The organism is Burkholderia arboris (assembly GCF_902499125.1).
Taxonomy (GTDB): Bacteria; Pseudomonadota; Gammaproteobacteria; order Burkholderiales; family Burkholderiaceae; genus Burkholderia; species Burkholderia arboris.
Genome location: NZ_CABVPX010000034.1, coordinates 1 through 55,010 on the forward strand (window position 1 = coordinate 1; position 55,010 = coordinate 55,010).

General features: G+C 68.0%; 54 protein-coding genes and 1 pseudogene (1 of these 55 running past the window's edge). 21 read left to right on the forward strand and 34 right to left on the reverse strand.

Annotated elements, in window-relative coordinates:
• From mrdA to BLA15945_RS30585, 4 genes are all read right to left on the reverse strand, one after another.
• Positions 1-2,083 (reverse strand): penicillin-binding protein 2 (gene mrdA / locus BLA15945_RS30570; RefSeq protein ID WP_174994143.1); only part of this gene is annotated, 2,083 nt, incomplete at its 3' end.
• A 94-nt stretch (positions 2,084-2,177) separates the two neighbouring features.
• A complete protein-coding gene (gene mreD, locus BLA15945_RS30575; protein WP_009687274.1) occupies positions 2,178-2,690 on the reverse strand; it encodes a rod shape-determining protein MreD in 513 nt (170 codons plus the stop codon).
• Positions 2,687-3,754: a rod shape-determining protein MreC gene (mreC, locus tag BLA15945_RS30580; protein WP_174994144.1), complete on the reverse strand. Its 1,068-nt coding sequence runs from the start codon at positions 3,752-3,754 to the stop codon at positions 2,687-2,689. The genes mreD and mreC overlap by 4 nt, the downstream gene beginning before the upstream one ends.
• Positions 3,755-3,880: 126 nt before the next feature.
• Complete coding sequence (locus BLA15945_RS30585; protein WP_004189550.1) at positions 3,881-4,924, reverse strand: rod shape-determining protein; 1,044 nt, start codon at positions 4,922-4,924, stop codon at positions 3,881-3,883.
• 367 nt (positions 4,925-5,291) lie between these two features.
• Between BLA15945_RS30585 and gatC the strand changes: the two genes are divergently transcribed.
• The 5 genes from gatC to BLA15945_RS30610 all read left to right on the forward strand — a co-directional run bounded on the left by gatC (position 5,292) and on the right by BLA15945_RS30610 (position 10,404).
• Entirely contained in the window at positions 5,292-5,591 is a 300-nt protein-coding gene (gene gatC, locus BLA15945_RS30590; protein WP_006477478.1) for an Asp-tRNA(Asn)/Glu-tRNA(Gln) amidotransferase subunit GatC, read from the forward strand.
• 69 nt (positions 5,592-5,660) lie between these two features.
• Positions 5,661-7,151: an Asp-tRNA(Asn)/Glu-tRNA(Gln) amidotransferase subunit GatA gene (gatA, locus tag BLA15945_RS30595; RefSeq protein ID WP_059232912.1), complete on the forward strand. Its 1,491-nt coding sequence runs from the start codon at positions 5,661-5,663 to the stop codon at positions 7,149-7,151.
• A gap of 4 nt (positions 7,152-7,155) precedes the next feature.
• The gene (gatB, locus tag BLA15945_RS30600) at positions 7,156-8,631 is read left to right on the forward strand and encodes an Asp-tRNA(Asn)/Glu-tRNA(Gln) amidotransferase subunit GatB (RefSeq protein ID WP_059232913.1); all 1,476 of its coding nucleotides are present in this window, start codon (positions 7,156-7,158) and stop codon (positions 8,629-8,631) included.
• Between the two features lie 118 nt (positions 8,632-8,749).
• Positions 8,750-9,589 carry a polyphosphate kinase 2 family protein gene (locus BLA15945_RS30605; RefSeq protein WP_059232914.1) on the forward strand — a complete coding sequence of 280 codons (840 nt, stop codon included), beginning with the start codon at positions 8,750-8,752 and terminating at the stop codon, positions 9,587-9,589.
• Positions 9,590-9,630: 41 nt separating this feature from the next.
• Positions 9,631-10,404, forward strand: a complete 774-nt coding sequence (locus tag BLA15945_RS30610) for an exodeoxyribonuclease III (protein WP_174994145.1) — start codon at positions 9,631-9,633, stop codon at positions 10,402-10,404.
• 87 nt (positions 10,405-10,491) lie between these two features.
• On the opposite strand, the gene BLA15945_RS30615 is transcribed toward BLA15945_RS30610, so the two are convergent.
• Positions 10,492-11,544 carry an NAD(P)-dependent alcohol dehydrogenase gene (locus BLA15945_RS30615; RefSeq protein WP_174994146.1) on the reverse strand — a complete coding sequence of 351 codons (1,053 nt, stop codon included), beginning with the start codon at positions 11,542-11,544 and terminating at the stop codon, positions 10,492-10,494.
• A 227-nt stretch (positions 11,545-11,771) separates the two neighbouring features.
• On the opposite strand from BLA15945_RS30615, the gene BLA15945_RS30620 reads away from it, so the two are divergent.
• The gene (locus tag BLA15945_RS30620; RefSeq protein WP_059232917.1) at positions 11,772-12,716 is read left to right on the forward strand and encodes an AraC family transcriptional regulator; all 945 of its coding nucleotides are present in this window, start codon (positions 11,772-11,774) and stop codon (positions 12,714-12,716) included.
• Positions 12,717-12,739: 23 nt separating this feature from the next.
• On the opposite strand, the gene BLA15945_RS30625 is transcribed toward BLA15945_RS30620, so the two are convergent.
• The 7 genes from BLA15945_RS30625 to argB form a co-directional block, all read right to left on the reverse strand.
• Positions 12,740-13,792 (reverse strand): M48 family metallopeptidase, encoded by a 1,053-nt coding sequence (locus BLA15945_RS30625; RefSeq protein WP_059232918.1) that lies wholly within the window; start codon positions 13,790-13,792, stop codon positions 12,740-12,742.
• Entirely contained in the window at positions 13,782-15,203 is a 1,422-nt protein-coding gene (locus BLA15945_RS30630) for an AmpG family muropeptide MFS transporter (protein WP_174994147.1), read from the reverse strand. Before BLA15945_RS30630 ends, BLA15945_RS30625 begins: the two co-directional genes overlap by 11 nt.
• 119 nt (positions 15,204-15,322) lie before the next feature.
• A complete protein-coding gene (gene metW, locus BLA15945_RS30635) occupies positions 15,323-15,931 on the reverse strand; it encodes a methionine biosynthesis protein MetW (RefSeq protein ID WP_059232920.1) in 609 nt (202 codons plus the stop codon).
• Positions 15,928-17,073 (reverse strand): homoserine O-succinyltransferase MetX, encoded by a 1,146-nt coding sequence (metX, locus tag BLA15945_RS30640; protein WP_059232921.1) that lies wholly within the window; start codon positions 17,071-17,073, stop codon positions 15,928-15,930. The genes metW and metX overlap by 4 nt, the downstream gene beginning before the upstream one ends.
• 270 nt (positions 17,074-17,343) lie before the next feature.
• The gene (gene slmA, locus BLA15945_RS30645; protein ID WP_174994148.1) at positions 17,344-18,012 is read right to left on the reverse strand and encodes a nucleoid occlusion factor SlmA; all 669 of its coding nucleotides are present in this window, start codon (positions 18,010-18,012) and stop codon (positions 17,344-17,346) included.
• Positions 17,979-18,770 carry a pyrimidine 5'-nucleotidase gene (locus tag BLA15945_RS30650; RefSeq protein ID WP_059232923.1) on the reverse strand — a complete coding sequence of 264 codons (792 nt, stop codon included), beginning with the start codon at positions 18,768-18,770 and terminating at the stop codon, positions 17,979-17,981. The genes slmA and BLA15945_RS30650 overlap by 34 nt, the downstream gene beginning before the upstream one ends.
• Positions 18,767-19,666: an acetylglutamate kinase gene (gene argB / locus BLA15945_RS30655; RefSeq protein ID WP_006490510.1), complete on the reverse strand. Its 900-nt coding sequence runs from the start codon at positions 19,664-19,666 to the stop codon at positions 18,767-18,769. Before argB ends, BLA15945_RS30650 begins: the two co-directional genes overlap by 4 nt.
• A 294-nt stretch (positions 19,667-19,960) precedes the next feature.
• Between argB and BLA15945_RS30660 the strand changes: the two genes are divergently transcribed.
• The 3 genes from BLA15945_RS30660 to BLA15945_RS30670 all read left to right on the forward strand — a co-directional run bounded on the left by BLA15945_RS30660 (position 19,961) and on the right by BLA15945_RS30670 (position 22,278).
• Positions 19,961-20,200: a cysteine-rich CWC family protein gene (locus tag BLA15945_RS30660; RefSeq protein ID WP_174994149.1), complete on the forward strand. Its 240-nt coding sequence runs from the start codon at positions 19,961-19,963 to the stop codon at positions 20,198-20,200.
• 91 nt (positions 20,201-20,291) lie between these two features.
• Positions 20,292-21,722: an ATP-binding protein gene (locus BLA15945_RS30665; protein ID WP_174994150.1), complete on the forward strand. Its 1,431-nt coding sequence runs from the start codon at positions 20,292-20,294 to the stop codon at positions 21,720-21,722.
• A 13-nt stretch (positions 21,723-21,735) separates the two neighbouring features.
• Positions 21,736-22,278, forward strand: coding sequence for a response regulator transcription factor (locus BLA15945_RS30670; RefSeq protein WP_043184707.1), 543 nt, complete (start codon positions 21,736-21,738; stop codon positions 22,276-22,278).
• A 10-nt stretch (positions 22,279-22,288) separates the two neighbouring features.
• On the opposite strand, the gene BLA15945_RS30675 is transcribed toward BLA15945_RS30670, so the two are convergent.
• From BLA15945_RS30675 to dapF, 9 genes are all read right to left on the reverse strand, one after another.
• The gene (locus BLA15945_RS30675) at positions 22,289-22,651 is read right to left on the reverse strand and encodes a hypothetical protein (protein ID WP_059232926.1); all 363 of its coding nucleotides are present in this window, start codon (positions 22,649-22,651) and stop codon (positions 22,289-22,291) included.
• A gap of 179 nt (positions 22,652-22,830) precedes the next feature.
• Positions 22,831-24,174 (reverse strand): ATP-dependent protease ATPase subunit HslU, encoded by a 1,344-nt coding sequence (gene hslU / locus BLA15945_RS30680; protein ID WP_059232927.1) that lies wholly within the window; start codon positions 24,172-24,174, stop codon positions 22,831-22,833.
• A 10-nt stretch (positions 24,175-24,184) separates the two neighbouring features.
• Entirely contained in the window at positions 24,185-24,721 is a 537-nt protein-coding gene (hslV, locus tag BLA15945_RS30685) for an ATP-dependent protease subunit HslV (RefSeq protein WP_006477497.1), read from the reverse strand.
• A 235-nt stretch (positions 24,722-24,956) separates the two neighbouring features.
• Positions 24,957-25,373: an RNA polymerase-binding protein DksA gene (dksA, locus tag BLA15945_RS30690; RefSeq protein WP_006477498.1), complete on the reverse strand. Its 417-nt coding sequence runs from the start codon at positions 25,371-25,373 to the stop codon at positions 24,957-24,959.
• A gap of 497 nt (positions 25,374-25,870) precedes the next feature.
• Positions 25,871-26,950 carry a CobW family GTP-binding protein gene (locus tag BLA15945_RS30695; protein ID WP_059236574.1) on the reverse strand — a complete coding sequence of 360 codons (1,080 nt, stop codon included), beginning with the start codon at positions 26,948-26,950 and terminating at the stop codon, positions 25,871-25,873.
• Between the two features lie 193 nt (positions 26,951-27,143).
• Positions 27,144-28,358 carry a class I SAM-dependent rRNA methyltransferase gene (locus BLA15945_RS30700; protein ID WP_059236576.1) on the reverse strand — a complete coding sequence of 405 codons (1,215 nt, stop codon included), beginning with the start codon at positions 28,356-28,358 and terminating at the stop codon, positions 27,144-27,146.
• Between the two features lie 76 nt (positions 28,359-28,434).
• Positions 28,435-29,355, reverse strand: coding sequence for a tyrosine recombinase XerC (gene xerC, locus BLA15945_RS30705; RefSeq protein ID WP_059232928.1), 921 nt, complete (start codon positions 29,353-29,355; stop codon positions 28,435-28,437).
• 13 nt (positions 29,356-29,368) lie between these two features.
• Positions 29,369-30,094 carry a DUF484 family protein gene (locus BLA15945_RS30710; RefSeq protein WP_174994151.1) on the reverse strand — a complete coding sequence of 242 codons (726 nt, stop codon included), beginning with the start codon at positions 30,092-30,094 and terminating at the stop codon, positions 29,369-29,371.
• Positions 30,095-30,131: 37 nt separating this feature from the next.
• Complete coding sequence (gene dapF, locus BLA15945_RS30715) at positions 30,132-31,001, reverse strand: diaminopimelate epimerase (protein WP_174994152.1); 870 nt, start codon at positions 30,999-31,001, stop codon at positions 30,132-30,134.
• Between the two features lie 426 nt (positions 31,002-31,427).
• Here dapF and BLA15945_RS30720 point away from each other — a divergent pair.
• Positions 31,428-31,697: pseudogene (locus BLA15945_RS30720) on the forward strand (type II toxin-antitoxin system RelE/ParE family toxin); the annotation flags it as partial.
• 13 nt (positions 31,698-31,710) lie between these two features.
• Positions 31,711-32,013 carry a HigA family addiction module antitoxin gene (locus BLA15945_RS30725; RefSeq protein ID WP_059232932.1) on the forward strand — a complete coding sequence of 101 codons (303 nt, stop codon included), beginning with the start codon at positions 31,711-31,713 and terminating at the stop codon, positions 32,011-32,013.
• Between the two features lie 30 nt (positions 32,014-32,043).
• On the opposite strand, the gene BLA15945_RS30730 is transcribed toward BLA15945_RS30725, so the two are convergent.
• Complete coding sequence (locus BLA15945_RS30730) at positions 32,044-32,928, reverse strand: lipid A biosynthesis lauroyl acyltransferase (RefSeq protein WP_059232933.1); 885 nt, start codon at positions 32,926-32,928, stop codon at positions 32,044-32,046.
• A 265-nt stretch (positions 32,929-33,193) separates the two neighbouring features.
• On the opposite strand from BLA15945_RS30730, the gene metK reads away from it, so the two are divergent.
• Positions 33,194-34,381: a methionine adenosyltransferase gene (gene metK / locus BLA15945_RS30735; RefSeq protein WP_006482984.1), complete on the forward strand. Its 1,188-nt coding sequence runs from the start codon at positions 33,194-33,196 to the stop codon at positions 34,379-34,381.
• A 109-nt stretch (positions 34,382-34,490) separates the two neighbouring features.
• On the opposite strand, the gene BLA15945_RS30740 is transcribed toward metK, so the two are convergent.
• On the reverse strand, positions 34,491-34,832 hold the full coding sequence (locus BLA15945_RS30740) for a hypothetical protein (protein ID WP_059232934.1): 342 nt from the start codon (positions 34,830-34,832) through the stop codon (positions 34,491-34,493).
• A 352-nt stretch (positions 34,833-35,184) separates the two neighbouring features.
• On the opposite strand from BLA15945_RS30740, the gene BLA15945_RS30745 reads away from it, so the two are divergent.
• The gene (locus BLA15945_RS30745) at positions 35,185-35,958 is read left to right on the forward strand and encodes a phytanoyl-CoA dioxygenase family protein (protein WP_059232935.1); all 774 of its coding nucleotides are present in this window, start codon (positions 35,185-35,187) and stop codon (positions 35,956-35,958) included.
• Positions 35,959-36,108: 150 nt separating this feature from the next.
• On the opposite strand, the gene BLA15945_RS30750 is transcribed toward BLA15945_RS30745, so the two are convergent.
• The gene (locus tag BLA15945_RS30750) at positions 36,109-36,315 is read right to left on the reverse strand and encodes a DUF3185 family protein (RefSeq protein WP_006477510.1); all 207 of its coding nucleotides are present in this window, start codon (positions 36,313-36,315) and stop codon (positions 36,109-36,111) included.
• Between the two features lie 185 nt (positions 36,316-36,500).
• Between BLA15945_RS30750 and mgrA the strand changes: the two genes are divergently transcribed.
• Positions 36,501-37,544: an L-glyceraldehyde 3-phosphate reductase gene (gene mgrA / locus BLA15945_RS30755; protein WP_059232936.1), complete on the forward strand. Its 1,044-nt coding sequence runs from the start codon at positions 36,501-36,503 to the stop codon at positions 37,542-37,544.
• A 116-nt stretch (positions 37,545-37,660) separates the two neighbouring features.
• On the opposite strand, the gene BLA15945_RS30760 is transcribed toward mgrA, so the two are convergent.
• Positions 37,661-37,846: a hypothetical protein gene (locus BLA15945_RS30760; RefSeq protein WP_011353526.1), complete on the reverse strand. Its 186-nt coding sequence runs from the start codon at positions 37,844-37,846 to the stop codon at positions 37,661-37,663.
• Between the two features lie 302 nt (positions 37,847-38,148).
• Entirely contained in the window at positions 38,149-39,036 is an 888-nt protein-coding gene (locus BLA15945_RS30765; RefSeq protein WP_174994153.1) for a DMT family transporter, read from the reverse strand.
• Positions 39,037-39,843: 807 nt separating this feature from the next.
• Here BLA15945_RS30765 and BLA15945_RS30770 point away from each other — a divergent pair.
• Positions 39,844-40,056 (forward strand): hypothetical protein, encoded by a 213-nt coding sequence (locus tag BLA15945_RS30770; protein WP_004198969.1) that lies wholly within the window; start codon positions 39,844-39,846, stop codon positions 40,054-40,056.
• A gap of 58 nt (positions 40,057-40,114) precedes the next feature.
• Complete coding sequence (locus BLA15945_RS30775) at positions 40,115-41,137, forward strand: serine/threonine protein kinase (protein ID WP_404823620.1); 1,023 nt, start codon at positions 40,115-40,117, stop codon at positions 41,135-41,137.
• 81 nt (positions 41,138-41,218) lie between these two features.
• On the opposite strand, the gene BLA15945_RS30780 is transcribed toward BLA15945_RS30775, so the two are convergent.
• Positions 41,219-42,661, reverse strand: a complete 1,443-nt coding sequence (locus BLA15945_RS30780) for a coniferyl aldehyde dehydrogenase (RefSeq protein WP_059232938.1) — start codon at positions 42,659-42,661, stop codon at positions 41,219-41,221.
• On the reverse strand, positions 42,658-43,164 hold the full coding sequence (locus BLA15945_RS30785) for a hypothetical protein (protein ID WP_174994154.1): 507 nt from the start codon (positions 43,162-43,164) through the stop codon (positions 42,658-42,660). Before BLA15945_RS30785 ends, BLA15945_RS30780 begins: the two co-directional genes overlap by 4 nt.
• Positions 43,165-43,389: 225 nt before the next feature.
• Here BLA15945_RS30785 and BLA15945_RS30790 point away from each other — a divergent pair, with 225 nt between their 5' ends.
• A complete protein-coding gene (locus BLA15945_RS30790; RefSeq protein WP_059232939.1) occupies positions 43,390-45,030 on the forward strand; it encodes a GMC family oxidoreductase in 1,641 nt (546 codons plus the stop codon).
• A 29-nt stretch (positions 45,031-45,059) separates the two neighbouring features.
• Here the strand turns inward: BLA15945_RS30790 and BLA15945_RS30795 are convergent, their stop codons facing one another.
• Genes BLA15945_RS30795 through fliF form a run of 6 tightly spaced genes read right to left on the reverse strand, consistent with a single transcriptional unit; the run spans position 45,060 to position 51,885 of the window.
• Complete coding sequence (locus tag BLA15945_RS30795; RefSeq protein ID WP_174994155.1) at positions 45,060-46,418, reverse strand: flagellar hook-length control protein FliK; 1,359 nt, start codon at positions 46,416-46,418, stop codon at positions 45,060-45,062.
• A 31-nt stretch (positions 46,419-46,449) separates the two neighbouring features.
• Positions 46,450-46,908, reverse strand: a complete 459-nt coding sequence (gene fliJ / locus BLA15945_RS30800) for a flagellar export protein FliJ (protein ID WP_174994156.1) — start codon at positions 46,906-46,908, stop codon at positions 46,450-46,452.
• A gap of 5 nt (positions 46,909-46,913) precedes the next feature.
• Complete coding sequence (gene fliI / locus BLA15945_RS30805; protein ID WP_407045121.1) at positions 46,914-48,428, reverse strand: flagellar protein export ATPase FliI; 1,515 nt, start codon at positions 48,426-48,428, stop codon at positions 46,914-46,916.
• A 32-nt stretch (positions 48,429-48,460) separates the two neighbouring features.
• Positions 48,461-49,144, reverse strand: coding sequence for a flagellar assembly protein FliH (gene fliH / locus BLA15945_RS30810; RefSeq protein WP_059232943.1), 684 nt, complete (start codon positions 49,142-49,144; stop codon positions 48,461-48,463).
• Positions 49,137-50,132 (reverse strand): flagellar motor switch protein FliG, encoded by a 996-nt coding sequence (gene fliG, locus BLA15945_RS30815; RefSeq protein WP_059232944.1) that lies wholly within the window; start codon positions 50,130-50,132, stop codon positions 49,137-49,139. Before fliG ends, fliH begins: the two co-directional genes overlap by 8 nt.
• Positions 50,122-51,885: a flagellar basal-body MS-ring/collar protein FliF gene (gene fliF / locus BLA15945_RS30820; RefSeq protein ID WP_059232945.1), complete on the reverse strand. Its 1,764-nt coding sequence runs from the start codon at positions 51,883-51,885 to the stop codon at positions 50,122-50,124. The genes fliG and fliF overlap by 11 nt, the downstream gene beginning before the upstream one ends.
• Positions 51,886-52,133: 248 nt before the next feature.
• On the opposite strand from fliF, the gene fliE reads away from it, so the two are divergent.
• From fliE to BLA15945_RS30840, 4 genes are all read left to right on the forward strand, one after another.
• Positions 52,134-52,478: a flagellar hook-basal body complex protein FliE gene (gene fliE, locus BLA15945_RS30825; RefSeq protein ID WP_059232946.1), complete on the forward strand. Its 345-nt coding sequence runs from the start codon at positions 52,134-52,136 to the stop codon at positions 52,476-52,478.
• Between the two features lie 216 nt (positions 52,479-52,694).
• A complete protein-coding gene (gene fliS / locus BLA15945_RS30830; protein WP_059232947.1) occupies positions 52,695-53,129 on the forward strand; it encodes a flagellar export chaperone FliS in 435 nt (144 codons plus the stop codon).
• Entirely contained in the window at positions 53,126-53,458 is a 333-nt protein-coding gene (locus BLA15945_RS30835; RefSeq protein WP_048252007.1) for a flagellar protein FliT, read from the forward strand. Before fliS ends, BLA15945_RS30835 begins: the two co-directional genes overlap by 4 nt.
• A 407-nt stretch (positions 53,459-53,865) precedes the next feature.
• A protein-coding gene (locus tag BLA15945_RS30840) for a flagellar hook-length control protein FliK (protein WP_174994158.1) crosses the window boundary here: on the forward strand, positions 53,866-55,010 show its 5' portion. It continues 214 nt past the right edge of the window; the window shows 1,145 of its 1,359 coding nt (coding positions 1-1,145); it begins with the start codon at positions 53,866-53,868; the stop codon falls past the right edge of the window.

Here is a 55,010-nt window from a genome sequence, read left to right on the forward strand (position 1 = left end):
CAGCCGACGCGGCCGATGCAGCCGATGCGGCATCGGCTGCGCTGGCCGCGGTCGGCACGACCGGCTGCGGCAGCGCGGTGAAGCCGGCCGCGACGGCGGCGGGCTTCGAGGCGTCGCCGACCACGGGCGTGCTCACCGGCTCGGTCGCCGACGCCGCGGCGGCCACGGCCGCGGCCTCGTTCTTCGGGTTCAGGCGGTCGATCAGGTAGTAGTCGAGCACGCGGCGCGCGATCGGGCCCGCGGCCTGCGCACCCCAGCCGCCGTTCTCGACGACCAGCGCCACCGCGATCTGCGGGTGGTCGACCGGCGCATATGCGATGAACAGCGCATGGTCGCGCAGGTGCTCGGCGAGCAGGTGGCCCTTGTAGTTCGAGCCCTGCAGCGAGAACACCTGCGCGGTACCGGTCTTGCCGGCGGCGAGGTACGGGGCGCCGCGGAACACCTTGTACGCGGTGCCGGACGGGTTCTCGATCACGTTCTCCATCCCGCGCTTCACGACGTCGATGTCGGCCTGCTTGAGCGGGATCACCTCGCTTTCCTTCGGCACGGTCAGGTGGCGCCCGCGCGTGATCGGATCCTCGACTTCCTTCACGAGGTGAGGCTTCATCACGACGCCGTTGTTCGCGAGCGTCGCGGTCGCGTGCGCGAGCTGCAGGATCGTGAACGAGTTGTAGCCCTGGCCGATCCCGAGGCTGATCGTCTCGCCGTCGAACCACTTCTGCTGTGCGGCCTTCTTGAACGCCTTCTTCTTCCAGTCGGTCGACGGCAGAATCCCGCGCGCCTCGCCCTGGATGTCGATCCCGGTGATCTGGCCGAAGCCGAACGGCTTCATGAAGTTCGCGATCGAGTTCACGCCGAGGTCGCGCGCGAGCATGTAGAAGTAGGTGTCGTTCGACACCATGATCGCCTTGTTCATGTCGACCCAGCCCTGGCCCGAACGCACGTCGTTGCGGAACGTGTGGCCGCCGAACGTGAAGTAGCCGGGATCCTGGAAGCCCCAGCCCGGCGTGCGCTTGCCGAGCGTCAGGCCCGCGAGCGCCATGAACGGCTTGTACGTCGAGCCGGGCGGGTAGGTGCCGTGCAGCGGGCGGTTCAGGAGCGGCTTGTCGGGCGAGTTGTTCAGTTCGTCCCAGGTCTGCTGGTCGATGCCGTCGACGAACGAGTTCGGGTCGAAGCTCGGCGACGACACGAACGCGAGCACGTCGCCCGTCTTCGGCTCGATCGCGACGAGCGCGCCGCGCTTGCCGGCGAACGCCTGTTCGGCGACCTGCTGCAACGCGATGTCGAGCGACAGCACGAGGTTGTTGCCGGGCGTCGCCTGCGTGCGCGACAGCGTGCGCACCGGCCGGCCGCCGGCCGTCACCTCGACTTCCTCGAAGCCCGTCAGCCCGTGCAGCTCGGTCTCGTAGCTCTGCTCGACGCCGATCTTGCCGATGTAGTCGGTGCCCTTGTAGTTGTTCGCGTCGCGGCGCGGATCGTAGTGTTCCTGGTCGCTGTCGTTGTCGTCGCTCATCGCGTCGATGCGATCCTGGTCGCGCTTCGAGATCCGGCCGATGTAGCCGATCACGTGCGCGGCCGTCATGCCGAGCGGGTACTGGCGGAACAGGCGCGCGCGCACGTCAACGCCGGGGAAGCGGAAACGCTGCGCGGTGAAGCGCGCGACTTCCGCGTCGGTGAGCCGCGTGCGGATCGGCAGGCTCTCGAAATTCTTCGAGTCTTCCTGCAGCTTCTTGAAGCGGCGGCGGTCGCGGGCGTCGATCGGGATGATCTCGGACAGCTTGTCGATCGTGTTGTCGAGCGTGTCGTCGAGCTTCGACGGCGTGATCTCGAGCGTGTACGCCGAATAGTTCTTCGCGAGGATCACGCCGTTGCGGTCGGTGATGATCCCGCGGTTCGGCACGATCGGCGCGACCGAGATGCGGTTTTCCTCGGCCTGCAGCGCGTATTTGCCGTGCTGCATCAACTGCAGGTAGAAGAAGCGGCTCGCGAGCAGCCCGAAGCAGACGAACACGAACACGCCCGCCGCCGCGACGCGCAGGCGGAACTTCGAGAGCTGCTGTTGGGTGTCGTTGAATTCGGTCATGCGGTTACAGTCGATCCGGCCCGCGCGGGCGGGCGAGGTGCCGCCCCTGGGCGCAACGGGCGTGGGGGCGGCGGGTATTCAAGGTCGGTCCGGCTCAGATGGGGCGCGTATCGTCCGGATCGACCGGGCGGCGTTGCGGCATCAGCAGCAGGTGGCTCGCGATCGGCCACAGCGCGGCTTCGACGAAGCCGTCGACCAGGTAGCGCCAGCCCGGGAACGCGGCGCCCATCACGAGGCGAATCACGAACGGCACGAGCTGCGCGACGACGAGCAGCGGCGTGACATACAGCACCTGCACGCCGATCGGCATCCACAGCACGCGGCGGTGGATCGTGATCGCGCCGTACGACAGCAGCGTATAGGCGAGCGCGTGCTCGCCGAGCAGTCCCGCGTCATGCACGTCCATCAGGATGCCGAGCGCGAACGCGACGCCCATCCCGACCTTGCGCGGCTGGTGGATGTTCCAGAACAGCAGCACGAGCGCGACGAAGTCGGGCACGCCGGGCAGGCGGCCCCACGGCATCAGGTTCAGCAGGAACGCGGCGGCGAGGCTGAAGACGATGAAGTACGGATTGACCGGCTGCAGGATGTATTGCGGGCGGTTCATCGCTGGGCTCCTGGTTGCCCGGCCGCGGGCTTCGCGGGCGCGGCGGCCGGCCTGGCCGGGGCGGCGGGCGCCGCCGGCGCAGGCTTCGCGGCGGGCTGGGCCGCGGCGGCCGGCTTCGCGTTCGCGTCGGCTTTGTCCGCCTTCTCGCCCTTCGCGGCGGCTTTCGCGCCCTTCTTGCCCTTCGCATTCTTGTCGGCGGCCGGATCGGGCTCGACCGGGCGCGGCGGGATGTCGTTCTGGTAATGCAGCACGAGCATCTGGCGCGCGCCGCGCACGGCGGCGACCGGCGCGCAGGTCACGCGTGCGAATGCGGTATCGGCGAGCTTGTCGACGCGCGCGACCTTCGCAACCGGCAGGCCGGGCGGATAGACGCCATCGAGGCCGCTCGTGACAAGCTCATCGCCGGCGACGAGATCCGCGCTCGTCGGCACGAAGCGCAGGTCGAGCGAATCGCCCTTCGGCGTGCCGTAGATCACGCTGCGCAGGCCGGTGCGCAGCACCTGCACGGGAATCGCGAGATCGCGGTCGGTGACCAGCGTGACTTCGGCCTGCAGCGGGAACACGCGCGTGACCTGGCCGATCACGCCGTCTTCGCTGACGACGGGCGAGCCGTTCTGGATGCCTTGCTGCGAGCCTTGCCCGACCACGATCTTCTGCGTGAACGGATCGCTGGTGTCGTACTGGATCTCGACCGGCGTCGATTGCGTCGCGATGTGCTGGCGCAGTTCGAGCACCGCGCGCAGGTGCGCGTTTTCCTGCGTGAGCACGGCGGCCTGGTTGGCCTGCGTGGACAGTTGCAGGTTGCGTTTGCGGAGGTCGTCGTTCTCGTGGCGCAGCGATGCGCCGGTGACGGCGATGTCGGCCGCGCCCATGAACAGGTCGCGCGGCACGAGCGCTGCGCGCTGCAGCGGATAGAGCACGGTGCCGAGCACGCCGCGCACGATTTCGAGCGTGCTGAAGCGCGCGTCCGACACCAGGAGCGCGATGGCGAGGGCAACGAAGAAGATGAGCCGCGCAAGCGCGGGCGGACCTTGCTTGAAGAGGGGCGGCGGACTGTATTCCATGGTCGGCGCCGGGCGCGTGTGATCGGTTAAATGATGCTCAGACGCGCAAACGGCGCGGCGGTTCGTTCTAAACGAGCGATCCGGCCACGCCGCGGGTGCGTCATATCAACGAAACAGCTTAGACGATCACTCGTACGAGAAGATGCTGCCCAGCTTGTCCATGCGCTCGAGCGCCATGCCCGAACCGCGCACGACGCAGGTGAGCGGATCTTCGGCGACGAGCACCGGCAGGCCGGTTTCTTCCGCGAGCAGGCGGTCGAGGTCGCGCAGCAGCGCACCGCCGCCCGTCAGCATCATCCCGCGTTCGGCGATGTCGGCGCCGAGTTCCGGCGGCGTCTGCTCGAGCGCGATCTTCACCGACGACACGATCTGGTTCAGCGGATCGGTCAGCGCTTCGAGGATTTCGTTGCTGGAGATCGTGAAGCTGCGCGGGATGCCTTCCGACAGGTTGCGGCCCTTCACTTCCATTTCCTTGACTTCGGAGCCCGGGAACGCGGAGCCGATTTCCTTCTTGATCGCCTCGGCGGTCTGTTCGCCGATCAGCATCCCGTAGTTGCGGCGGATGTAGTTGACGATCGCCTCGTCGAACTTGTCGCCGCCGACGCGGACAGAACCCTTGTACACGATGCCGCCGAGCGAGATCACGCCGACTTCGGTCGTGCCGCCGCCGATGTCGACGACCATCGAGCCGGTGGCTTCCGACACCGGCAGGCCCGCGCCGATCGCGGCCGCCATCGGCTCCTCGATCAGGTAGACCTGCGATGCGCCGGCGCCGTGTGCGGCTTCCTTGATCGCGCGGCGCTCGACCTGGGTCGAGCCGCACGGCACGCAAATGATGATGCGCGGCGACGGCGAGAACATGCGCGATTCGTGAGCGGTCTTGATGAACTGCTTGATCATCTGCTCGGTGACGGTGAAGTCGGCGATCACGCCGTCCTTCATCGGGCGGATCGCCTCGATGTTGCCCGGCACCTTGCCGAGCATCTGCTTGGCTTCCTTGCCGACCGCCTGGATCGTCTTCTTGCCGTTGGGGCCGCCTTCCTGGCGGATCGACACGACGGACGGTTCATCGAGCACGATGCCCTTGCCGCGCATGTAGATCAGGGTGTTTGCGGTGCCGAGGTCGATCGCGAGATCGTTGGAGAAGTAGCTGCGCAAAAAACCGAACATTCAGAATCCTGTTTCGCTCTGGGCCGGCCCTGCATAGCGAGCGCTGAGGGCGGCAGCGGAAAAAATAACAGCCTCGGGAAGCGTGGCGGAAGCGGCCGCCGCGGCGCACGAAGCTGCGAGTGATGTCTACCGGGGATCGCACGATGCACGCACGGCTTGCCGAAGTGGGGCGAAACGGTGCGGGAAAAGGCTGCCGGGTTTGGGTCGAACGCGTAATGATACCTTATAATTTCACGGTATTTGAATCGAAACGGGCGGTATTTTTGCCGCTTCGGCCCCGATTTTTGAGGGTGGGATCGCACCCTCCAACCCCCCGCCGCAGTGCTGCTTTTGATGCGCTGCGCAGCCTTGTTTTTCCGGTGATCGCATGGCCCTGACCCTGACCGATGTGAAACGCATCGCGCACCTGGCGCGACTCGAAATGGCCGACGCCGACGCCGAGCACATGCTCGGCCAGCTCAATGAATTCTTCGGCCTCGTCGAGCAGATGCAGGCGGTGGATACCGCCGGCATCGCGCCGCTCGCCCACCCGATCGAACAGATCCAGGAAGTCGCGCAGCGCCTGCGCGACGACGCCGTGACGGAAGTCGTCAATCGCGACGACAACCAGCGTCCGGCGCCGGCCGTCCAGGACGGCCTCTATCTCGTGCCGAAGGTGATCGAGTAAGCATTCGATGACAAGCGCGCCGGCCGCCTTGCGCCGCGCGCCACCCAGAATTCCCAGGAAAACCACTCAATGCACGCAAAAAGCCTGACCGAACTGCGCGCCGCGCTCGCCGCCAAGGAATGCTCGGCCGTCGAGCTCGCGCAGCACTACCTGAAACGGATCGACGCCGCACGCGACCTGAACGCGTTCGTCCATGTCGACGCCGATCTGACCCTCGCGCAGGCGAAAGCCGCCGACGCGGCGCTCGCGCGCGGCGCGGGCGGCGCGCTCACCGGCCTGCCGATCGCGCACAAGGACGTGTTCGTCACGCGCGGCTGGCGCTCGACCGCCGGCTCGAAGATGCTCGCGAATTACGAGAGCCCGTTCGACGCGACCGTCGTCGCCCGCCTGCAGGCGGCCGGCATGGTCACGCTCGGCAAGACCAACATGGACGAGTTCGCGATGGGCTCGTCGAACGAGAATTCCGCGTTCGGCGCGGTGAAGAACCCGTGGGACACGAACGCGGTGCCGGGCGGCAGCTCGGGCGGCAGCTCGGCCGCCGTCGCCGCGCGTCTCGCGCCGGCCGCGACCGGCACCGACACCGGCGGTTCGATCCGCCAGCCCGCTTCGTTCGCGGGCGTGACGGGCATCAAGCCGACCTACGGCCGCGTGTCGCGCTACGGGATGATCGCGTTCGCGTCGTCGCTCGACCAGGGCGGCCCGATGGCGCAGAGTGCGTCCGACTGCGCGCTGCTGCTGAACGCGATGGCCGGCTTCGACGAGCGCGACTCGACGAGCCTCGAGCGCGACGACGAGGATTTCACGCGCCACCTCGGCCAGCCGTGGACGGCCGGCAACGACGCGGGCAAGCCGCTCGCGGGCCTGCGCATCGGTTTGCCGAACGAGTATTTCGGCGAAGGCCTCGCCGACGACGTGCGCGCGACGATCGACGCGGCGCTGAAGCAGTATGAAGCGCTCGGCGCGACGCTCGTGCCGGTATCGCTGCCGAAGACGGAACTGTCGATCCCCGTGTACTACGTGATCGCGCCGGCCGAAGCGTCGTCGAACCTGTCGCGTTTCGACGGCGTGCGCTTCGGCCATCGCGCCGCGCAGTACGGCGACCTGCTCGACATGTACAAGAAGTCGCGCGCCGAAGGCTTCGGCCCCGAGGTGAAGCGCCGCATTCTGGTCGGCGCGTACGTGCTGTCGCACGGCTACTACGACGCGTACTACCTGCAGGCGCAGAAGATCCGCCGCATCATCGCGAACGATTTCCAGGAAGCGTTCAAGTCCTGCGACGTGATCATGGGCCCGGCGTCGCCGACGGTCGCATGGGATCTCGGCGCGAAGGGCGACGATCCGGTGCAGATGTATCTCGCGGATATCTACACGCTGTCGGTGAGCCTCGCCGGCCTGCCCGGCATGAGCGTGCCGTGCGGCTTCGGCGCGGGCGCGAACGCGAAGCGCCCGGTCGGCCTGCAGATCATCGGCAACTATTTCAACGAAGCCCGGATGCTGCAGGTCGCCGACGCGTTCCAGCGCGCGACCGACTGGCACAAGCAAGTTCCGGCAGGGGTGTAAGCATATGGCTACTCAATGGGAAGTCGTTATCGGTCTCGAGACGCACGCGCAACTGTCGACCGTCTCGAAGATTTTCTCGGGCGCGTCGACGCAGTTCGGCGCCGAGCCGAACACGCAGGCCTGCCCGGTCGACCTGGCGCTGCCGGGCGTGCTGCCGGTGCTGAACCGCGGCGCGGTCGAGCGGGCGATCCGCTTCGGTCTCGCGATCGGCTCGACCATCGCGCCGCGCAGCATCTTCGCGCGCAAGAATTACTTCTACCCCGATCTGCCGAAGGGCTATCAGATCAGCCAGTACGAGATTCCGGTCGTGCAGGGCGGCCAGATCACGATCCAGGTGCCCGCCAACGAAAAGGCCGGCAAGGCAGCGTACGAGAAGACGGTCAACCTGACCCGCGCGCACCTCGAGGAAGATGCGGGCAAGTCGCTGCATGAAGACTTCGCGGGCGCGACGGGGATCGACCTGAACCGTGCGGGCACGCCGCTGCTCGAGATCGTCACCGAGCCGGAAATGCGCAGCGCGGCCGAGGCCGTCGCCTACGCGAAGGCGCTGCACGGGCTCGTCGTGTGGCTCGGCATCTGCGACGGCAACATGCAGGAAGGCTCGTTCCGCTGCGACGCGAACGTGTCGGTGCGCCCGGTCGGCCAGGAGAAGTTCGGCACGCGCGCGGAAATCAAGAACCTGAACTCGTTCCGGTTCCTCGAGGAGGCGATCAACTTCGAAGTCCGTCGCCAGATCGAGCTGATCGAGGACGGCGGCGAAGTCGTGCAGGAAACGCGCCTCTACGATCCGGACAAGCGAGAGACGCGTTCGATGCGCAGCAAGGAAGACGCGCACGACTACCGCTACTTCCCCGACCCCGACCTGATGCCGCTCGTGATCGGCCAGGACTGGGTCGAGCGCGTGCAGTCGGGCATGCCCGAACTGCCGGCCGCGATCCAGCAGCGCTTCGTCGACGAGTACGGCGTGTCTGCGTACGACGCGGGCGTGCTGACCACGAGCAAGGCGATGGCCGCTTACTTCGAGGCGGTGGTCGCGAAGGCCGGCGCGGCGAACGCGAAGATCGTCGCGAACTGGCTGATGGGCGACGTGTCGTCGCAGCTGAACCGTGACGGCATCGAGATCGACGCGATCCCCGTGTCGGCCGCGCAGCTCGCGCTGCTGCTGCAGCGCATCGCCGACGGCACGATCTCGAACAAGATCGCGAAGGAAATCTTCGCGGCGATCTGGGACGAGAAGGCGACCGACGAAGGCGCGGCCGACCGGATCATCGACGCGAAGGGGCTGAAGCAGATCTCCGACACCGGCGCGCTGGAAGCGATCATCGACGAAGTGCTCGCGGCGAACGCGAAGTCGGTCGAGGAATTCCGCGCAGGCAAGGAAAAGGCGTTCAACGCGCTGATCGGCCAGGCGATGAAGGCGACGAAGGGCAAGGCCAATCCGCAGCAGGTCAACGAACTGCTGAAGAAGAAGCTCGGCTGAGCATGACCGCGCGCCTGAACCGCGCTTGACGACGGGCCGCTCCGAACCAGTTCGGGGCGGCCCGTTGCGTTTGGTGGATGCGTTATCGTATGCATCACACCGTCCAACGGAGGAACGAATGGCGAAACAACCGTCGCTCGACGATTTCCGCGTGCCCTACAGCACGCGCGAGAAGGAAGCCGCCGCATTCAAGCTCGATGCGTTCGACCCGGGCGCGAAGCCGTTTTCGTCCGGCTCGAAGGACGCCGACCGCGAACGCCTGTCGGCCGTGTCGACCGAGCTCGACACGCAGCAGGAGCGCCTGCACACGCAACAGAAGAAGCGCGTGCTGCTCGTGCTGCAGGGGATGGACACCAGCGGCAAGGACGGCACCGTGCGCGCGGTGTTCCGCGATGTCGACCCGCTCGGCCTGCGCATCGTGCCGTTCAAGGCGCCGACGCCGATCGAGGCCGCGCACGACTTCCTGTGGCGCGTGCATGCGCAGGTGCCGGCCGCGGGCGAGCTCGCGATCTTCAACCGCAGCCACTACGAAGACGTGCTCGTGCCGCGCGTGCTCGATGCGATCGACAGCAAGGAGTGCGAGCGCCGCTACCGGCAGATCCGCGATTTCGAGACGATGCTGGTCGAGAACGGCACGACGATCATCAAGTGTTTCCTGCACATCTCGAAGGACGAGCAGCGCGAGCGGCTGCAGGCGCGCATCGACGATCCGGCCAAGCACTGGAAGTTCGACATCTCCGACCTCGACGCGCGCAAGCACTGGGAGGCGTACCAGTCCGCGTACCGCGACGCGCTTGCCGCGACGTCGGCCGAGCATGCGCCGTGGTACGTGATCCCGGCGGATTCGAAGACGCACCGCAACGTGATGATCGCCGAGCTGCTGCTGCGCGCGATGACCGACATGAAGCTGGAATTCCCGCCGCCGAAGCCCGAGCTCGAAGGCGTGAAGATCCGTTAAGCTGCCACCCTGTAAAAACATCGAACTGAACGGAACCCGACATGATGCGAGTGATTACCGCCAACCTGAACGGCATCCGCTCCGCCGCGAAGAAGGGCTTCTTCGAATGGCTCGGCGAACAGAACGCCGATTGCGTGTGCGTGCAGGAAATCAAGGTATCGGCCGACGACCTGCCGGCCGAATTCGTCGAGCCGCACGGCTTCAAGAGCTATTTCCACCACGCCGAGAAGAAGGGCTACAGCGGCGCGGGCGTGTACAGCCGCCGCGAGCCCGATGACGTGATCATCGGCTTCGGCAGCAGCGAATTCGATACCGAAGGGCGCTACGTCGAGGCGCGCTACGGCAAGCTGTCGGTCGTGTCGGTGTACGTGCCGTCCGGCTCGAGCGGCGAAGAGCGCCAGCAGGCGAAGTACCGCTTCATGGACGAATTCATGCCGCACCTCGCCGCGCTGAAGAAGAAGCGCGAAGTGATCCTGTGCGGCGACGTGAACATCGTCCACAAGGAAATCGACATCAAGAACTGGAAGAGCAACCAGAAGAACTCGGGCTGCCTGCCGGAAGAGCGCGAGTGGCTCACGAAGCTGTTCGACGATGTCGGCTACGTCGACGTATTCCGCACGCTCGACCCGCGCGCCGAGCAGTACACGTGGTGGAGCAACCGCGGCCAGGCGTACGCGAAGAACGTCGGGTGGCGGATCGATTACCAGATCGCGACGCCGGGCGTGGCCGGCACCGCGAAAAGCACGTCGATCTTCAAGGACATCAAGTTCAGCGACCATGCGCCGCTGACGATCGACTACGACTACAAGAAGTGATCGCCGGCGCTGCGCCGCGTCGCGCAGCCGCCGAATGCAAAACGGGCCGCATGTCGGACATGCGGCCCGTTTCGTTTGACGCGGCGCTTACTGCCTGAGCGACGCCATGTCGATCACGAACCGGTACTTCACGTCGCTCTTCAGCATCCGCTCGTAAGCGGCGTTGATCTGCTGCATCGGAATCGTTTCGACATCCGACGTGATCCCGTGCTCCGCGCAGAAGTCGAGCATTTCCTGCGTTTCCGCGATCCCGCCGATCAGCGAGCCCGCGAGGCGGCGGCGCTTGAAGATCAGGTTGAACACCTGCGGCGACGGGTGATCGTGTTCCGGCGCGCCGACGAGCGTCATCGTGCCGTCGCGCTTCAGCAGGTGCAGGAACGGGTTCAGGTCGTGCTGCGCGGCGACCGTGTTCAGGATGAAGTCGAAGCTGTTCAGGTGCGCGTTCATCTGCGCTTCGTCGTTCGAGATCACGACTTCGTGCGCGCCGACGCGCTTGCCGTCCTCGATCTTCGACGGCGACGTCGTGAACAGCACGACGTGCGCCCCCATCGCGCGCGCCAGCTTCACGCCCATGTGGCCGAGGCCGCCGAGCCCGACGATGCCGACCTTCTTGCCGGGACCGACGTTCCACTGCCGCAACGGCGAGTAGGTCGTGATCCCCGCGCACAGGAGCGGCGCGGCGCCGGCCGGGTCGAGCGTCTCGGGCACGCGCAGCACGAACGCCTCGTCGACGACGAGCTGCGTCGAATAGCCGCCGAACGTGACGTCGCCCGTCACGCGGTCCTGGCCGTTGTAGGTGCCGACGAAGCCGTTCTCGCAGTATTGCTCGAGGCCGTCGGCGCAGCTCGGGCAGGTGCGGCACGAATCGACGAGGCAGCCGACGCCGACCAGCTCGCCGACCTTGAAGCGCGAGACCTGCGCGCCGGTCGCGGTCACGCGGCCGACGATTTCATGGCCCGGCACGACCGGGTAGATCGTGTTGCGCCATTCGTTGCGCGCCTGGTGCAGGTCCGAGTGGCAGACGCCGCAGTAGAGGACGTCGATCTGGACGTCGAGGTCGCGCAGCGCGCGACGCTGGAATTCGAACGGGGCGAGCGGCGACTGCGAATCGGTCGCCGCGTAGGCATAGGTAGTGCTCATGCGGTGGGCTCCTTGTCCGGAACGGATCCGGCGAAACAGACTGCCGTCGCATCATGTGGCGATGCGGCGAGGCAGGACGTCATCGTAAGGAGCGCGACGCCGCGGCGAAATACACGAAGGTCTGGAAGATTTGCCTATTCCTCTTGAACTGCACGCTAACAGCCGTCAAAACGCATTCAAGGTGCTACATTGCGAGCCAGATTCTCTTGCCGGACAGGACCACGCCGATGAGCTTCCAGCCCCTTTTGGCCGACGCGGGCGACCGCGTGCAGCGCCGCATGATCGAGCTGCACACGCGCCTCGCGCCGAACGATGGCGACACGCTCGCGGCGCTCGACGGCGTGCGCTTCATCCGCGTGACCCGTCCCGCGCCGCGCATGCCGGTGCTGTACGAGCCGAGCATCATCGTCGTGTGCCAGGGGCGCAAGCTCGGCTATCTGGGCGATCGCTCGTTCGTGTACGACGCGCAGCAGTACCTGGTGTTGTCGGTGCCGCTGCCATTCGAGTGCGAGACGTTCGCGAGCATGGACGAGCCGTTTCTCGCGATCTCGATCCGCGTCGACCTCGCGGTGATCGCCGAGCTCGCGATCCTGCTGGACGAGACGCTCGGCGCCGCCGCCAGCGAACCGCTCGGCGTCTATTCAACGCCGCTCGACGCGCCGCTGGCCGACGCGGTCGTGCGGCTGCTCGAAGCGCTCGCGTCGCCACACGACACGCGCGTGCTGGGGCCCGCGATCATGCGCGAGATCGCGTATCGCGTGCTGACGGGCGAGCAGGGCGACGCGATGCGCGCGGCGCTCGTGCAGCAGCATCACTTCGGCCGCATCGCGAAGGCGTTGCGGCGTATCCATGCGGAGCTGAAGGCCGACCTCGATGTCGAGACGCTCGCGCGCGAGGCCGGGATGAGCCTCGCGGTGTTCCATGCGCAGTTCAAGCACGTGACGGCGACGTCGCCGATGCAGTACGTGAAGGCCGCGCGGCTGCACCAGGCGCGGTTGATGATGGTGCAGGACGGGGTGGGCGCCGGTACGGCGGCCGCGCGCGTCGGCTATGCGAGCGCGTCGCAGTTCAGTCGCGAATTCAAGCGGCTGTTCGGCCGCAGCCCGGGTGACGAGGTGCGCTGGATGCGCGAAAGCGGCGTTCGTCCGATCGCGGCCGCGGTGGACGCTTAGCGTTCGATGTCACGCGGCGGCGCTCAGCGCCGCACGACCTTGCGCCGCTGCGCGCTGATGCCTGCGTAGTCGGGCAGCGTGTCGACGCGCTTGCCGGTCGCCTTCGCGTACAGCGGCATCAGGTCCGGCAGCCGGTTCAGCAGATCCTGGCGCCGCGCGGTGCTGTACGGGTGCGTGTAGATGAAGCCGGTGGCCTTGTTCGCGCGCGTCGCAACCGCGAGCTTGTCCCACAGCGTGATCGCGGCGCGCGGATCGAAGCCCGCGCGGGCGGCGATGTCGCCGCCGATCACGTCGGCTTCGGTCTCGTCGGTCGGGTCGTAGTGGAGCGCCTGCAGGCGCTCGCCGAGGTTCAGCGCCTGCGGCAGCGGATCGCCGACGCCAAACAGCGGCGGCAGCGCGGCGGCGCGCAGCGACGTCTGCGAGGCCGTGCTGAAGTTGCTGCGCGCGTGTTCGCGCAGCGCATGCGCGATGCCGTGCGCGAGCAGCACGCCGAGCTCGTCGTCGTTCAGGCGGACGCGGTCGAGCATGCCGCCGTACACGAGCACCTTGCCGCCCGGCAGGCAGGTCAGGCGGATGTCGCGCGAGCGGATCGCGTTGACGTCCCAGTTCCAGCTCTTCACGCGATCGTTCCACTTCACCGAATACGGCGCGAGCTTCGCGACGATCGCGCGCAGGCGCTTCACGCGCGGCTGGTTCGCGGGCAGCAGCCGGTTGCTGTCGGCGGCGGCCTGCACGATCTGCGCGTATTCGTTCGCGGTGAGCTGTTCGAGCAGCGGCGACGGGATCAGCGTACGGAACGCGATCGCGTTGCCGTAGCGCACCTGCTGCGGCGTCGGCGTATAGGCCTTTGCCGGCACCGCGGCGCCGGTCGGCTGCGCGGCTTCGGCGGCGGACGGCGCGACGGGTGCGGTGGACGTTGCGGGCGCGGTTGGCGTGGCGGGTGCGGCAGCCGGCGTGGTGCCCGCGCCAGTCGCAGCGGTGTCGGACGCGTGCGCGAACGTCGCGGCGAGTGCCGCGGCGCCGATGCTCAACGAGGCCGCAACGCGCGCGACGCGGTGCAGGCGGTCACTGCGCACGGCTGGCCTCGCCGTTGCGTGCGGTACCGTTCCACGGCGCGATCTTGAACAGCAGCAGCATGCCGGGAATCGCGAGCGCGGTACACACGATGAAGTAGTCGAACCAGCCGATCTTCGCGACGACGAAACCGCTCGCAGCCGACGCGAGCGTGCGCGGCACCGACGCGAGGCTCGTGAACAGCGCGAACTGCGTGGCCGTGTAGCGCGGGTCGGTCGTGCTCGCGATATACGCGACGAACGCGGCCATCGTCAGGCCCGTCGTGAAGGTTTCGAAACCGTAGACGATTGCGAGCGCGACCGTCATCGGGCTGAATTGCGGCGTGACGGCGATGCCGAACACCGACAGTGCCGATGCGATCGCGTGGCTCGTCGAGACGGTGAAGTCGTAGAGCATCGCGAGCGCCGGCGAGCCGGGGCCGAGCTGCGCGAGCCACGCGAAGCCGAGCGTCGACACCATCTGCAGCGCGCCGAAGATCCACAGCCCGCGGCCGATGCCGATCTTCACGAGCCAGATGCCGCCGATGATGCCGCCGGCGACGCTCGCGACGAGCGCGGTGGTTTTCGCGACGATGCCGATTTCGGTGCGCGTGAAGCCGATGTCGAGGAAGAACGACGTCGACAGCGTGGTCGCCATCGTGTCGCCGATCTTGAACAGGAAGATGAACGCGATCACGAGCAGCGCGCCGGCCCAGCCGTCGCGCTGGATGAATTCGCGGAACGGCAGCACGATCGCGTCGCGCAGGTTGCGCGGCGGCACGCCGACCACTTCCGGCTCGCGCACGAGCAGCGTCATCAGGATGCCCGGCAGCATGAACGCGCCGGTGAGTGCGAACACGGCGTCCCACGGCATGTGGTCGGACAGGATCAACGCCAGCGAGCCGGGAATCAGCGCGGCGAGCTTGTATGCGTTCACGTGCACCGCGTTGCCGAGGCCCTGCTCGGTATCGCGCAGCAGCTCGCGGCGGTACGCGTCGATCACGATGTCGGAGCTCGCGCCGAAGAACGCGACGAGCGTCGTGAGCGCGGCCACCGTCCAGATCGAGTCGCGCGGCGACACGAAGCCGAGCGCGGCGATCGCACCCGCGACCAGCACCTGCGTGAGCAGCATCCAGCCGCGCCGGCGGCCCGGCCGCCAGCCGGGCAGGCGCGGGATGTAGCGGTCCATCAGCGGCGCCCACAGGAACTTCCACGTATACGGGAACTGGATCAGCGCGAACAGGCCGATTTCCTTCAGGTTCACGCCCTCGGAGCGCAGCCATGCCTGCACGAGGTAGACGAGCGTGAAGAGGGGCAGACCTGACGTGAAGCCGAGGAACACGCAGATCAGCATGTGCGTGTTCAGATAGGCTCGCCAGCCGGGGTGCTCCTCGTGAGCGGTGAGTGCGGGCGCCTCGTGTGGCGTTTTCGACATGGACTGGAACTGGGTAGCGTTGACTGATTGCGGCGGCAGCGCAGGCGGCGGCGCGGGTGGCACAGAAGCGCGGCCGCACGAGCGTGCGGGCCGTCGGCGTCCGTCAACGGCCCCCTGGCTCAGCTGCGCTTGACGCGGTAGACAGCAAGACTACCACGCCAGTTCGCTCCCCATCGAATCGGCTGGCCTTCGTGCAGCACGACGCGATCGAGGATCGTGACGCCGACTTCGGGCGCGAGCGCCTCGAAATCCTTGATCGTCAGCACCCGCACGTTCGGCGTGTTGTGCCACTGGTACGGCAGCGATTTCGACACGGGCATCCGGCCGTGCAGCACCGACAGGCGGTGCGACCAGTAACCGAAGTTCGGGAACGACACGATGCACTCGCGGCCGACGCGCGCCGTTTCGCGCAGGATCGCGGCCGTCTGGTGGATCGTCTGCAGCGTTTGCGACAGGATCGCGATGTCGAAGCTGTGGTCCTCGAACAGGCGCAGGCCGTCCTCGAGGTTCTGCTGGATCACGTTGATGCCGTTCTTCGTGCTCGCGAGCACGCCCGCGTCGTTCAGTTCGATCCCGTAACCGGTGACGTCCAGTTCTTCCATCAGCAGCGACAACAGCGAGCCGTCGCCGCAGCCGAGGTCGAGAACGGTCGAGCGCGGCTCGACCCAGCGGGCGATCGTGCGGAAGTCCGCGCGCGCGGACAGGGAATTCAGCGCTTGCTGGTTCATGCACCCACCTCGTTGGCGATTCGTTCGTAATACGCGCGGATCAGGTTGTGATAGCGCGCGTCGTCGAGCAGGAACGCGTCGTGGCCGTGCGGCGCGTCGATTTCCGCGTAGGTGACCGTGCGCTTGTTGTCGAGCAGCGCCTTCACGATTTCGCGCGAACGTGCGGGCGCGAAGCGCCAGTCGGTCGAGAAGCTCGCGATCAGGTACTTCGCCTGCGTATGCGCGAGCGCGGCCGTCAGGTTGCCGTCGAACGCCTTCGCCGGGTCGAAGTAGTCGAGCGCGCGCGTGATCAGCAGGTAGGTGTTCGCGTCGAAGTAGTCGGCGAACTTGTCGCCCTGGTAGCGCAGGTACGACTCGACCTCGAATTCCACGTCGAAGCTGAAGTTGTACGCGTCGAGCGCGCCGTCGGCGCGGCGCAGCGCGCGGCCGAATTTCTCGGCCATGTCGTCGTCGGACAGGTACGTGATGTGGCCGATCATCCGCGCGACGCGCAGGCCGCGTTTCGGTTTCACGCCGTGCGCGTAGTAGTCGCCGCCGTGGAAATCGGGATCGGACAGGATCGCCGAGCGCGCGACTTCGTTGAACGCGATGTTCTGCGCGGACAGCTTCGGCGTCGACGCGATGTCGATGCAGTGCGCGACGCGCTCCGGATACATCAGGCTCCACGCGAGCGCCTGCATGCCGCCGAGGCTGCCGCCCATCACCGCGGCGAAGCGCTCGATGCCGAACGCGTCGGCAACCCGCGCCTGCGCGTGGACCCAGTCCTCGACGGTGACGACCGGATAGCGCGCACCGTATGGCTTGCCGGTCGACGGATCGACGCTCATCGGGCCGGTCGAGCCGAAACACGAGCCGAGGTTGTTCACGCCGATCACGAAGAAGCGGTTGGTGTCGAGCGGCTTGCCCGGCCCGACCATGTTGTCCCACCAGCCGGTGCTGCGCGGATCGTCCGCGTAGACGCCGGCGACGTGGTGCGACGCGTTGAGCGCGTGGCAGACGAGCACCGCGTTCGAGCGCGCGGCGTTGAGTTCGCCGTACGTCTCGACGACGAGCTGATAGTTGCCGATCACGCTGCCGCTTTGCAAGCGCAGCGGTTCGGCGAAGTGCATGGTCTGTGGAGCGACGATGCCGATCGATTCCATTCGTTCCGCCTTATGACTGGGCAGCTAAATGGTGTCGGCGATGCGCGGAGTCGGAGGTGCGCGGCTGACGACCTCTTTAGCCGCATTTGTAGTGAACCGCCGGGACAAAGACACCATCAACGCCCCGGCCGGTTCGCGCGCCCGCAATCGAGTCAGCAAATCGGCGCGCTTCCGACCTGCCACCCGAGGGGCGGCAAGTCGGCAAAGTATAGCGGAATTTGCGGGAGGCGGATTCCGGCGCGGGCGGCGCGGCGTGTCGTCAGCGTCCCTTCACTGCAGGATCAGCCGCAGATGCGCATCGGCCTGCTCGCCGGGCGGTTTCTGGAATCCGCCTTTCGCGAAGCGGTGCCAGCGGCCGATCACGTAGCTGACGAGCAGGCTCGCCCGCGCGGCCGGGTCGTAATCGGCCGGCAGCGCGAACGGCGCGGCGCCGCCGGGCGCATTCGCCTCCGTGCGCGCGACCCGCAGGCACTGCTTGACGGTGGCTTCGATGCGGTCGAGCAGCTGGTTCACGCGCTCGGTCAGCCGCTCGTCCTCGCCGACCAGCGCCTCTCCGGTCAGCACGCGCGTCATCCCGGGGTTCTTCGCGGCGAAACTGAGCATCGTCAGCGCGATCGTGCGGGCCTGCAGCACGCCGTTCGGTTCCTTCTCGACGATCTGGTTGACGAGGCCGAACAGCGACTGCTCGATGAACTCGATCAGCCCTTCGTACATCTTCGCCTTGCTGGGGAAATGGCGGTACAGCGCGGCTTCGGACACGTCGAGCCGCGCCGCCAGCGACGCCGTCGTGATCTTCTCGCGCTTCGGCGCCTCGAGCATCGTTGCGAGCGTCTGCAGGATGTGCACGCGACGCTCGCCCGGCTTCGGGCGCGTACGGGTGCGGGTGGGTGATGCCTGATCGTCCGTTACGGCTTGGTCCTGCGGGTAAGTCGGCTGCATTTTTGTCGCCCCGATCGTGTGCCCAGTCGGAGCGATTTTAACGAACGAATGCGCTGGTCGACATAGTGGGGACGCCCGGTAACCGGCAGATGGCCCGGCAGGTGGCCGGTGATCCATACCGTGCCGATGCCGAGACGCTTGTAGCGCTTCAGGTGGCCGCGCGTATCTTCGACGAGAATCGCGTCGGACAGGCGCGCATGGGCGGCGCGCAGCGTCCGGCGCAGCATCGTGTGATCGGGCTTCGCGCGCCACGTGCGGCGGTCGCGCATGTGCTCGATCGCGATCACGCGCTCGAACAGCCGCTCGATGCGCAGCTCGCGCAGCACCGCGCGCGCATAGTTCTCCGGCGCGTTGGTCAGGATCAGCTTGCGGCCCGGCAGCGCGGCGACGATGCGCGCGAGGCCGCGCTCGGCGCGGATCATCGCGGGCAGGTCGGAAAACGTGTGGACCACGCGCAGGAAGTCGTGCGGGTCGATCGGATGGTGGCGCGTGAGGCCGAGCAGCGCGGCGCCGTAGCGCTCGGTGTAGTCGTTGCGCAGGCGGTCGGCTTCGGCGCGCTCGACCTGCAGCGTATCGATGATGTATTGCGTCATCGCACGGTTGATCTCGGGAAAGATCGCGTGCGATGCGTGGTGCAGCGTGTTGTCGAGGTCGAACAGCCAGACGGGCGCGCCGGCGCGCGGCCGGCTGCGCGAGATGCGCCGGCGCCGCAGCGGGGCCGGAAGGTCGGGGCTGACTGGCTGGCGGCGCGCGCTCAATGCGAGCGGATCATCGTGCCGAACGGTTGCTCGGTCAGGATTTCCAGCAGCACCGAATGCTCGATCCGGCCGTCGACGATGTGCACCGACTTCACGCCGCTCTTCGCGGCGTCGAGCGCCGACGAGATCTTCGGCAGCATGCCGCCGGAGATCGTGCCGTCCTCGAACAGCGCGTCGATCTCGCGCGCCGACAGGTCGGTCAGCAGGTTGCCGTCCTTGTCCATCACGCCCGGGATGTTGGTCATCATCAGCAGCTTCTCGGCGTTCAGCACGGTCGCGAGCTTGCCCGCGACGAGGTCCGCATTGATGTTGTACGAGAGGCCGTCTTCGCCGAAGCCGATCGGCGAGATCACCGGGATGAACGCGTCGTCCTGCAGCGCCTTCACGACCGCCGGGTTGATCGCCTCGACTTCGCCGACCTGGCCGATGTCGATGTACTGGCCCGGGTTGTCGCGGTCCGGCATCAGCAGCTTGCGTGCGTGGATCAGGCCGCCGTCCTTGCCCGTCAGGCCCACCGCGTGGCCGCCGAAGTGGTTGATCAGCATCACGATGTCCTGCTGCACTTCGCCGCCCAGCACCCACTCGACGACTTCCATCGTCTCTTCGTCGGTGACGCGCATGCCCTGGATGAAGGTGCCGGCCTTGCCGATCTTCTTCAGCGCGTGATCGATCTGCGGACCGCCGCCGTGGACGATCACCGGGTTGATGCCGACCAGTTTCAGCAGGATCACGTCGCGCGCGAAGCCCTGCTTGAGCCGCTCTTCCGTCATCGCGTTGCCGCCGTATTTGATGACCACGGTCTTGCCGTGGTAACGACGGATGTACGGCAGCGCCTCGGCGAGGATTTCTGCTTTCAGCGTGGGGGCGATCTGCGAGAGGTCGATGGGCTCGGACATGGCGGCGGCTCTGGCTGGGAACAGTTGAAACACGGCGAATTGTACAGGAGTGGCGCAGCGCAGCATCGGGTTTTTGGGCGGGCCGGAACACCGGCGGCGCGAGGCGGGCACGGCGCGCGGCGGCCCGCCGGCTATGGCGCGGCGCGATTCCGGCCGCGGCGCGCGGGTGTCGCCGGCGGGCTGGCGCGCGCGTGTTTGCGAGGGGCCTCGGCCGGATGGCCGGCGTGCAAAATCCGTGCGCCGCGCTATGCTTGTCGCGTGGGGCGATTTCCCGCCCGCTTCCGCGATTGCGCCATGACCGATCCTGCCGCCGCCGCCGCCGCCGCCGCCGCCCGCTCCGCACCGCGCCGCGCGCGCTGCCCGCACTGCGGGCGCGGCTTCGACTGTGGCGCGCATACGCAGCCGTTCGACTGCTGGTGCGCGTCGATGCCGGTGGTGCCCGGCGGCACGCTGCCTGCGGCCGGCGCGCGCTGCCGGTGCCCCGAGTGCCTGGCCGACGAGATCGCGCAACGCATGGCCGGCGCGACCGGCTGACGGCGGCCGCCGTGCCCGCGGCGCACCCCGCCCGCGCGATCCGATCCGGCCCCGCTAGAGGCGCCGCCCGCTAAACGGGTAAACTGCTCGGATGCAACGAATCACCACCACCGGGCGCGTCAACCTCAGTCACCTGTTCTGGCTTCGCAATCTCGCGATCATCGGCCAGCTCGTGACGATCGGCGTCGTGCAGACCTATTTCGGCGTGCACCTGCCGTTACCGGCAATGCTGATGGTCATCGCGCTCGAAATCGTTTTCAACGCGCTGACCTGGGTGCGCGTGCTGCGCGCCCGGCCCGAGACCAATTTCGAGCTGCTCGGCCAGCTGTGGGTCGACCTCGGCGCGCTGTCCGCGCTGCTGTTCCTGTCGGGCGGCACGACCAACCCGTTCGTGTCGCTGTACCTGCCGTCGCTCGCGATCGCGGCGGCCGTGCTGCCGTGGCACCTGATGATCTGGCTCGCGGCGTTCGCGGTCGCGTGCTATGCGGCACTCGGCTTCGATTCGGTGCCGCTCAACATGGACAACCCGGCGAACCTGTTCGACTACTACCGTACCGGCATGTGGGCGAACTTCATGGTGAGCGTCGGGCTGATCGCGTGGTTCGTCGCGCGCATGTCGAATGCGCTGCGCCAGCGCGATTCGGCGCTCGGCGAAGCGCAGCAGCATCTGCTGCGCGACGAGCGGGCCGTTGCGCTCGGCGTGCAGGCCGCCACCGTCGCGCACGAGATGGGCACGCCGCTGTCGACGATCGCGATGCTCGCCGAAGAGCTGCGCGACGCCGCGCGCGCCGATCCGGGGCTCGCGCGCTACGAGGCCGACCTGAAGGTGCTCGAGGAACAGATGACGCTCTGCACGTCGGCGCTCGCGCGCCTGCGCAGCCGCGCGAGCGCGCCGGCCAGCCGCCAGCCGGTGGACGACTGGCTCGACACGTTCGTCGAGCACTGGCGCCTGCGGCATCCGCACGTGCAGTTCGAATCGCTCGGCGCGCGTCCGGCGGGCGTCGCGCTCGACGATACGGTCGCGGCCGGCCAGATCCTGACGATCCTGCTCGACAACGCCGCGCGGGCGAGCCCGCAGCGCGTGACGCTGGCCGCGAAGGTCGCGCACGGCGGCACGGCCGACGAAATTGAATTCGAGGTATGCGACGACGGGCCCGGCATTCCGGCCTCGCTGCGCGAATCGCTCGGCGCGATGCCGGTCGACAGCACGCAGGGCGGGCACGGGGTCGGCCTGTATCTCGCGTTCAGTGCGGCCGCGCGGCTTGGCGGCGAGATCGAACTGTCCGATGTCGTGCCGCGCGCGGCGGGCGGCAACGGGCGGGCCGGCGGTGCGGCAAATGGCCACGCCGCAGCCGTATCGGGCCCCCGCGCGGGCCAGCGCACGGGTGAACGTGCGGCCGAACGGACGGCCGGCATGCCGGACAGCCGCCCGGCCGGTGCGACCGCCGCGCGCGGCACGCGGGCCGTGCTGCGCCTGCCGGTCGTGCGCGTCGCGGCGCCGGCCGCCTCAACCAACACGTAGACGGAGAAACCACATGAGCGAGAACAATTTCCTGGTGATCGACGACAACGAGGTGTTCGCGGGCACGCTCGCGCGCGGCCTCGAGCGCCGCGGTTACGCGGTCCAGCAGGCGCACGACAAGGAGGCGGCGCTCCGGCTCGCCGCCGGCAGCAAGTTCCAGTTCATCACCGTCGACCTGCATCTCGGCGAGGATTCGGGCCTGAGCCTGATCGCGCCGCTGTGCGACCTGCAGCCCGACGCGCGGATCCTGGTGCTGACCGGCTACGCGAGCATCGCGACAGCCGTGCAGGCCGTGAAGGAAGGCGCGGACAACTATCTCGCGAAGCCGGCGAACGTCGAGTCGATCCTGGCCGCGCTGCAGACCAACGCGACCGAAGTGCAGGCCGACGAGGCGCTCGAGAACCCGGTCGTGCTGTCGGTCGACCGGCTCGAATGGGAGCACATCCAGCGCGTGCTGGCCGAGAACAACAACAACATCTCGGCAACCGCCCGCGCGTTGAACATGCATCGCCGTACGCTGCAGCGCAAGCTGGCGAAGAAGCCGGTGCGGCAGTAAGCGGGGCGCGTCAGCCGGGCAAGCCTGACGTTCGCGGCAGGCAGGCGACGATCTCGCGTTTCAGCAGGAGCGTGATCAGCGCCGAGTAGACGATATTCGCGAGAAACGGCGCGAACCCGCCGATCACGATCGGAATGGCCATCGGCCACGGCGTTGTCGATACGCCACTCGCGAGGCGCTGGATGCCGATGCTGATCGCGACGCTGGCGAGTGCGATACCCGCCAGCGTGCCCAGCCACGCGAGTACGAGCGCGACGTTGTAGCGCCGCAGCGAATCTCGCCTGATCCGGCGCATGAGCGACAGGATGTCGGCGCGCGTGAGCGCGAGCAGGGCCGGCACGAACCGGCCGGCGATGGACGGGTAGATGGTCATTCGAATGCGGTGACGAATGCGTCTGTTCGTGGTCTGAGGAATCCCGATTATAGGGACGCACGAGCGCGCCGGCCATCAGCCGCGTTCCAGGGGCAGGCACGTGCGCCACATCGCATCGCCATGAAAAAACGGGCGACCCCGGAAAGGGGCCGCCCGTTTTTCGTCCGGCGCCGCGCGCGTTACAGCACGTAGCGCGACAGATCTTCGTCCTGCGACACTTCGCCGAGTGCGCGATCGACATACTTCGCGTCGATCGTCACGCGCTCGCCGGTGTGGTTGCCGGCCGAGAACGACACTTCCTCGAGCAGCTTCTCGATCACCGTGTACAGTCGGCGCGCGCCGATGTTCTCGGTCTTCTCGTTGACCGCGAACGCGATTTCCGCGAGGCGGCGGATGCCGTCTTCGGCGAATTCGAGCTGCACGTCTTCGGTCGCGAGCAGCGCCTGGTACTGCTTGACGAGGCTTGCGTCGGTCGCGACGAGGATCGCTTCGAAATCGTTCACGGACAGCGAATCGAGCTCGACGCGGATCGGGAAGCGGCCCTGCAGTTCGGGGATCAGATCGCTCGGCTTCGCGAGGTGGAATGCGCCGCTCGCGATGAACAGGATGTGATCGGTCTTCACCATCCCGTACTTCGTGTTGACCGTCGTGCCTTCGACGAGCGGCAGCAGGTCGCGCTGCACGCCCTGGCGCGACACTTCGCCGCCGCTGCCTTCGTTGTTGCGCGACGTGATCTTGTCGATCTCGTCGAGGAACACGATGCCGTTCTGCTCGACGTTCTGCACGGCCTTCGTCTTCACTTCCTCTTCGTTCAGCATCTTCGCCGCTTCCTCGTCGGTCAGCAGCTTCAGCGCTTCCTTGATCTTCACCTTGCGGCGCTGCTTCTTGCCGCTGCCGAGGTTCGAGAACATCGAGCGGATCTGCTCGGTCATCTCTTCCATCCCCGGCGGCGCCATGATGTCCATGCCGGCCGACGGCTGCTCGAGGTCGAGCTCGATTTCCTTGTCGTCGAGCTGGCCTTCGCGCAGGCGCTTGCGGAACGTCTGGCGCGTCGCGTTGTTGTCGTCGTTCGCGTGTTCGGCATCGCTGCCGAAGCCCACCGCGCGCGGTTGCGGCAGCAGGATGTCGAGGATGCGGTCTTCCGCCTGGTCGGTCGCCTTGCTGCGCACCTTGCGCATCTCGGTTTCACGGGTCTGCTTGACCGAAATCTCGATCAGGTCGCGCACGATGCTGTCGACGTCGCGGCCGACGTAGCCGACTTCGGTGAACTTGGTCGCTTCGATCTTGATGAACGGCGCATCGGCGAGCTTCGCGAGGCGGCGCGCGATTTCGGTCTTGCCGACGCCCGTCGGCCCGATCATCAGGATGTTCTTCGGCGTGATTTCCTGGCGCAGCGGGTCGGCGACCTGCTGGCGGCGCCAGCGGTTGCGCAGTGCGACGGCGACGGCCTTCTTCGCCTTCGCCTGGCCGATGATGTGCTTGTCGAGTTCCGAGACGATCTCGGCAGGGGTCATGGTGCTCATGGTGCGGTCCTTACTCGATCGTTTCGATGATGCGATTGTGGTTCGTGTAGATGCACATGTCGCCGGCGATCCCGAGCGACTTCTCGACGATCTCGCGCGGCGACAGCTCGGTGTTCTCGACGAGCGCGCGGGCCGCAGCCTGCGCGTAGGCGCCGCCCGAGCCGATCGCGCAGATGCCGCCTTCGGGGTCGAGCACGTCGCCGTTGCCGGTGATCACGAGCGTGGTGGTGGCATCGGCCGTGATCAGCATCGCCTCGAGGCGGCGCAGCATCCGGTCGGTGCGCCAGTCCTTCGCGAGCTCGACGGCCGCACGGGTCAGGTTGCCCTGGTGCTTCTCGAGCTTCGCCTCGAAGCGGTCGAGCAGCGAGAACGCATCGGCGGTGCCGCCCGCGAATCCGACCAGAACCTGGTTGTTGTAGATCCGCCGCACTTTCCGCGCGCCACCCTTCATGACGATGTTGCCGAGGGTTACCTGGCCGTCGCCGCCGAGCGCGACCTTGTCGCCGCGCCGGACCGAAACGATGGTCGTGCCGTGAAATTGCTCCATCTGCGTTCCTTGAGAAAAACGGGGAAGAGTCGGGCGGCGCGAGGCGCCGCCGCGTGAATCCGCAGTGCGCCGGGGAGCGGCCCGGCGCGCGTCCGTTTCATTTTAGGGCGGGCGCCGGGATATCAAGAGGCGGGGGGCAAATCGGCACGCCGGGAACCGGTGCCGGAAAAACAAAAAGCGCGCGGCAGGCCGCGCGCTTTCGGGAAGCAGCGTGTCTGAGCGGAACGCCGCTCGATCAGTCGCCGAACAGCTTCTGGCGCAACTCGCGGCGCTCCTGCGCTTCGAGCGACAGCGTGGCGGTCGGACGGGCGAGCAGCCGCGGAATGCCGATCGGCTCGCCGGTTTCCTCGCACCAGCCGTAATCGCCGGAGTCGATGCGGGCGAGCGACTGCTGAACCTTCTTGAGGAGCTTGCGTTCGCGGTCGCGCGTACGCAGCTCGAGCGCGTGCTCTTCCTCGATCGTCGCGCGATCGGCGGGATCGGGCACGATCACCGTCTCGCGCAGGTTCTCGGTCGTCTGGCCTGCATTCTTGAGGATGTCCGCCTGCAACTGTTCGAGCCGATTTTTGAAGAAGGCGAGCTGATCCTCATTCATGTAATCCTTGTCGCTCATCTTCAGGATTTCGGCTTCGGTCAAGAGTTTCTTCGTCATCTGCTTGCTTCTTCAATGTGCGGCAAATCGAGAGATATTGCCTGCACTTTGGGATTACCCGCAACCGCGCTTGCAATCATTTGCGATTTGCCGCCGCGGGGCCGAAAGCCTCTGGAAAACCGGTTCTCAAATACCAGGATAGGCCTGGCGCGGAGTTGTGCGCGCTGCGAACCGGTGTGCTGCGCGGCACATCGCATCGGCCGCGGCCGGGAGGCGGATTGGCGATCCGGCGCGGTTGCGATGCCCGGAAAACTGGTTCAGCAAGAACCGGGCCTGTTTGTTGCCGTACTCCAGCGGGCACGTATTGTAACTGAATCGCAAGCGGGCGCCGTATCGGGTCGATCCCCGTCGGCTGCGCCAATATCTAGAAAATATAACGCGCAAATCGCGAAAAAGCGATGACGGCGAAACCCTGCCCGAAAAGGGCGCCGCGCAGACGCCTCAGCCGCCGGGAAAGGCGGCCGGGCGACGCCGTGCGCGGCGGGTGCCCGTGCGCGTCAGGCGAGGCAGGCGTCGAGGCCGTCGGTGATCAGGTCCTGCGGCAGGTCGACGCCGATGAACACCATCTTGTTGGTCTTCTTTTCGACCGGCAGCCACTTCGCGGCGAGGTCGCTGCCCATCATCTGGTGCACGCCCTGGAACACGACCTTGCGGTCGACGCCCTTCATGTACAGCACGCCCTTGTAGCGCAGCATCCGCTCGCCGTAGATCTGCAGGATGCCGCCGAGGAAGTCTTCCAGCTTGTTCGGATCGAACGGGCGGTCGTTGCGGTACACGAACGACTTGATCTTGTCGTCGTGGTGCGCGTGGTGGTGATGGTGGTGGCCATGGTCGTGATCGTGCGCGCATTGACCGTGATCGTGGTCGCAATCGGCGTGATCGTGATCATGGTCGTGATCGTGGTGGTGGTGCGCGTGGTCGTCTTCGGCGAGGAAGTCGGGGTCGATCTCGAGCTTCGCGTTCAGGTTGAAGCCGCGCAGGTCGAAGATTTCCTTGATGTCGGCTTCACCGAAGTTCACGACCTTGATCACGGCCTTCGGGTTCATGTGCATCAGGCGGTGCTTGAGGCCGGCGACGGTCTGGTCGTCGACGAGGTCCGACTTCGTGATGAACAGGCGGTCGGCGAAGCCGACCTGGCGCTGCACGACTTCGTGTTCGTCGAGCTGCGCGTTCGCGTGCTTTGCGTCGACGAGCGTGATGACCGCGTCGAGCAGGAAATCGTCGGCGATTTCGCTGTCGATGAAGAAGGTTTGCGCGACGGGACCCGGGTTCGCGAGGCCGGTCGTCTCGATCACGATGCGGTCGAAGTCGAGCTTGCCTTCGCGCTTCTTCGCGGCGAGATCGCCGAGCGCGCGGGCCAGATCGCCGCGGATCGTGCAGCAGATGCAGCCGTTGCTCATCTGGATGATCTGCTCGTTCGAATCCTGCACGAGGATTTCGTTGTCGATGTTCTCTTCGCCGAACTCGTTCTCGATCACGGCGATCTTCATGCCGTGCTGTTCGTTCAGGATGCGCTTGAGCAGCGTCGTCTTGCCGCTGCCGAGGAAGCCGGTAAGGATGGTGACGGGAGTGGCCATGTCGGTCGCCTGTGGTTCGTGAATCGGGGTCAAAACCAGGATGTGCGTCGCGCCCTCGCGCTGCGAGCCGGGGCGCACAACCATTCATTGAAACATACCTGTCAAGCCCCCGCCCGTCGTCCGAACGACAGGCGAAAGCGCGGGCCCGACAGGCGGGGCCGGCGGACAGGGGTGTCCGCCAAGATCGGGGCGATCAGACGATTTGCAACAGCAGGCCCTTCAGATATTCGCCTTCCGGGAACGCGGCGAGCAGCGGGTGATCGACGCCCGCGCCGAGCCGCTTCAGGATGCGCGCGTCGACTTTCGCGTCGGCGGCCGCGCCCGCGACGATCTTCTGGAACAGGTCCATGTCGATCGCGCCCGAACACGAGTACGTGAACAGCAGGCCGCCCGGACGCAGCAGCTTGAAGCCGCTCAGGTTGATGTCCTTGTACGCGCGCGCCGCGCGATCGACGCTGTCGCGGGTCGGCGCGAACTTCGGCGGATCGAGCACGATCAGGTCGAAACGCTCGCCTTCGTCGACGAGTCGGCGCAGCGTCTTGAACGCATCGGCGTCGAGCCAGGTCGCGCGTTCGGCGTCGAAGCCGTTGGCGACGACGTTCTGCTGCGCGAGCGCGAGCGCATCGCCCGACGAGTCGATCGACACGACGCGTTTTGCGCCGCCCTTGAGCGCCGCGAGCGAGAAGCCGCCCGTGTAGCAGAAGCAGTTCAGCACGTCGCGGTCGGCCGCGTACTGTGCGACGAGCGCGCGGTTGTCGCGCTGGTCGACGTAGAAGCCCGTCTTGTGGCCGTTCGGCACGTCGACGTGATAGCGCACGCCGTTTTCGTTCGAGATCAGCGTCGCGGGCGGCGCATCGCCGGCCAGCACGCCGGTCGTCTGTTCGAGCCCTTCCTTGTCGCGGATCGACACGTCCGAGCGCTCGTACACGTTCGGGCAGCCGGTCGCGCCGGTGAGCGCCGCGACGATCGCGTCTTTCCACGCTTCGACGCCCGCGGCCATGAACTGGCAGACGAGCTGGCCGCGCGGCGCGGCGCCGGCTTCGGCGGTATCGGCGACGTAGTAGTCGACGATCAGGCCCGGCAGCCCGTCGGCTTCGCCGAACACGAGCCGCACCGCGCCCGTGCCCGACACCATCGTCGTGCGGTGCGCGACCGCGCGCTGCACGCGGCGCTTGAAGAACGCGTGATCGATCGGCTCGTTCTCGTCGAAGCTCCACACGCGCACGCGGATCTGCGACTGCGGGCTGTACGCGCCGCGCGCGAGGAAGCGGCCGTCGTGCGCGCGCACGAGCACGGTCGCGCCGGGCGCGGGCTTGCCGTCGACACGGTCGATCGCGTTCGCATAGACCCACGGGTGGCGGCGCAGCAGCGATTTTTCCTTGGACGGCTTGAGGGTGACGGTTTGCATGATGAGATCGAAATGGGCCGTGCGCGACGCCGGCCGTTGCCGGCCGCCGCACGCGGCGGGTAACACGGGAGGCGCGTCAGTCGCGCTTCTTCGCGCGCGGATGCGCGCTGTCGTAAATCTTCGCGAGATGCTGGAAGTCGAGCGACGTATAGACCTGCGTCGCGGCGACGCTCGCGTGGCCGAGCAGTTCCTGCACCGCGCGCAGGTCGCCGCTCGACTGCAGCACGTGCGTTGCGAACGAGTGGCGCAGCACGTGCGGATGGACGTTGGCGGGAATGCCCGCGGCGAGCGCCGCGCGCTTCACGCGCTCGCGTACGACGCCCGGCGACATCCGGTTGCCGCGCACCGACACGAACAACGGATGCGGGTCGTGCTTCACGAATTCGCCGCGCACCGCGAGCCACGCGTTCAACGCGTCGATCGCCTTGCGGCCGACCGGCACCTTGCGCTCCTTGTTGCCCTTGCCGCGCACGGTGACTTCGGCTTCGGCGAGATCGAGCCAGCCGGCCGACCGGTAGCCGTCGGCCTGCGTGTACATCACGTCGAGGCCGATCAGCTCGGCGAGGCGCAGCCCCGAGGAATAGAACAGCTCGAGGATCGCGTGATCGCGGAGGCTTTCGGTCGTGCCGGCGAGCGGCGCGTCCATCAGCGCGGACGCATCGTCGACCGACAGCGCCTTCGGCAAGGTCTTCGGGCGTTTCGGTGCGCGCACCGCGGCCACCGGGTTCGCGGGCATTTCGATGCGCTGCGCGAGCCAGCGGTAGAACGCGCGCCACGCGGACAGCCGGTGCGAGATCGATCGCGCGGACAGTCCGCCCGCATGCGCGCGCGCGACCGCGCCGCGCATGTCGGCTGCGGTCAGCGTGTCGAGCGGCCGGCCGGCCGCGAGCTTCTTCAGCTCGTCGAGTTCGTGCGTGTACGCGCGCAGCGTGTGTTCCGACAGCTGCCTGATGTGCTTCAGGTTCGACAGGTAGGCGGCGATCGGATCGTCTGTCATCGCGTGCGGCGGATCAGTGCGGCAGCAGGCGCGTGAGCGCGGCGCTCGCGAGCGTCGCGATCTGCGCGAGGAAGTCGGTGGCCATCCCGTCGTGGAAGCGGCGCGGATCGGGCGAGCCGAGTACCAGCAGGCCGAACGCCGGCGCATCGGTGCCGGCGAGCGGCGCACGCAGCGCGAGCAGCGCGACCGACGTGGCCGAGCCGTCGCCGGCCGGTGCGGCTTCGGCGCCTTCCGCCGCATTCTCGGCCGGTGCGGCAACCGCGGGCGCGAGCCACTGCGCGGCTTCGAAGCCCGTGTTCGCGCCGCAATACGGCGTCGACAGCCCGTTCGTGAACAGGCGCACTTCCTCGCCGACCTGGCGGGCGAAGTCGGCTTGCGCGTAGGTGTCGGCGACGTCCCACACGCGCAGCGCCGTCTGCGGCACGTCGAACACGTCGGCGATGCCGTCGGCGATCGTGCGCGGCAGCGCGTACGGATCGCGCTCCGCGATCACGCGTGCGGTCCAGCGGCTGAACTTCGCGGACAGGCTGTCGTTCTCGTGGCCGTAGCGCACGAGCTCGGCGAGCCGGCGCTCGAGATGCTTGTTCTTGTCGCGCAGCATCTCCATCTGCCGCTCCTGCAGCGAGATCGCGGCCTTGCCGTGCGGGTTCGCGAGACGGATCGTCGCGAGCAGTTCGGCGTGCTGCGCGAAGAATTCGGGATTGGCGAGCAGGTAGTCGGCGACTTCGCGATCGTTCATGTGGCTGGCGCGTTCAGTTATCAAGGACGTTGCAGGGTCAGGCGTTCAGGTCGATCTCGCCTTCGAACACGGTCGCGGCGGGGCCGGCCATCATCAGCGCGGCGGCTTCGTCGCGCGCGCCGTCCCAGCCGATCGTCAGCGTGCCGCCGTGCGTGTGCACGGTCACGGGCGAATCGAGCAGGCCGCGCCGGATGCCGGCCGCGACCGCCGCGCATGCACCGGTGCCGCACGCGAGCGTTTCGCCCGCGCCGCGTTCGTACACGCGCAGCCTCACTTCGTTGCGCGACACGATCTGCATGAAGCCGGCGTTCACGCGCTGCGGGAAGCGGGCATGGCGTTCGATCCGCGGGCCTTCTTCCAGCACCGGATACGCTTCGGCATCGTCGACGACCTGCACCGCGTGCGGATTGCCCATCGACACCGTCGAGATCCAGCGCGTCGCGCCGCCGACGTCGAGCGGCCACAGCGTGTCGCGGCCCTCCGTGCGGCCGTCGAGGCCCGACGCGTCGAACGGCACCTGCGCCGGCGCGAACACGGGCGCACCCATGTCGACGACGACTTCGCCGTTGTCCTGCAGCGTCAGTGTGATCAGGCCCTTCATGACCTGCACGCGCACGCTGCGCTTGTCGGTCAGGCCGCGGTCGCTGACGAATTTCACGAAGCAGCGCGCGCCGTTGCCGCAGTGCTCGACCTCGCCGCCGTCGCAATTGAAGATCCGGTACTTGAAATCCGCACCGTCGACGGTCGGTTTTTCGACGAGCAGCAGCTGGTCGGCGCCGATGCCGAAGTGGCGGTTGGCGAGTGCGCGCACCTGCGCTGCGGTGAGCGGCGGCAACGCGCGCGAATAGCCGTCGAGCACGACGAAGTCGTTGCCCGCGCCGTGCATCTTGGTGAACGAGAGTTTCACTGGGTCCGGAATTCCATGACGAACAAGGCGGTCGGCACGGCGTGAACGGCCGGCGGCCATGCCGGGCGGCTTCGTTCGTCGTGCAGATCTCAACCGCAAATGATACATGCAGCCGACAGGGGCGTCCTGCGCGGGGGGCGATGCTTCGGGTTGCCCCGGCAGGCCGGGCGGGCGGCATCTGTCGATCGGTCGACTGGTCGGGGACGTGGCGAGCGGACAAATTGGCGTGGTGCAGCGGGCGCAGCCGCAGCGGAGGCGGGGCTGGCGATGCGTGCCCGATGCACGACGCAGGGTTGGGCGACCCGGACGTGTGTTTTCGTACCGGTCAAATTGGCAAGGAAATCCGGCGATTCGTATAGTCTGGCTATACACATTCGGGCCATGCTGTCGACATCGCGCTCGAGTGTGGGAGGCCCATGATCAAGTACATGGGTACACAAGGGACTGGAAGCGTTTTTCGTTACCGGGAGCCAGGCCGGCATTCGGCCCGATCACGCGCCCAGGCTGCGGCGCATGCTGGCGCGTCTCGATGCCGCCGGCATGCCGCACGACATGAACGTGCCCGGCTGGCGTTTTCACGGTCTCGCGGGCGGGGTGGACGGATATGACGCAGTCGGCGTCAACGGCAACTGGCGGCTGACATTCCGGTTCGAGGGCCCCGACGTCGTTCTGGTCGATTACCAGGACTGCCACTGAGGTGATTCAAGCCATGACCCGCATCTTCAATCCGCCCCATCCGGGCGAAACGCTGCGCGACGACGTGCTGCCGGCGCTTGGCCTGACTGTCACCGAGGCCGCATCGCAGCTCGGCGTGACACGCGCCGCGCTGTCGCGGATCCTGCACGGCCATGCCGGCATTTCGCCGGAAATGGCGCTGCGCCTCGAAGCGTGGCTCGGCGAGGAAAACGGGGGACGGGCCGATCTGTGGCTCGCGCAGCAGTCGGCCCACGATCTGTGGCGGGCGCGCGCGAAAGGCGCGCCGAAGGTGGCGAGAGCGCAGGCGCGCACCTGACGGCGCACCTGCGAACGTCTCGCGGCAGGGTCAGTACAGGCTCGGCTCGCCGGGCGGGCGCGTCTTGAAGCGCTTGTGAACCCAGTAGTACTGCTCGGGTATCAGCGGGATCTGTTCCTCGAGGAATGCGTTCATCCGCCGCGCGTCGAGATCGTCGTCGCCGGTCGGGTAGTTATCCCACGGCTTGAATACCTTCAGACGGTAGCCCTTGTAGTTCGGCAGCACCTCGCCGATGAACGGCACGACCTGCGCGTGGCCCGTCTTGGCGAACCGGCCGACGGCCGTCAGCGTGCAGGCCGGCACGCCGAAGAAGGGCACGAACGTCGAGTTGCGCAACCCGTAGTCCATGTCGGCGCCGAGCATCACCGGCTTGCGGTCGCGCAGCCAGCGCAGCACGGTACGCGCGTTGTCGGCCCGGCTCGCGAGTTCCGCGCCGAAACGGCTGCGGCCGGCTTTGGCGGCGGCTTCGATTTCCGGGCTCTTCATCGGCGTGTAGAGCGAGCCGCACGGCCGGTCGAGCGCGAGATTGATCGCCATCGAACCAGCCTCGATGCCGACGAAATGGAAACCGAGCAGCAGCGTCGGCGGCATGTCCGGATCGGTGAGGTCGATCTCGCTCTCGACCGTAAACAGCTTGCGATAGGCCGCTTCCGACGCGAACCACTGGTAGCTGCGTTCGACGTAGCTGCGGATCGCATGGCGGAAATGTTTCCCCGCCACTTCCTCGCGCCGCGCGTCGCTCCAGTCCGGGAAGCAGAGTTTCAGATTGGTGTGTACGATGCGTTTTCGCCGGCTGGGGATCTGGTACAGCAGCCAGCCGAGACCATCGCCGAACCGTGCGGTCAGGCCGTACGGCAGCAGGGCGAGCAGTTTCAGCAAGCCGATGGCGAGGTGCGTGGCTAGACGACCTAGCATGCGAAACCTCCATGGGACCGGCTGGCCGGCATGTCGAGAACAGGGTGGTAAAACAGCGGAAGATGCAGCACGGGCGGCGCTCTGTGACAATTCAGGAAAGCCGCTATAATACGGGCTTCGCCGAGTTAACTGACAACTTGCGGGGCGAAGCCGGTTGGTGCCACACGCACTGCCCGGTCCTGGTATTCCGCTAAAGCGTCGCCGCTTCAGGCCCAACGAAGCTGGCTACGTGAAACCACCCGTAACCACACAGGAGCCTGAAAAAGTGGCAAACGATTATCTCTTCACGTCCGAATCCGTCTCCGAAGGCCATCCGGACAAAGTCGCGGACCAAATCTCGGACGCGATTCTCGACGCCATCCTCGAGCAGGACAAATATTCCCGCGTTGCGGCCGAAACGCTGTGCAACACGGGTCTCGTCGTTCTGGCCGGTGAAATCACCACGACGGCCAACATCGATTACATCCAGATCGCGCGCGACACCATCAAGCGCATCGGCTACGACAACACCGACTACGGCATCGACTACAAGGGCTGCGCGGTGCTCGTCGCGTACGACAAGCAGTCGCCGGACATCGCGCAGGGTGTCGATCGTGCACACGACGACAACCTGGATCAGGGCGCGGGCGACCAGGGCCTGATGTTCGGCTATGCGTGCGACGAAACGCCGGAACTGATGCCGCTGCCGATCTACCTGTCGCACCGCCTCGTCGAGCGCCAGGCCAGCCTGCGCCGCGACGGCCGCCTGCAATGGCTGCGTCCGGACGCGAAATCGCAGGTGACGGTCCGCTACGTCGACGGCAAGCCCGATTCGATCGACACCGTCGTGCTGTCGACGCAGCACGCACCGGACATCGAACTGCCGGCGCTGCGCGAAGCCGTGATCGAGGAAATCATCAAGCCGACGCTGCCGGCCGACCTGATCAAGGGCGACATCAAGTTCCTCGTGAACCCGACCGGCCGGTTCGTGATCGGCGGCCCGCAGGGCGATTGCGGCCTGACCGGCCGCAAGATCATCGTCGACACGTACGGCGGTGCCGCACCGCACGGCGGCGGCGCGTTCTCGGGCAAGGATCCGTCGAAGGTCGACCGTTCGGCTGCGTACGCAGGCCGCTACGTCGCGAAGAACATCGTCGCCGCCGGCCTCGCGTCGCGCGCGCTGATCCAGGTGTCGTACGCGATCGGCGTCGCCGAGCCGACCTCGGTGATGGTCAACACGTTCGGCACGGGCCGCGTGTCGGACGCGGTGATCACGAAGCTCGTGCGCGAGCATTTCGACCTGCGTCCGAAGGGCATCATCAAGATGCTCGACCTGCTGCGTCCGATCTACGAGAAGACCGCCGCCTACGGCCACTTCGGCCGCGAAGAGCCGGAATTCTCGTGGGAAGCGACCGACAAGGCGCTCGCCCTGGCCGAAGCGGCCGGCGTCGAGCCGACGGCACGCGTCGCGTAAGCGTCGTTCGCGCCAAATGAAAAACCCCGGCTAGCCGGGGTTTTTTTATGGGTTTCGATCGCCGCCGCAACGGCGGCGATCATCGCGGGCCGGGCCCGCCGATGCGCGTTCAGCGTGCGCCGAACCCGAACCAGCCGTTGCTGGCGGCAAGCCGGCGCGGGCGGTTGACGCGGCGCTGCGGGCCGAGCGTGCGGCGCAGCGCGAGCGCGCGCAGCGACGACGGCTTCTGCAGCAGCGAGCGCAGGCCGGCGCGGCGTGCGAACGCCTGCGCGCTCATCATCGAGAAAAACGCGTGGAACCACGCACGGATGCCGTCCAGCCGGCTGTGTGCGTGCGTACGCTCGGCCAGTGCCTGCGTGCGGGCGCGGTGATGGCGCAGCGAGCGGGCAGGGGCCGACGGCACGACGCGCTTCGCAGCGCGGCTGAGACGGGAAGTCAGACGGAATGGCATGTGAACGATGCTTCGCTTGTATGGATGGCGCCCTTGAGAGCGCACTGGTATGAACGGCCTCGGATGGCGCAACGGATCTTACCGAAACTCGTTGCGCGCCGCGCCCGCCAGATTTGACAGGCCGCGACAGGCTACAGGGGATTCATGACGGGCAAAAGTCGCGATAAACCCTTGTGCCACAAGGCGTGTGCCGCATACCGCCTGTCGGTGAGGCAGGTGCCGCGACGCACAGTTCCCTTGAGCCGGATCAAATCCGCGATTGGCATGCCCCTGCGCACGACAATGGTGCTGTTCGCGGCATCCGGCGCCGATTTACAATCGTCACATTCACACAATAAACGTCTGGCATCCCATGTCGTCTCCATTGCAGTCGGAATCGATCCGCGCGCAAGTCGCGGAATTGCGCGAGCGCGGCTTTGTCGTCGCGCGTGGCCTGGTCGGCGAGCAGCAGTGCGCGGCGCTCAGGCAGATCGCGGAGCGCCAGTTGCGGGAGGCTGCCGAGCCGATCGAATTCGAGGCGGACCTGCGCTACCCGGGCGCACCCGAGTCGAAGCATGCGCCGGGCGGGCACACGGTGCGGCGGCTGCTCGATGCGTACTCGCGCGATCCGGCGTTCGCCGAACGCGCGATCGCGCCCGAAATCGGCGCGTGGATGCACGAGTATTTCGGTGAAGAGCCCGTGCTGTCGCGCGCGCATCACAACTGCATGATGACGAAGCACCCCGCCTACGGCAGCCTGACCGGCTGGCATCGCGATTTTCGCTACTGGTCGTTCGCGCGTCCCGACATGGTGTCGGTGTGGCTCGCGCTCGGGCCGGAAACGAACGAGAACGGCGCTTTGTGGCTCGTGCCGGGTTCGCATACGGCCGAATTCGGGCCGGAAGCATTCGACGACGCGAAGTTCTTCCGCAGCGACCTGCCGGAGAACCGCAAGATGATCGACGCGGCCACGTGCCCGTCGCTGCAGACGGGCGACGTCGTATTCTTCCACAGCAACACGCTGCATTCGGCCGGGCAGAACCGCTCCGACCAGGTGAAGTTCTCGCTCGTGTACACGTATCACGGCGCGAGCAACCGGCCGGTGCCCGGCACGCGCTCGGCGTCGAAGCCGGAAGTGCAGTTCTAGGTTCGGATCGGGCGGCGCGGTGACGCCGCGAGGCTCGGGCGATGCGGCGCATCGTCGGCGAATGAAGCAACGGGCGGCCTGGCCGCCCGTTTCGTTTGGTGCGGCCCGCGCGCGTGACGCGGGCCGTGCGTGCGTCGCGCGAAGGCGCGATCAGCGCTTGCCGCCCGGCATCGCGAGACCGATCAGGCCGACGAACGACGCGACGGCGCCGCCGACGATCAGCAGGATCGTCTTCGTCGCGGGCGAACCGGTGAAGAAGCGCGACACGTTGTCGTTGATCGAATGGAACGACTGGCCGCCGAAGTACAGCAGCACGACGCCGCCGACGAGCAGTGCAACCGAGATGACCCGGGACATACCAACCTCGCTGAAACGGTGATTCGAGACGCCGCAGTGTAGGCGACGACCGCGGTTGCGTCCATCGCCGTGCGCGCATCGGTCGCCTTCGTTACCATAGCCGTCGTGCGTTTTCTTCGCCGCCGCCGCGCGATCCGCGCGGCCGGTGCGCGCCCCTCCCTCCGACGTCCCGACGGGAAATACTCATGGCCTACGAAGCAGCTTCCGAACGTTATGCCGACATGCAATACCGCACCTGCGGCAAATCCGGGCTCAAACTGCCCGCCCTGTCGCTCGGCCTGTGGCACAACTTCGGCGACTCGACGCCGATCTCGACGCAGCGCGAGATCCTGCGCACCGCGTTCGACCTCGGCATCAACCACTTCGACCTCGCGAACAACTACGGGCCGCCGTACGGCAGCGCCGAAACCAACTTCGGCCGGCTGCTGAAGGAAGATTTCCGGCCGTATCGCGACGAGCTGCTGATCTCGTCGAAGGCCGGCTGGGACATGTGGCCGGGGCCGTACGGCAGCGGCGGCGGGTCGCGCAAGTACGTGCTCGCGAGCCTCGACCAGAGCCTGCAGCGGATGGGGCTCGACTACGTCGACATCTTCTACTCGCACCGCTTCGATGCGCACACGCCGCTCGAGGAAACGGCGGGCGCGCTCGCCTCGGCCGTGCAGCAGGGCAAGGCGCTCTACATCGGCATCTCGTCGTATTCGGCCGCGAAGACGCGCGAGATGGCCGAGCTGCTCGCGCAGTACCGCGTGCCGCTGCTGATCCACCAGCCGTCGTACAACATGCTGAACCGCTGGATCGAGAGCGAGCTGCTCGGCACGCTCGACGACGTCGGCGCGGGCAGCATTGCGTTCACGCCGCTCGCGCAGGGCCTGCTCACGTCGAAGTACCTGAACGGCGTGCCGGCCGATGCGCGCGTGAACAAGCCGGGCGGCGGCTCGCTGAAGCAGGATCACCTGAGCACGGACAACCTCGAGCACGTGCGCAAGCTCAACGCGATCGCCGAACGGCGCGGGCAGAGCCTCGCGCAGATGGCGCTGGCGTGGGTGCTGCGCAATGGCCGCGTGACGTCCGCGCTGATCGGCGCAAGCCGCGCGGAGCAGGTGCGCGAAAACGTCGGCGCGCTGAAGAACCTCGAATTCTCGGCGGAGGAACTCGCGGAGATCGATCGTTACGCGACCGAAGGCGGCATCAATCTGTGGGAAAAGCCGTCCACCGATCAGGCGATCTGATCGATAGTCGATACGGCATGCGAAACAACATCGCGTGCCGTATCACGGGCTTGCGCGCAACACATCGCATCGCTGCGGTGCAGCGATGCGATGCGCGCGATACGCGGGCAGTCGCGCTAGATCAGCGCAGGCAGGCCTTCAACGAGCAGCACCGCGACGCCGACGCCAAGGATGACGCCGAGCACGCGTAGCAGGTTGTGACGGAATTCGGTTGCGCACGGTACCGCGCCGAGAAATAGCGCTCCGGCCAGCGCCATCGGAATCAACAGGATGAAGTCGCCGATCGTGAAATAGGTCGTCATGCGTGTCTCCAGGTGTTGACCGGAGTCGGCGCGCCCGCGCCGACTCCGGCCCCATGCCGGGTGTTTCTAGTGTTGGTCCGACCCGTTTGCGAGCGGGGCGGTCAATTCGAGTATAGGCAACCGGCGGCGCTTTTCGCTATCCGAACCATTAAAAATCAGCGGAAAGCTGCGGGAATCGCGCATTTTTCCCGCAAGTTAGACGAACGCCTTGCACGCATCTTTCCCGTTCCTTTCGATTTGCGCGGAAGGGTCGCATGTGTCGATGCCGGGCGCCGCACCCGCAGGCGCGGCGGCCCGTCTGCTTATGCGCGCCCGGGTTGCGCGCGGGCGGCCGACACGCGGAACACGAGCGCGAGTCCCGCGATGATCGCGCCCATGCCGGCGAGCGCGAGCGGCTCCGGCCGGTTGCCGAGCCACACGGCATCCATCAGCGTGGTGACGACGGGCACGAGATAGAACAGGCTCGTCACGTTGACGAGATCGCCGCGCTGCATCAAGCGGTAGAACAGCAACTGCGCGATCACCGAAATCACGATGCCGAGCCACAGCAGCGGCACGACGAACGCCCAGCTGACCTCGAACGACACCGGCCGGAACGGCACGATCGCCACGCACAGCGCGAGGCCGATCGCATTCTGCAGCGGCAGCACGTCCGCGGGCGCCGCGCGTACGCGCTTTTGCAGCAGCGAGCCGGCAGTCAGCGCGACGAGTGCGGTGAGCGCACACGCGATGCCGGCCGCCGACAGGCCGCCCGCACCGCCGCTCGCGCCACGGCACACGACGAGCGCGAGCCCGGCCAGCGACAGCGCAAGCCCCGCGACGCGCATGGGCTGCCAGCGCCGCTCGACGATTGCGAGCGTGAGGATCGGCTGCACGCCGAGGATCGTTGCGAGCACGCCGGGTGCGATGCCGCGCTCGAGTGCGAGCAGGTAGAAGATCGAGTAGCCGCCCATCATCAGCAGGCCGGTCAGCGCGGCCATGCGCCGCTCGCCGCGCGGCGGCAGCCAGCGTTTGCGCATCACGGCCAGCGCGAGCAGCACGAGCGACGCGAGTGCGAAACGTGCGGTGAGAAAGGCGAACGCGGACGCGTGACGCAGACCGAGTTCAGAGAAGATCGCGCCGCTGCTCCACAGCAGCACGAAGAGCGACGTTGCGCCATGCGCGGCAAGCGCGCGTTTGAACGAAATCATGTGAATCCACCTGTCGAACGGATCGGAGCGTTCCATCCGCACGCGCAGCGACACGCCGTGCGTCACGACGCACGAACGGCAGCCAACGGGGGCGAATGAAAGACGAAACGGATGCCGGCTGGTCAGCCGGCGCGTGCCGCCGGAGGCGGCGGCGCGGCGCAGACGAGCGGCGGTGCGACAGGAGGAGGAAGGACCGACGGATGTGCGCACGCCTGCGGCCGCGAGTCGAACTGCGGCCGGGATTTTGCGAGGGCGGACGTGAGCGGATGCATCGTGTCGGAATGCGGTTGAACGCGAATGAAAGCAAAAGGTACCGCAAGGCAGGGATCGAGCGCAACAACTGTCGGCCGCTTTGCATCGCGTGCGACGTGTTGCAGCGATGCCGGCGGCGCGGGCGCGCCGATCGCTGCGCGCGCAAGCGTTCGATCCAGGGGGCAGGCGAGGCGCGTGACCGGTTTTCGGCGGCGGCCCTGTCAGACGAAATCGCCGGGCGACCGGACACCGGACCCGCGATGCATGCGTTGCGTCGATCGCGCGGGCGAGACGGTGCCGGGCGGTTTCGGCGGGCAGTCACATTCGACAGGGTATGATGGGGGTAACCGGGTGGGCAAGTACGTGCCCGGTGCAGTGGTTGATTGGAGACATTCGACGAATTCGCGGCGCTTCGCCTGCTTCTTCTTCTTTTCGCGCTTCGATAAACCGTGAACAATGGGATTACGCGCAACGCTCCGTCGAGGGCGGCGCGGATCGCGCATTTGCCGGCTCGCCAGCGGGCCGGGTTTCAAGATTCAAGAGTGGGGAACCATCATGCATGTCGGGTCGATTGTCTGCACTACCCATATCGCGGTGCCGAAGGGCGCGCGCGGCATCGTCCAGCGCATCCTGGGCGACATGGCCATGGTGACCTGGTACGCGGGCGTGCCGGGTGAGTCGAAAGAACTCAACACCGAGCCGTTCTTTCTCGAGGACCTGATCGACACCGGCGAATCCGTGCTGCCGGCCGGCGCGGCGCTTCACTGAGCGTACGCGCGGTGCCGGATGCTCGTCTTTCGGCTCCGCTGACGGCACAATGCGGGGCATGAAAGACGTCACTTCCGCTCCCGCTTCTCCCGCCGGCCCGCCGTTCGCCGGCCTCACGCCCGAGTGCGTACTCGATGCGCTCGACAGCGTGCTGATGCCGGCCGGCCTGCGCACCGACGGGCGCCTGCTCGCCCTCAACAGCTACGAAAACCGCGTCTACCAGGCCGGTATCGAAGACGGCCCGCCGGTCGTCGCGAAGTTCTATCGCCCGGCGCGCTGGTCGGACGACGCGATTCTCGAAGAGCATGCGTTCGTCGCCGAACTCGCCGCGCGCGAGATCCCGGCGGTGCCCGCGCGCGCGTTCGACGGCCGCACGCTGCACGCGTTCGACGGCTTCCGCTTCTCGATCTTCGAGCGGCGCGGCGGACGTGCCCCCGATCTCGACCGCAGCGACACGCTCGAATGGCTCGGCCGCTTCATCGGCCGGATCCATGCGGTCGGCGCGACCGAGCCGTATGCCGCGCGTCCCGTGCTCGACCTCAACACGTTCGGCTACGAGCCGCGCGACTTCCTGCTCGCGCACGATTTCATTCCGGATGACGTACGGCCGGCCTACGAGACGGCGGCCGCGCTCGCGCTCGAAGGCGTCGAGGCCGCATTCGAGCGCGCGGGCGACATCCGCCTGCTGCGCACGCACGGCGACTGTCATCCGAGCAACGTGCTGTGGACCGATGCAGGCCCGCATTTCGTCGACTTCGACGACAGCCGGATGGCGCCGGCGATCCAGGATCTGTGGCTGCTGCTGCCGGGCGATCGCGAAGGGGCGTCGCGCGCGCTGGCGGACCTGCTCGCCGGCTACGAGGATTTCTGCGAATTCGAGCCGCGCGAGCTGCATCTGGTCGAAGCGCTGCGCACGCTGCGGCTGATCCATTACGCGGCGTGGCTCGCGCGGCGTTGGGACGACCCCGCGTTTCCGGCCGCCTTCCCGTGGTTCAACACGCATCGTTACTGGGAAGCGCGCGTGCTCGAGTTGCGCGAGCAGATCGGCGCGATGCAGGAAGGGCCGCTCTGGCCCGTGTGACGGCATGCGCGGCAGCCACGCCGCGCGGCAGGCTTGCAAGGGCCGCGGCGCGATGCGCGCGGCCCGTCGGGTGCGGCTACCTCAGAACTTCAGCATCAGCTTGATCAGCGCGGCGAAGCGCTTGCCGTACGGCGGCGCGAGCAGGTTGCGCGCGTTCAGGCGCGCCTGCGTGAGCACGGGCTTCATCTTCGAGAACGTCACGAAGCCGTCGTAGCCGTGGTACGCGCCCATGCCGCTCGCACCGACACCGCCGAACGGCAAGCTGCCGCACGCGATGTGCATCAGCGTTTCGTTGATCGATACGCCGCCCGAGATCGTTTCGCGCATGACGCGGTCGACCGTGCCGCTGTCCTCGTCGAACAGGTACAGCGCGAGCGGACGCGGGCGCGCATTGACGTACGCGATCGCTTCGTCGAGCCGCTCGTACGGCACGAGCGGCAGCAGCGGCCCGAAGATTTCCTCCTGCATCAGTTGCGACGCGGCCGGCACCTGCGTGACCGCGCACGGCACGAAGCGGCGCGACGCGGGATCCGACTGCGCGTCGGACAGCGGATGCAGTTGCGCGCCGGCCGCCTGCGCATCGCTCGCGAGTTGCTGCAGCCGCGCGTAGTGACGCGGCGACACGATCGTCGTGTAGTCGCCGTTCGCAGACAGGTCCGGATACATCTTCGCGAAGCGTGCCCGCGCGCGCTCGATGAAGGCGGCTTCCATCCCGCGCGGCAGCAGCACGTAGTCGGGCGCGATGCAGGTCTGGCCGGCGTTCAGCGTCTTGCCGGCGACGATGGCATCGACGGCCGCGTCGAAGCGCGCATTCGGGCCGACGATCGCCGGCGACTTGCCGCCGAGCTCGAGCGTGACGGGCGTGAGGTTGTCGGCGGCCGCACGCATCACGTGGCGGCCGACGTGCGTCGAGCCGGTGAACAGCAGATGATCGAACGGCAGCCCGCTGAATGCAGCGCCGACTTCCGCATCGCCGTTCACGACCGCGACGTGGTCGCGCGTGAAGGTCTTGCCGATGAGCTGCTCGAACAGCGCCGACGTGCGCGGCGTCAGTTCGGACATCTTGATGATCGCGCGGTTGCCGGCCGCGAGCGCGCAGATCAGCGGGCCGGCCGCGAGCAGTATCGGGTAGTTCCACGGCACGACGATGCCGACCACGCCGAGCGGCTGCGGAATCACCTTCGCGCGCGCCGGTCGCAGCCACTTGTTCATCGGCTTGCGGATCGGCTTCATCCAGCGCTTGCCGTGCTTCAGCGCGTCGTCGATCTCTTCCTTCGCCATCCAGATTTCCGACAGCAGCACTTCCTGCTTCGCGCGATGGCCGAAATCGGCGCTGATCGCTTCGGCGAGCGCATCCGAGTGGTCGATCAGCATCGTGCGCAGCGCGCGCAGGTGCTGCACGCGGGTCTCCCACGCAGGGTACGGCGCGCGCAGATACGCCGCGCGCTGGTCGTGCAGCAGCGACGTCAGCGCATCGACCGACGGCGGTGCTTGCGGGGCCAGTTCGGGCAGGTCGTTCTTCATGTCGTCTCCTCCAGTTGGGCCTGGCTGGTCGGCCGGCCGTCACGCCGCACGCGCACGCTCGGCGAGCGCGGCGACGCGGATCGGGTGATGCGGGTCGCGCGGCGCGGGGCCGGATGCGACGCGTGCTCGAAAACCGGTTGCCGCGCGCGGCAGGCGTCGTATCCGCGCGACGGTGCCCGCGTCCGAAGGTCGTGCCGCACGGCATGGGCGCACGCCTTCATGCGACGACGACCGGGCGCGCGACACGGTTGCGCGATCGCGCGCCGGTGCACCGAAGCAGGGCGGCGCGACGGGTTGGCCAATCCGTGCCGCAGCGCGTCGAGCCGCTGCGGCGACCCACCGTCCAAACGGTCGGCGACAAGGCGTGCCGTTCGATTTCGATCGACTGCGCGCATGATGCCGAGCATCGCCGGGCACGCAGCCGTTTGAAATGAAATGCGGGCCGCGCGCATGGCATCCGGATTACCCGGTCGGCACGCGGCCTGCAGAACCTGGCGCTGCATCGTCGTCGGTCCCGTTTCGCGACGGATCGGCTTCTCGCGGCCGACGCATCGTGCGAAGCGAATCGATACATCTTAAATTTAGTTCACGCGGGCGTTTAGAGGAATCGCTCTTGAATCCGCGCGCCGCGTGCGCGGCGGCCATTCCTACAATGCCCGAACATTACAAGAGGGGACGCGGTCGCGCGGCGGTGCCGGGCGCCTTCCATGACACGACGGAGACGTGACATGCAATACGACTACATCATCGTCGGCGGCGGTTCGGGCGGGTCGAGCCTGGCAGGCCGTCTCGCCGATGCCTGCCCCGATGCGACGATCGCGCTGATCGAGGCCGGCTCGCATACGGAGCGCAACCTGCTGGTCAACATGCCGGTCGGCATCGCGGCGCTGGTGCCGTACAAGCTCGGCACGAACTACGGCTACGAGACGGTGCCGCAGCCGGGCCTCGGCGGGCGGCGCGGCTACCAGCCGCGCGGGCGCGGGATGGGCGGCTCGAGTGCGATCAACGCGATGATCTACACGCGCGGCCACCCGGGCGACTACGACGAGTGGGCGCAGCTCGGCGCGACGGGCTGGGGCTGGCAGGACGTGCTGCCGTATTTCCGCCGCGCGGAAGGCAACCAACGCGGCGCCGACGCGTGGCACGGCGCGGACGGTCCGCTGTCGGTGTCGGATCTGCGCTTTCGCAATCCGTTCTCCGAACGATTCATCCAGGCCGCGCACGCAGCCGGCTATCCGCTGAACGACGACTTCAACGGCGCGACGCAGGAAGGCGTCGGCTTCTATCAGGTCACGCACCGCGACGGGTCGCGCTGCAGCGTGGCGCGCGCATACATCTACGGCCGCAACCGGCCGAACCTGCACGTGATCACCGACGCGACGGTGCTGCGCGTCGGCTTCGACGGCAAGCGCGCGGTCGGCGTCGCGGTATCGCGCAACGGCCGCGTCGAGACGCTCGGCGCGCGCGCGGAAGTGATCCTGTCGGCCGGCGCGTTCAATTCGCCGCAACTGCTGATGTGTTCGGGGATCGGCCCGGCGGAACAACTGCGCCGGCACGGGATCGCGGTCGTGCAGGATGCGCCGGACGTCGGCACGAACCTGATCGACCACATCGACTTCATCATCAACACGCGCGTGAATTCGTCGGAGCTGGTCGGCGTGTGCCTGCGCGGAATCGCGAAGATGACGCCCGCGCTCGCGCGCTATTTCTCGAGCCGCACGGGGATGATGACGAGCAACGTCGCGGAGGCCGGCGGCTTCATCAAGAGCGATCCTTCGCTCGAGCGTCCCGACCTGCAACTGCACTTTTGCACGGCGCTCGTCGACGACCACAACCGCAAGATGCACTGGGGGTTCGGCTACTCGCTGCACGTGTGCGCGCTGCGGCCGTTCAGCCGCGGCACGGTCGCGCTCGCGACCGGCGATGCGCGCGACGCGCCGCTGATCGATCCGCGCTTCTTCAGCGATTCACGCGATCTCGACCTGCTCGTGCGCGGCACGCAGGCGATGCGCCGGATCCTGTCGCAGGCGCCGCTCGCGTCGCAGGGCGGGCGCGAGCTGTACACGCGGGCGGACCAGAGCGAAGCCGAGCTGCGCGCGACGATCGTCGCGCATGCCGACACGATCTATCACCCGGTCGGCACCTGCCGGATGGGCTCGGATGCGCGTGCGGTCGTGGATCCGCAACTGCGCGTGCGCGGTGTCGAAGGGCTGCGCGTGGTGGATGCGTCGGTGATGCCGACGCTGGTTGGCGGAAACACGAATGCGCCGTCGGTGATGATCGGCGAGCGCGCGGCGGATTTCATCGTCGCGGCGCGCAAGGGCGGTGTGCCGCGCGGCGAGGCGGCTGCCGCGGTGCACGGCCGCTGAACGCGGCGCGCGCACGGCAGCGGCCATGCTCAGGCAAACGTATCGACGAGGCCGGCGCGGCTCACGCTCGCGGCGGCCGGTGCGGATTGCGCAGCGTCGGCCGGTGCATCGACGGCTGACGATCCGCCGTTCCCGCGCCGCGACGACTGGCCGCCGGCGAAGGTCTGCTGCGGGTTCTGCTGCTGCGAAGCGAAACCGCCGTCGCTGACGGTCGCGCTGCCGAGCCCGAGCCCGCCCGCTTCCATCGCTTCGCGCAGCTTCGGCAGCGCGGCTTCGACCGCGTCGCGCACCTGCGCGTGCTGTGACACGAACAGCGCGTGCGCGTGGTTGTCCGCGACGCGCAGCACGACCTGCAGCGGCCCGAGATCGGGCGGATTGAGCGTCAGCTCGGCGCTCTGCTGGTGTGCATTCGACAGGAACACGACCTTCTGGCTCAGCGCGTCCGTCCAGTCGGCGGTGCCGACGTGCGGGGCGAGCACGTGCGCGTTGGCGGCGGCGATCGCACCGGCGGCCGGCGACAGCTGCAGGTTCGCCTGCGCCGCGGCGGCGGCCGTCGCGCCGGCCGCGAGCGTCGCGCTGGCGGCCGGATCCGTCGCATTGCTGGCTGCCGCGAGTGCGTGCTGCGTACCCGACTGGGCGGTCGCGTCGGCCTGCAGCGCCTGCGCGGTGGCCTGCGTCGGCGTCTGCTGGGAGGCGAGCGCGCCTTTCGCATCGGCGAGCGTACGGTCGAACGTCGGCACCTTCGGCGTCAGCGGCGCGGCGGCGGCGGCGGTCGATGCGGTTGCTGCCGGCGCCGAGGTCGGGGCGGCGGCGGACGTACCGGTCGCCGGCATCGCGATCGCGCCAGCGCCACCCGTCAGCTTGGCGAGCGCGGCTTGCAACGCGTCGCGGCTCGACGCCGGGCCGGTCGGCTCGGCGGCCGCATCCTTGGCCGCCTGACCGGTCAGCGTCGCCGTGGCATCGGGCTGGCCGGACACGGCCGTCTTTTGCGCCGCGGCCGCAACAGCGGCAGCGGGGGCGCCGGCAGGCGTCGCGTTGTCCGTGCGCGCCTGCAACTGCGCCTGCACGGCGGCAGCGGCGGCGAGTGCGGCGGCGTCGGGGTTGGTCGTCGCGTTCGCGTCGTCGGTCGACTTGTCGTCGTCCGTGCCGGACGGCTTCGTGCCGGCGGCCGGTTTCGACGCAGCCTGCGTCGTCGATGCATCGGGCGTAGCGGGATTCGACGCGTCGCGACGCGTGACGACGCTTTGCTTCAGCGTCTGCGCGAACGGCACGGCGGCCGTGGTCGCCGGCGCATCGTTGCCGGCGGCGGACGAACCCGAGCCGCGGGCGGCCTTGAGTGCGGCGCCGGCGGTGTCGATCAGCGCGCCGAGCAGGGGCAGGGGTGGCATGACGGTTCTCTCGTTCGAATGCGGTGGTCGGTTACGACGAGCGGGCCGCGTCGGCCCGCATGCGCAGGATCTTCGCGGCGTGTTCGTCGGCGTCGCGCTGTTCGCGCCGGGCCTCGCGCGTCGCTTCCTGCGCGACGCCGCGTGCCTGCAGGATTTCGTACGAGCCGACGGTGCGCTTCTTCTGCTGCCAGTTCGGGCGGGCTTCGTCGATGCGGACCTCCGCCGCGGCGAGCACGTTGCGCTGCTGGGCGATCGCGGCGTCGAGCGTGTCGATGAACGCCTGGAAATTGCGCCAGTTGCCGGCCGGCATCCCGCTTTGCGCGGATTGCGCGAAGCGGGCGTGATATTCGTCGCGGTAGTGCAGCAGCGCGTCGAGCTGTTCGGCCGCCGCGGTGCGGTCGCGCTGCGCGGTGCCGAGCTGCTTCGTGGCCGAGTCGAGGTCTTCCTGCGCACGGTCGAGCAGCAGCTGAAGGGGAAAGCCGTGTGCCATCGGGATCAGCCTCCGTAAGCGTCGAACAGCGCATCGAGTGCGGTCAGGCTCGGTGCGAACGGCGCGCATTCGCGGAAGCCCTGCTGCAGGAAGGCCTCGATGCGCGGGTAGAGCGCGATCGCGCGGTCGAGTTGCGCGTCGCGGCCGGGGGCGTACGCGCCGACCGCGATCAGGTCGCGGTTGCGCTGGTAGCGCGACAGCATCTGCTTGAACTGCCGCACGTGGTCGAGATGCGTTTCGTCGATCAACGCGGTCATCGCGCGGCTGATCGATGCCTCGATGTCGATCGCCGGATAGTGGCCGGCCTCGGCGAGCGAGCGCGACAGCACGATGTGGCCGTCGAGGATCGCGCGCGCCGAATCGGCGATCGGGTCCTGCTGGTCGTCGCCTTCGGTCAGCACCGTGTAGAACGCGGTGATCGAGCCGCCGCCTTCGGGCCCGTTGCCGGTGCGCTCGACGAGCGCGGGCAGCTTCGCGAACACCGACGGCGGATAGCCTTTCGTCGCGGGCGGCTCGCCGATCGCCAGCGCGATCTCGCGCTGCGCCATCGCATAGCGCGTCAGCGAATCCATCAGCAGCAGCACATGCTTGCCCTGGTCGCGGAAATACTCGGCGAGCGACGTCGCGTAGGCGGCGCCCTGCATCCGCAGCAGCGGCGACACGTCGGCCGGCGCCGCGACGACGACCGAGCGCGCGAGGCCGTCCTCGCCGAGGATCTGTTCGATGAATTCCTTCACTTCGCGGCCGCGTTCGCCGATCAGCCCGATCACGATCACTTCCGCGCTCGTATAGCGCGCCATCGTGCCGAGCAGCACCGACTTGCCGACGCCGGAGCCCGCGAACAGGCCCATCCGCTGCCCGCGGCCGACGGTGAGCAGCGCGTTGATCGCGCGCACGCCGACATCGAGCACGTGGTGGATCGGTTCGCGCTCGAGCGGATTGATCGACGGCGCCGACAGCGGTGCATCGACCCTGGATGCCAGCGGGCCGAGGCCGTCGAGCGGGCGGCCCGACGCGTCGACGACGCGCCCGAGCATCTCCCAGCCGACCGGCAGCCGCTTCGCGCCCGCGAGCGGATCGGTGATGGGCGCGCTTTCGAGCGGCCACACGCGCGCGCCGGGCAGCACGCCCGCGACGTCGGTGGTCGGCATCAGGAACAGGCGGTCGCCGGCGAAGCCGACGACTTCGGCTTCCGCGTGCGGCAGCGTGCTGCCGGGCGGCAGTTCGATCATGCATTCGGCACCGACCGACAGGCGCAGCCCGATCGCCTCGAGCACGAGGCCGGCCGCGCGCGTGAGGCGCCCGCACGGCCGCAGCGGCAGCGCGCGGTGGCTGCGCGCGGCGAGCCCGTTCAGGTGCGAACGCCAGTGCGCGAGATGGGGGTTGTGCGGTGCGCGCGGCGTGGCGCCGGCGGTATCGGCGGCCGCAACCGCAGCGTGCGGCGTGGCGTCGTGTGCGGCGTCGTGCGCGGCAGCCGGCCCGAACGACGCGAGCGCGAGTTCACGTTCGAGCGGCGTCATGCCGTCGTGCGCCAGCGCCTCGGGCGACCGCGTCACCACGTGCTCACCTTGCCGATCGCGGCGGCGACGCGCTGCCAGCGCGTGGACAGCGTCGCATCGACCTCGCCGGTCGCGGCGTGCGCGCGGCAGCCGCCGCGCTCGATCGACGCATCGGTGCGCACGTTCCAGCCGAGCGTATCGAGATCGTCCTGCAGATAGGCTTCGACGACGGGCAGGTCGGCCGGATTCACCGCGAGATGCGGTGCGCCGGACAGTGCGGGCTCGGCCGCGAGCACGTCGCGCACGGCCGCGACCAGCGCGGCCGGGTCATGCTTCACGTGCTGGCGCACGACCTGCTGCGCGATGTCGAGCGCGAGTTGCGCGATGTCGGACGCGAGATCGTGTTCGACGGTCGATACGGCTTCGCGGAACGACGCGGCGAGCGCCGCGAGCTGCGCAGCCTGTTCGCGCGCGTCGGCCTGGCCGGCCTCGAAACCCTGTTCGCGGCCCTGCTCGAAACCGGCCTGGTAGCCGAGCGCCTGGCCTTCGACGTGGCCGGCCGCATGGCCTTCGGCGTGCGCGGCATCGCGCACGCGCTGCAGTTCCTCGGCGAGCGCGGCGGCAGCGGCCGCCGCGTCGTCGGGCGGCGGCGGGGGCGGCGGCGGGTCGAACGACGCCATCTCCCACCGCTGGTATGCGGTGAGGGTGCCCACGCGATCGCTCGCCGAATCAGACATACGCGTCTTCCGCCTTGCCGCCGATCGCGATCTGGCCGCTCTCGGCGAGGTTGCGCACGATCTGCAGGATGCGGCGCTGCTGCGTCTCGACTTCGGACACGCGCACCGGGCCGCGCGCGTCGAGATCCTCGGCGAGCAGTTCGGCCGCGCGTTGCGACATGTTCGCGAGGAACTTCTGGCGCAGCGCGGGCGGCGCGCCCTTCAGCGCGATGATCAGCGTTTCCGACTCGACTTCCTTGAGCACCATCTGGATCGCGCGATCCTCGAGGTCGAGCAGGTTCTCGAACACGAACATCTGGTCGACGATCTTCTGCGCGAGATCGGCGTCGTACTGGCGCACGCTTTCGAGCACGCCTTCCTCGTGCACGCTCGTCATGAAGTTCAGGATCTCGGCCGCGGTGCGGATGCCGCCCATCGGGCTGCGCTTCAGGTTGTCGCTGCCGGACAGCAGACCCGTCAGCACGTCGTCGAGTTCGCGCAGCGCGGCCGGCTGGATGCCGTCGAGCGTCGCGATCCGCAGCATCACGTCGTTACGCAGCCGTTCGGTGAAGCACGAGGCGATTTCCGACGCCTGGTCGCGGTCGAGGTGCACGAGGATCGTCGCGATGATCTGCGGATGCTCGTTCTTGATCAGCTCGGCCACGGCGCCCGAGTCCATCCACTTCAGGCCCTCGATGCCGCTCGTGTCGCTGCCCTGCAGGATGCGGTCGATCAGCACGCCGGCTTTGTCCTCGCCGAGCGCCTTCGTCAGCACCGAGCGGATGTAGTCGCTCGAATCGAGCGACAGCGCGGTGTGCTGCTCGGCTTCCTTCGCGAACTCCTGCAGCACGTCCTCGACCTGCTCGCGCGTGACGTTCTTCAACGCGGCCATCGCGGCGCCGATCTTCTGGACCTCGCGCGGCGCGAGGAACTTGAATACCTGCGCGGCTTCTTCCTCGCCGATCGACATCAGCAGCAGCGCGCTCTTGGTCAAGCCTTCAGCGTTCATCGGACACCCAGTTCTTCACGACGGTAGCGACGATCTTCGGATCCTGGCGGGCGATCGTGCGTGCGTAGTCGAGGTTGCGTTCGTAGCGGTTCTTCTCGGTTTCGAAGCCGAGCAGCATCGGGTCGGGCTCCTCCGTCTTGACCGGCGCGGGCAGGCCGTCGAGCGCGACCGGATCTTCCGGCGCCGCGAGCGCCGGCGCGGCCGGCTCGGGCGGCGGGAACGCGCGGCGCATCGCCGGGCGCACGAACATGAAGTAGAGCGCTGCCGCGGCTGCCGCGATGCCGAGCCACTTCGCGGCTTCCTTCGCCATCGCGATCATGTCGGGCTGGCGCCACCACGGCAGGTCGGCGTACGGGTCGCTCACGGTCGAGAACGCGCTGTTCACGACGTTCACCGAGTCGCCGCGCTTCTCGTCGTAGCCCATTGCGTCCTTCACGAGCTGTTCGACCTGCGCGAGCTTGGCGGGCGGCAGCGGCTGCATCGTCACGTGGCCCTTCGCGTCGGCGACCGGCTGGTAGTTGACGACGACCGCGACCGACAGCCGCTTCACGCTGCCCATCGGCTGTTCGAGGTGGCGGATCGTCTTGTCGACTTCGTAGTTGGTCGTCTGGTCCTTGCGGTCGCTGACCGGCGTCGTCTGCGGCCCGTTCTGGCCGTTGCCGGCGACGACCGGCGCGGACGCCGGCTGCGGCGGCGTGTTCGACAGCGCGCCCGGCACGCCCGACGCGCCGCCCTGCGCGAGTTCGGTCGCGCTGCTGGTCTGCTGGCTGCGGATCGCGGATTGCTGCGGATTGCCGTTCGGGCCGTAGCTTTCCGAGGTCTGCTCGATCTTCGAAAAATCGAGGTCCGCGCTGACCTGCGAGCGTGCGTTGCCGGTGCCGAAGATCGGCGCGAGGATCGCGTCGATGCGCTTTTGCGTGTTGTGCTCGACCTGCTGCACATATTTGAGCTGGCTCGCGTCGAGGCCGGAGGCGGACGCGGTCTGGGTCAGCAGGTTGCCGTCCTGGTCGACGATCGTCACGTTCTTCGCGGGCATGTCGGGCACGCCGGACGACACCATCCGCGTGATCGCCTGGACCTGGCCCTCGTCGAGCACGCGGCCCGGATAGAGGTCGACGAACACCGACGCGCTCGGCGCTTCCTTGTCGCGCACGAAGACCGACGGCTTCGGGATCGCGAGATGCACGCGCGCGCCGCGCACGGCATTGATCGATTCGATGGTGCGCTGCAGCTCGCCTTCGAGCGCACGCTGGTAATTGATCTGCTCGGCGAACTGGCTGATGCCGAATTTCTGGTTGTCCATCAGCTCGAAGCCGACCGAGCCGCCCTTCGGCAGCCCCATCGCGGCGAGCTTCAGGCGCGTTTCATGCACCTGGTTCGACGGCACGAGGATCGCGCCGCCGGCATCGGCGAACTTGTAGGGAACGTTTGCCTGCTGGAGCGCGGCAATGATCGCGCCGCCGTCGCGGTCCGACAGGTTGCTGTACAGCACGCGGTAGTCGGGCGCCCGGCTCCACAGCACGAGGGCGGTGATCGCGGCGATCGCGAGCGCGACGGCGATCACGAACGGCAGCTTCGGGTTGCCCTTCATCCGCGAGATGCCGGGAATGCGTTCCGCGAAGCCGCCCAGCCCGAAGTCTGCGCCTGCGCCACCCGCGCCCGGCAACGCGGCGGCCGCGGCGGCGCCGGGCGCCGGGCTGGCGAGGCCCGCGCGGGCGTCTGGGTTGATCAGCGAGTTGGCCTGCGAATCCATGCGTCGAGTTTCTCCGGAGCGGGACGACTGAGCTCGCTCGGACGAGCGGGCGGACAATGACACGATGCGATTATCGTGATTCGGGCCGTACTCCGATCGACCGAAAAGAGCGGGGTTTCCCCCGTACTTTCTCGGCTTTGACGCGCGGCGCGCTGCTATCCTTTTTCGCGATCCGGCATGGTGCGCGTGGTGCGGCGCCGGCGGATCGCCCGGCCCGTCCGGGTCTCTTCTCTAAGTCTGGGGACAGCATGACTGCGAACGTCAGCGGAATCGGTTCGGTGTTGCAACAGATGCAGTCGATGGCCGCGCAGGCGTCCGGCGGCGTCGCGAGCCCGACGGCAGCGCTTGCCGGTTCGGGCGCGGCGACGGCCGGCACGTTCGCGAGCGCGATGAAGGCGTCGCTCGACAAGATCAGCGGCGACCAGCAGCACGCGCTCGGCGAGGCGAAGGCGTTCGAAGTCGGCGCGCCGAACGTGTCGCTGAACGACGTGATGGTCGACATGCAGAAAGCCAACATCGGCTTCCAGTTCGGGCTTCAGGTCCGCAACAAGCTAGTGAGCGCTTACAACGACATCATGCAGATGTCGGTGTGACGCGACGGGCATCCGGGGAAGGCTATCCGGCGACGGTTCATAGGGGCGGCCGACCGCCTCCCGGACAGGGGCGGCAGGCCGGTATCGCTTGCCCGGCGGCACGCGCCGCGCACCTAAAGCTTTTCAATTCCCTTCCGATAACTCCGGTGTGAAGGCCGCGTCGTGCGATGCACGGCGGCGGCTCCCGTATAGCCAAGGCATAACAAGGAGATGCGCATGTTTTCCCCAGGACACGCTGGAGCCAATGCATACGCGCGTGTCGGCGTCGAGACGGGGGTGATGGGCGCCTCCCCGCACCGGCTGATCGCGATGCTGTACCAGGGCGCGCGGCAGGCGATTGCGCTGGCCCGCATGCATTTGCAGCAGGACAACGTGTCCGGGCGCGGCGAAGCGATCGGCAAGGCGATCCGGATCGTCGAGAGCGGGCTGCAGGCATCGCTGAACCGCGACGCGGGCGGCGAGATCGCGGACCGGCTCGATGCGCTGTATGCGTATATCGGCCGGCGTCTGCTGGAAGCGAACGCGCAGGCGAGCGACGCGATGCTGGTCGAGGTCGACGGGCTGCTCGCCACGCTCGAGGAAGCATGGACGGGCATCGCCCCGGAAGTCGCGCGGATGGCCGCGCAACAGGCAGTGGAAGCGTCACGATGAATCGCAAGGCCGAATACTTCGCACGTTACGAGGCGCTCGCCGCCGTGTCGGGCCGCATGCTGTGCGCCGCGCGCGGCGCGGACTGGAGCGCGTTGCCGGGGTTGCAGGCCGAATTCATGCAGCTCGTCGACGGGCTCAAGGAGGCCGATCCGGGCGTCGCACTCGACGAATCGGATCTCGGCCGCAAGCTCGACCTGATCCGCCGCATCCTGGCCGACGACGCCGCGATCCGCGATCTCGCGAGCCCGGACGTCGCGCGGCTGTCCGCGCTGTTCGAGGCACGGCGTTCGACCAAGGTATTGACCGATCTCTACCGCGCGCGCGGGTAGGGCCGTTTTCCGGGGAGACGGGCGCGATGCGCCCGGGCCCGTTGCCGCACGCGGCGCGCACCGTTCCCGCGGACGGCACCGGCGTGCCGCGCCCGGATTCGCAACGATGGGTCGGGTCTGTTTGCAGATGGAGCGCACATGCGAATGCCCGAAACCGCTCGCAGGGCAAGGAGTGATGAGCGCCGTTTGGCCGAGCCGAACAAGAGACGAGCGACGCCGCCATGCGGGCGATTTCGGGCATTCCCGTGGAATGATTTCCTGATTTGGGGTTGCCACGAGAACGGCCGCTCGCCACGTTGCGCTCCTGGCGAATACGCCGGTAGTCGCGGCGTCGCGCACGGCCGTTCTCGTGGCAACGCATGTGCATTCCATCTGCAAACAGACCCTAAGGTGAGCAGGCTCCGATCATGACCGGTATCGACTCCGTTGCGGCTGCGCTGCTGGCGAGCCGCCTCGACAGCCTGCTGACCGGCACCGTGTCGGCGCCCGCCGGCGGCGGCGCGACCTCGCAGGTCGGCACGCCGGGCGCCGGCGCGTCGTCCGCGCCGCCGGCCGGCAGTCCGCCCGCCGCGCCACCCGCTTCCACGCAGACCGCACTGTCCGATGTCGGGCGCGTGCTCGACGCGATCTCGCGCTCGGGCGGCGACGCGACGCCGGCGCTCGCCGGTCGTGTGCCGTTGCTGGCCGATCCCACCGTGCTGCTGACCGATACGGCCGTGCCGGCGCGCATGCCGGCCGCCTCCGGTCCGGCGGCGCCGTCCACACCGGCTTCCGCCGAGGCGTCGTCTGCCGCGGCTGCGCGCGATGCGGCCGTGCCGCCGCCGGTTATGGCGTTGCGTGCGGCGCTTGCGCAGGCCGTGAGCGAAAGCGGCCTCTTCTATGAATCCCATCTCGCGCAGTGGCTGGCCGGCCAGCGTCCGCTCGCCGCGCTGATGCGCGAACCGCAGGCGCGTCTGGCGGCCGCACTCGCGCCGGCCGACCCGGATGCCGCGTCGCACGATTCGACCGACGTGCTCGACGAACTGCTCGCACAACGCCCGCCGCTGCCGGCGTCCGCGCGGACCACCGCGCAACCGGGCACGCCGGCCCAGGCCGGCGCGCCGGCACGCGATCCCGCGCAGGCAATGCCGGCGGCCGCGCGGCAGGGCGCGTCGTTGCCGCCCGACGGCACCGATCCGCTGGGGACGCACGCCGATACGCGCTGGACGCCCGCGCGTGCCGGACTCGCGGCGGCGTCGTCCGATCCGCAGGCGCAGACGCTCGCGACCGTGCATCCGGCCGCGGTGCCGCTCGTCCGACAGCAGCTCGATGCGCTCGCGACCGACCAGTTTCGCTGGGCCGGCGAGGCATGGCCCGGCGCGCGGCTCGACTGGACGATCGAGCCGGACGAGCCGGGCAACCGGGGGCCGCGCGGCGGCGGTGACGACGCCGGCGACGGCATCGCGTGGCGCACGCGCCTCACGTTGACGCTGCCGTCGCTCGGCACGGTCGATGCCGAGCTGGTGCTGAACGGCGCGCAGCTCGTCGCGCGGCTGCGTGCGAACCACGCGGA

What these genes read in the sequence shown, in the direction of transcription:
- mreD (WP_009687274.1), bottom strand. Translation starts at nt 2,690, where the DNA reads ATGAACCGCCCGCAATACATCCTGCAGCCGGTCAATCCGTACTTCATC.
- mreC (WP_174994144.1), bottom strand. Translation starts at nt 3,754, where the DNA reads ATGGAATACAGTCCGCCGCCCCTCTTCAAGCAAGGTCCGCCCGCGCTT.
- BLA15945_RS30585 (WP_004189550.1), bottom strand. Translation starts at nt 4,924, where the DNA reads ATGTTCGGTTTTTTGCGCAGCTACTTCTCCAACGATCTCGCGATCGAC.
- gatC (WP_006477478.1), top strand. Translation starts at nt 5,292, where the DNA reads ATGGCCCTGACCCTGACCGATGTGAAACGCATCGCGCACCTGGCGCGA.
- gatA (WP_059232912.1), top strand. Translation starts at nt 5,661, where the DNA reads ATGCACGCAAAAAGCCTGACCGAACTGCGCGCCGCGCTCGCCGCCAAG.
- gatB (WP_059232913.1), top strand. Translation starts at nt 7,156, where the DNA reads ATGGCTACTCAATGGGAAGTCGTTATCGGTCTCGAGACGCACGCGCAA.
- BLA15945_RS30605 (WP_059232914.1), top strand. Translation starts at nt 8,750, where the DNA reads ATGGCGAAACAACCGTCGCTCGACGATTTCCGCGTGCCCTACAGCACG.
- BLA15945_RS30610 (WP_174994145.1), top strand. Translation starts at nt 9,631, where the DNA reads ATGATGCGAGTGATTACCGCCAACCTGAACGGCATCCGCTCCGCCGCG.
- BLA15945_RS30615 (WP_174994146.1), bottom strand. Translation starts at nt 11,544, where the DNA reads ATGAGCACTACCTATGCCTACGCGGCGACCGATTCGCAGTCGCCGCTC.
- BLA15945_RS30620 (WP_059232917.1), top strand. Translation starts at nt 11,772, where the DNA reads ATGAGCTTCCAGCCCCTTTTGGCCGACGCGGGCGACCGCGTGCAGCGC.
- BLA15945_RS30630 (WP_174994147.1), bottom strand. Translation starts at nt 15,203, where the DNA reads ATGTCGAAAACGCCACACGAGGCGCCCGCACTCACCGCTCACGAGGAG.
- metW (WP_059232920.1), bottom strand. Translation starts at nt 15,931, where the DNA reads ATGAACCAGCAAGCGCTGAATTCCCTGTCCGCGCGCGCGGACTTCCGC.
- metX (WP_059232921.1), bottom strand. Translation starts at nt 17,073, where the DNA reads ATGGAATCGATCGGCATCGTCGCTCCACAGACCATGCACTTCGCCGAA.
- slmA (WP_174994148.1), bottom strand. Translation starts at nt 18,012, where the DNA reads ATGCAGCCGACTTACCCGCAGGACCAAGCCGTAACGGACGATCAGGCA.
- argB (WP_006490510.1), bottom strand. Translation starts at nt 19,666, where the DNA reads ATGTCCGAGCCCATCGACCTCTCGCAGATCGCCCCCACGCTGAAAGCA.
- BLA15945_RS30660 (WP_174994149.1), top strand. Translation starts at nt 19,961, where the DNA reads ATGACCGATCCTGCCGCCGCCGCCGCCGCCGCCGCCGCCCGCTCCGCA.
- BLA15945_RS30665 (WP_174994150.1), top strand. Translation starts at nt 20,292, where the DNA reads ATGCAACGAATCACCACCACCGGGCGCGTCAACCTCAGTCACCTGTTC.
- BLA15945_RS30670 (WP_043184707.1), top strand. Translation starts at nt 21,736, where the DNA reads ATGAGCGAGAACAATTTCCTGGTGATCGACGACAACGAGGTGTTCGCG.
- BLA15945_RS30675 (WP_059232926.1), bottom strand. Translation starts at nt 22,651, where the DNA reads ATGACCATCTACCCGTCCATCGCCGGCCGGTTCGTGCCGGCCCTGCTC.
- hslU (WP_059232927.1), bottom strand. Translation starts at nt 24,174, where the DNA reads ATGAGCACCATGACCCCTGCCGAGATCGTCTCGGAACTCGACAAGCAC.
- hslV (WP_006477497.1), bottom strand. Translation starts at nt 24,721, where the DNA reads ATGGAGCAATTTCACGGCACGACCATCGTTTCGGTCCGGCGCGGCGAC.
- dksA (WP_006477498.1), bottom strand. Translation starts at nt 25,373, where the DNA reads ATGACGAAGAAACTCTTGACCGAAGCCGAAATCCTGAAGATGAGCGAC.
- BLA15945_RS30695 (WP_059236574.1), bottom strand. Translation starts at nt 26,950, where the DNA reads ATGGCCACTCCCGTCACCATCCTTACCGGCTTCCTCGGCAGCGGCAAG.
- BLA15945_RS30700 (WP_059236576.1), bottom strand. Translation starts at nt 28,358, where the DNA reads ATGCAAACCGTCACCCTCAAGCCGTCCAAGGAAAAATCGCTGCTGCGC.
- xerC (WP_059232928.1), bottom strand. Translation starts at nt 29,355, where the DNA reads ATGACAGACGATCCGATCGCCGCCTACCTGTCGAACCTGAAGCACATC.
- BLA15945_RS30710 (WP_174994151.1), bottom strand. Translation starts at nt 30,094, where the DNA reads ATGAACGATCGCGAAGTCGCCGACTACCTGCTCGCCAATCCCGAATTC.
- BLA15945_RS30725 (WP_059232932.1), top strand. Translation starts at nt 31,711, where the DNA reads ATGACCCGCATCTTCAATCCGCCCCATCCGGGCGAAACGCTGCGCGAC.
- BLA15945_RS30730 (WP_059232933.1), bottom strand. Translation starts at nt 32,928, where the DNA reads ATGCTAGGTCGTCTAGCCACGCACCTCGCCATCGGCTTGCTGAAACTG.
- BLA15945_RS30740 (WP_059232934.1), bottom strand. Translation starts at nt 34,832, where the DNA reads ATGCCATTCCGTCTGACTTCCCGTCTCAGCCGCGCTGCGAAGCGCGTC.
- BLA15945_RS30745 (WP_059232935.1), top strand. Translation starts at nt 35,185, where the DNA reads ATGTCGTCTCCATTGCAGTCGGAATCGATCCGCGCGCAAGTCGCGGAA.
- BLA15945_RS30750 (WP_006477510.1), bottom strand. Translation starts at nt 36,315, where the DNA reads ATGTCCCGGGTCATCTCGGTTGCACTGCTCGTCGGCGGCGTCGTGCTG.
- mgrA (WP_059232936.1), top strand. Translation starts at nt 36,501, where the DNA reads ATGGCCTACGAAGCAGCTTCCGAACGTTATGCCGACATGCAATACCGC.
- BLA15945_RS30760 (WP_011353526.1), bottom strand. Translation starts at nt 37,846, where the DNA reads ATGACGACCTATTTCACGATCGGCGACTTCATCCTGTTGATTCCGATG.
- BLA15945_RS30765 (WP_174994153.1), bottom strand. Translation starts at nt 39,036, where the DNA reads ATGATTTCGTTCAAACGCGCGCTTGCCGCGCATGGCGCAACGTCGCTC.
- BLA15945_RS30770 (WP_004198969.1), top strand. Translation starts at nt 39,844, where the DNA reads ATGCATGTCGGGTCGATTGTCTGCACTACCCATATCGCGGTGCCGAAG.
- BLA15945_RS30775 (WP_404823620.1), top strand. Translation starts at nt 40,115, where the DNA reads ATGAAAGACGTCACTTCCGCTCCCGCTTCTCCCGCCGGCCCGCCGTTC.
- BLA15945_RS30780 (WP_059232938.1), bottom strand. Translation starts at nt 42,661, where the DNA reads ATGAAGAACGACCTGCCCGAACTGGCCCCGCAAGCACCGCCGTCGGTC.
- BLA15945_RS30785 (WP_174994154.1), bottom strand. Translation starts at nt 43,164, where the DNA reads ATGCAGCGCCAGGTTCTGCAGGCCGCGTGCCGACCGGGTAATCCGGAT.
- BLA15945_RS30790 (WP_059232939.1), top strand. Translation starts at nt 43,390, where the DNA reads ATGCAATACGACTACATCATCGTCGGCGGCGGTTCGGGCGGGTCGAGC.
- BLA15945_RS30795 (WP_174994155.1), bottom strand. Translation starts at nt 46,418, where the DNA reads ATGCCACCCCTGCCCCTGCTCGGCGCGCTGATCGACACCGCCGGCGCC.
- fliJ (WP_174994156.1), bottom strand. Translation starts at nt 46,908, where the DNA reads ATGGCACACGGCTTTCCCCTTCAGCTGCTGCTCGACCGTGCGCAGGAA.
- fliI (WP_407045121.1), bottom strand. Translation starts at nt 48,428, where the DNA reads ATGACGCCGCTCGAACGTGAACTCGCGCTCGCGTCGTTCGGGCCGGCT.
- fliH (WP_059232943.1), bottom strand. Translation starts at nt 49,144, where the DNA reads ATGTCTGATTCGGCGAGCGATCGCGTGGGCACCCTCACCGCATACCAG.
- fliG (WP_059232944.1), bottom strand. Translation starts at nt 50,132, where the DNA reads ATGAACGCTGAAGGCTTGACCAAGAGCGCGCTGCTGCTGATGTCGATC.
- fliF (WP_059232945.1), bottom strand. Translation starts at nt 51,885, where the DNA reads ATGGATTCGCAGGCCAACTCGCTGATCAACCCAGACGCCCGCGCGGGC.
- fliE (WP_059232946.1), top strand. Translation starts at nt 52,134, where the DNA reads ATGACTGCGAACGTCAGCGGAATCGGTTCGGTGTTGCAACAGATGCAG.
- fliS (WP_059232947.1), top strand. Translation starts at nt 52,695, where the DNA reads ATGTTTTCCCCAGGACACGCTGGAGCCAATGCATACGCGCGTGTCGGC.
- BLA15945_RS30835 (WP_048252007.1), top strand. Translation starts at nt 53,126, where the DNA reads ATGAATCGCAAGGCCGAATACTTCGCACGTTACGAGGCGCTCGCCGCC.